A 48,397-nucleotide genomic window follows, 5' to 3' on the forward strand; every position below is an offset into this window, starting at 1 on the left:
TATGAAGGTTTTTTGCTGCCAAAAGATGGTTTTTCGGCTTGACCCCAGCGGATTCCTTCTAGGTATTTTTACCCACTAGTCCGTTTGTTTTTTTATTGTTCATATCTTTTATATTTATGGATTATTAGAAGAAAATATTAACAAAAATTCGTAAAAATTGCCAGACTAATATAGGCGAAAAACATGAGTAATAAGCATAATATCACCATTTCGAGTTGCGCGAGAATGGAAATGTTTTGTGGTACGCACGCGCTCACCTGCGTATGGGCGAGGGGGTAGGGAAATGGTTGGAAAAGGTGAGTTGGTGGGGAAAGATGAGTTTGGGGAAAAGGTGAGGCGGGGAAAAATGGCACGGCTGGCGTGTTCTAAAGCGGAGCTACCCGCCTTTGGCGGGTTGATACCCCGTCCATAAGGAGGGGGATGAGCTTGTTCCAGAATCTTTGTGGTGTAGAATTGGAGTATGAAATTGAGAAGGCAAGCGCATACAGTATATAAAACGAAGGAATATTCCCGAAAATTGGGCTGAAGGTTCCACCGTTGAGTAAGAAATTTAGGAGGATATGACGTCTATCACTCATGGGAGGATATGCTGTCCATCACTCATCACTGAAATTTTTGCCCAAAGTGTTTAATGAGGTGGGATGGAGTTGTTACACTAAGTGGGCTTCGGTTCCGCTTTCTTTTATAGCGCGGTGCAGGCGCGGATAATTTGTGAGGAGCGGGTCTTCGCTTATTAGTTTTTCTGCCTCAATCCTAGCTTTTTTGATTATTCTTCCATCTGAGAAAGTGGCCATGCGAAGATCCGGTACGCCACTTTGGCGTACACCATAAACCGCGCCTGGGCCACGGAGCTCTAAATCTATTTCTGAAAGCTTGAATCCACTTGAATGTTTTACCATAGCGATAAGTCTTTGTTTGTTTTCATCTGTGAAATGATGCGGGAATAAGAAGCAATACGATTGATGAGCCCCTCTTCCGACGCGGCCACGAAATTGATGAAGCTGAGAAAGTCCAAAACGCTCCGCTCCTTCGATCATCATAATTGTCGAATTTGGTACGTCTATCCCTACTTCAACAACAGAAGTTGAAACTAGAATCTGTATTTCATTTGCTGAAAAGCTTTTCATGATACTGTCTTTTTCTTCAGACGTTAGACGTCCATGTAGTAGCCCAAGTTTGAAATTTGGAAAAATGTGAGCCTTAAGTCTTTCAAATTCTTCAGTGGCTGCTTTTACATTTTCTAATTTTTCCGACTCTTCAACTAGTGGGCAAATTACAAATGCCTGTTTCCCCTCCTCTATCTGCTCAGCAATCCATGTGTAGGCATCACTTCTTTTATGTTCAGGCACTATTCTAGTCATTATTTCTTGTCTACCGGGTGGCAGCTCATCTATCACAGAGATATCCTGGTCTCCGTATATTGTCAGAGCGAGAGTTCGAGGAATTGGAGTTGCTGACATATTGAGTAAATGAGGATTGCCAAATTCTTTTAATTTCTCTCTTTGTTTAACGCCAAACCTATGTTGTTCATCCACTATTGCAAGACCTAGATTTTTGAATGTTATAGAATCTTGGATTATTGCATGTGTTCCAATTACTATGTCTATCTCGCCATTTGCAAGCATAGTCGTACGTTCTTTTTTATCTTTTGCAGGTAGTGACCCAAGAATTAATTCAACTTTTATACCAAATTGCTCGAGCATTTTTTTGAATGAGCGGCAGTGTTGTTCGGTAAGTATGGATGTAGGTGCCATTACAGCAACTTGAAAGCCCGCTTTTACCGCTTGAAGCGCCGCTGCCGCCGCAACGACCGTTTTGCCTGAACCGACGTCTCCTTGAAGAAGTCTGAGCATAGGATAATCCATATCTAGATCTCCGCATATTTCTTTGAGTGAACGGTCTTGCGCACCAGTTAATTTGAATGGTAGTCCGTTTAAAAATTCTTTGTTTAGTTTTTTATCCAATTTAATTTTTTTTTCAAACCCCTCTACCCCTTTTCGCCAAGCCCATTTTTTTTGTAATGCTGATATTTGCAAAAAAAGTAATTCATCAAAGGCTAGCCTTTCTTTAGCTTTTTCTAATTTTTCTTCTGAAGTTGGGAAATGAACTTCTTTGATCGCCTCTTTCATTGGCAGGAGTTCGTTTCTTTCCCTTATTTCATTTGGATATGGATCTTCCAAATATTCCGTCATGTACATTAGCGGATGTAATTTTTCTCGTAGCCATTTTGAGCTTATTCTGCCATTTTGCCCCTCTATGTCTTTTTCACTGTATATAGGTATGATTTCTGCGCTGTGAACCTGATCTTTGCCTTTTAATTCTACGCTTGGGTTTTGCATGGTTATTTTGCCAAAGTCGAATTTCACTTTACCGGCAAGTGTCACCGAATCGCCGGGAGCTAGTTTTTGCTTAAGATACGGCTGATTAAACCATACAACCTCTAGAGACCCTGTGTTATCAGTTACTAATGCTGACAATATGTCCATTCCCCTTATTTTTTTGCTGGAAAAATTACTTAGAACCCCTTTGATTACTTGCTTATCACCAGGTTTTAATTCTAAGATATTGGTTTCTGATTGATATTCATATCTTCTTGGGAAATACATTAAAAAATCTCTGACAGTTCTTATTTCGAGCTCTGCCAATTTTTTTATGTGTCTAGAGGTCGTTCGAAGTACACTGCTAAGATTTTGATCAAGTACGGTCATTTCAATTACGTCATGAATATTTTTGCCCTTAACTTACTTCAAGGGAGTAAAAGATTGTACTACCTGGAAATCTTTTAATCAATTCGATAGTACTGTCCGTGCTCCACCAGTCAAGCATATATGTTGACTGCGGTGCTTCAACTATACATGCATTATGTTGGTTTTCATTTGATCTTACTTCTACGATCGTCATTTCACTGCAACCGGAATCAGCTGATGGTTGAGTCAAAATTTCATCTGTTAGAGGAGATCCAAAATTATTTTCATCTACATTTATGATTATGAGTTTTGACCATGAAGATTCGAATCCTTTTGTCAGATTCATAGCTATGAACTTACCATCAGGCGAATTTAGTACGCCGCCTATATAATTGTAAGTATCGTCAAATGGAGCGTAAAATATTTTTGTCTTACTTTTTTTGAAATCAATTAATCTTACTCCGGTTGTTGATTCCAGTTGTACTAAATATCTGTTTTTTTCGTAACCAGGTACGTTTTTTATAATATAATCCTTAAGCTCTTTTGATAATGGCTCTGCTTTGAATTCTATTGGATTCCTTGGTATCTTATCTCCCATTTCGATAGTTATACCGAATGCCCCACCGTTTACATGACTACGTAAACTTCCTTCCGGCTCCGGATAAGTTTTGCTTCCACAGCTTATAAGAAAAAGAGATGAAATGAGAATTATTGATGTGAGAATGTATTTGTAATTCATGATATTAAATTATTTTTTTATATAAAGAAATTTTCGTTTTCCTACTTGGAGAAGTGTTTTTTCTGTCGAGAGAGAGAGTTCCATATGTGGATCATCGATTTTCTCTCCATTTACTTTTACTCCGCCCTGTTCCATAAGTCTTCGGCCTTCTGCCTTTGAAGGGATCATTTTTTGGTTGTACAATAAATCAAGTAAGTTGATAGTCTCATTTCCAATCGAGATTTCCTCTATATCATCCGGAAGTTCTTTGCGAGCAAATTGATTTACAAACGCCTCTTCCGCGTCATCGGCTGCTGCTTCATCATGGTAAAGAGTAACAATTTCTTTTGCGAGTTGTACTTTGAGATCTCGTGGATTTGTACCGGATTTAAGCTCTTTTTTGATTCCTTCAATTTCTTTTAGTGTGAGTTCTGTCGCAAGTGTGAAATATTGCGTGATAAGCTCATCTTTGATTGACATGATTTTCCCGAACATATCTCTTGGCTCATCTCCTATAGCGATATGATTATTATATGATTTACTCATCTTGCGTCCATCCGTCCCCTCGAGTAGATCGAAGGTCATACAATGCTTAGCACGTCCGTTGATTTTTTCCTGAAGGGTTCTTCCAGCCAAGATATTAAATAATTGATCGTTCCCTCCAAGCTCTAAGTCGACGTCCATTGCGACTGAGTCATATCCTTGCATAAGTGGGTATAAAAACTCATGTACACCTATTGGTTTACTGTTTTTAAATCGTTCTTGGAACATGTCTCGCTCCATCATTTGTTGTACTGTAAAATTCCCTGCTAATTTTATTACGTCTGCAAAATTCATTTTTGAAAGCCAATCGTTGTTGTTTAGAATTTTCACAGGGTTCTCTCCTTCGAAATCAAGTATTGTTGCGGCTTGTTCTTTGTACGTTTCCGCATTTATCATCACTTGCTCATATGTGAGTGGTGGCCGTGTAATGTCTTTACCTGTAGGGTCTCCAAGTTGTGCGGTAAATCCGCCAAAGAGTAAAATTATTTCATGTCCAAGTTCTTGAAATCTACGTAGTTTTCTTAACGGTACGGCATGCCCTATGTGTAGCTCTGAGCCGGTTGGGTCTATACCTAGATAGAGTTTTATCTTTTTGCCGGAGAGTAATACTTTCTCTAATTCTTCCTTTACGATCACATTTGTAACGCCACGAGTTAAAATATCGTTTACTTGTTCTTTTAGTTCCATTATGGTTTTATTTTAGTTGAATTTAATTCTTATCATTTCTCATGCCTGAAGACAAAGTTTCCAGAGAAGCCAATTACATTATAAGTGCTCCCATAGAATTTACAATAAAATCTCCGGAAGTTGCCGGAGAACGGCTGGACAAACACCTTGCAAAGCAATTCCCTGGTCATAGTCGTCGTTTTTTACAGGATCTTATTGATAATCAGAAAATACTCGTAAATGGAAAAAAGAAGTCTCCAAGCTACAAAACTAAGGTTGGAGATAGTATTTCTGTTGATTTGCCTGATCGTCCGGTAAAATTAAAAATTGAAGCACAGGATTTGAATCTGAATGTTGTTTATGAGGATCCTAATATTTTGGTTATAAATAAACCGGCAGGTATGGTTTGTCATCCTGCTGATAGATATAGACATCTTACCGGCACCGTCGTGAACGCAGTGCTCCACCATTGTGAAGGCCAACTTAGCGGTATAAATGGTGTTTTACGTCCAGGTATAGTTCATCGCTTGGACCGTGATACCTCGGGGCTTCTTATAGTTGGAAAAACAGATATAGGTCATCGACATATGTCCAAAGTTATAAAAAACCGTTGGATTGAAAAATATTATTTGACCCTTGTGAGTGGTCATTTGAAGCCAAAAAAAGGAACTATTGAAGCACCAATAGGTCGTGACCCCAAACATCGCTTCAAAAAAGCCGTCGGGGGTATAGAATCAAAAGATGCCCTCACCCATTATGAGGTTTTGGAGTATTTGGGAGACGAAACTGCGAAAAAAAGCCCCGATAGCGGGACTTTTGCTAAAGCAACTTTACTCAAAGTACGCATAATTACCGGTCGTACTCATCAGATCCGTGTGCACTTGTCTTCTATAGGCCATCCGGTCATTGGCGATAATATGTATGGAAATGATGATGTGAATGAATATTTCAAGGGGAAATATGGCTTAGAAAGGCAGTTTTTGCACGCTTGGAGACTTAAATTCCGCATTCCGGGAGAAGAAAAAGATACTGAATTTATAGGCGAAATCCCTGCTGATTTACAAAAGGTGCTTGATGATAGTGGTGTTGAAGTTTAGATTATTCAGCTTTCTTTGTTGCCGGCTTCTTTGCCGGAGCTTTTTTCTCCGCCTTTGCTTCAACTACTTTTTCTTCTTTTATAGGAGCTTCTTTTGCTTCGACTTTCTTTACCGGAGCCTTAGTACCTCCTGACAGAGCGACTTTAACAACTTCAACTTCAGTGTACATTTGTCTGTGACCTTGAGTTTTTCGGTATCTTTTCTTTGGTTTCATTTTGAAGATACGAAGTTTTTTATCTTTGAACTCTCCAAGTACTTTGACTTCAATGTAAGCTCCTGCGATGAATGGCATACCAAGTGTTACTTCTTTATCAGAAATAAGTAGAACTTCGTCGAATTTAACTTTATCTCCTTCTTTTGCTTCTTCCATGAAGCTAATCTGCACTTTGTCGCCCTCTGCGACTTTGTATTGATGACCTTTGATTTCTGCTATTGCAAACATAGTTTTGAACTTTAAATATGCTCTTAAGCTCTAAGAGCGGGGTGATTTTACATGCTGTATAAAAGCTTTGCAAGCAAAAATGCGATGATTTTACGTCTTTATTCTATCAAAGATTGTTTCGATCGATTCTGAAATTTTATTTTCGATGATTTCCGTCTCATGTTTGGCGAATCCTCCGAGCACATAGTCACTTAAGTCGATTTTGGATTTCAGATCTTCCGGACGGTTTTCTATGCCAAATCTGAGACGTGGAAAGTCTTCTCCTATGTGTTGAACGATTGATCTCATGCCGTTGTGAGTACCAGGTCCGCCGGAGCTTCGGAAGCGCAATTCGCCAAGTGGTAGGTCTATGTCGTCATAAACCACGATTAAATCTTCGCTTGAGAGTTTAAAGAAGCTTTTTATAGTAGCTACAGTTTCTCCGGATAAATTCATGAATGTCAGAGGTTTGACTAGGATAAGTTTATCGTTTTTATCGTTTGGATTATTCGTTTCAGTGATTAGCGCTTTGAATTTCTTGTTTTCTTTAAAATCGTCCGCCCCTACTCTAGCCTTGAGCTCATCTATTATCATCCAGCCGATATTGTGCCGGCTTTTTATATATTTACCTCCTGGATTTCCTAATCCTATTATTACTTTCATAATTTAGTTTCTGAAGTAAAATCTTTTTCCTGCGATCATTATTACATCACCGAGAGCAGCTCCTTTTGCTACGAGCTTTTTGTTGATGTCCATTTTTCTTATTACATCATGTACACGATCGACGGCTTCATCACTGTTAGTATCGGTCATTATTACTATTTGCTCAAGTCTTTTACCTTTGATTTCAAATATTTGGCGTGAGAATTTTTTTATTCGATCCTCTTTTTTGAAACCATTTATCAATTCATATAACTGATCTTCGTACTCTTCTTCAGTGATTTCACCTTCTTTTAGCATGTCACGTAATTCTTTTTTCTTTATACGTTCTTTGTGTGTCATACGTTTCTTACCCTCTTGTAGTTCACTTGTGACTTTTTCTGAGTCTATTAGCTCAACTTCAAACTGATGATTGCTTGTGAGCAAATGTGGGCGGAATGTTTTGTGATCTTCGGTTTTGGCAAGTAGTTCAAGGACATCTTGGTCTTGGACTCTCATTTCTTTCACCTTACCCCACATAGAGAACATAAGATCTTTTAAACCATCTCCGGTTAATGCGGATATAAAAAATAATTTATTTTTTTTCTTGAATTCAGCGAACTCTTTTTCTATCTCAGGATAAAGTTCTTCTATAAGGATATCTGTCTTGTTTATCACAACTACTTGGTCTTTTTCAGCTAAGTCTTTGGAATATTTGGCCAGCTCTGCATTTATAGTGTCGAAACTTTCACGAAGATTTCCCAGCGATCCATCGAGGAGATGAATAAGGAATTTTGCTCTTCCTACATGGCGTAAAAATTCGTGGCCAAGCCCTTTGCCTTCTGCGGCGCCCTCTATAAGACCCGGGATATCAACTACAGTGAAACTTTCCCCCATACTTCCTCCGAATGGTTTCATATCAACTACTCCTAAATTTGGCACTAATGTTGTGAAGTGATATTCTGCAATCTTTGGTTTTACGGCTGATATACGTGAGATTAGTGTGGATTTCCCGGCACTTGGTAGTCCTATGATTCCTATTTCCGCAACTAGTTTTAGCTCCATGTGAACTGTTAGCTCTTCGCCCGGTTCGCCGAGCTCTGCGAAGTTAGGAGCTTGTCTTGTACTAGATGCAAATTGAGCATTTCCTTTACCTCCCATACCACCTTTTGCAATTATTACTTCCTGATTTCTAAATTTTAAATCGGCAATTACGTTGCCATCTTCATCTTTTACTATTGTTCCAAGTGGTACCTCAAGTATTAAGTCAGAACCGGTATGCCCATTTTGATTTCTTTTTGCTCCACTCCCTCCAGATGTCGCTTTAAAACTTTTTTTCGTATTAAAATCAACTAATGTGTTGATATTTTCATTTGTTTTTAAAATTACATTTCCTCCGCTTCCCCCGTTCCCTCCATCAGGACCTCCCATTGATATATATTTTTCACGTCTAAAACTGGCGCACCCGCCTCCTCCGTTTCCAGCTTTTAATGTTACAGTTGTCTCGTCGCAAAAATTCACGTGATACTTGGTTTAATGTTAAATTATTTCAATTCAGCTTCTATCAATTCACTCATCTCTGTGAAATTTCTAAATCCTACCACCATTTTACCATTTATGAAAAATGTTGGAGTTCCATTTACTTTAAGTGATTTACCGGTATAAAAATCAAAACCTATTTTTTCGAGCGTAGAATCGGCATCGAAGCAAATTGCAAATTGTTCCGTATTAATTCCAAGTTTACCTGCTGCATTGGTCAGGATAGTTTTTACATCAGCATTTTGCCATGAATATTGATTTTCAAATAGATAATTATGCATTTCCCAGAATTTGCCTTGTTCGTATGCACATTCTCCAGCTTTAGCCGCACTAATTGCATATTCGTGAATGTTATATATTGGGAAATCCCTATATACTAATTTTACCTTACCGGTATCTATATATTGTTCTTTGATTTTCTTTCCGGTCTCTCTATGGAATTGTTCACAAACCGGGCATTGAAAGTCTGAAAATTCAATTATTGTTACCGGAGCATTGAGATCTCCGAGAATTGGATTCTCATCAATATTTATCGCTATCCTTGATTCTTCTTCAAAAGTACTTTGAGCTTCTTCAGTTGGGACGTCTGTTTCAGACAATCCTTTTATAATATCTTGCATCTTCCCTCTGTCGGTTAGCGATTCCTCTGAAGTTGGAGCCTCTGTGCCTTGACTACAAGCGCTGAGTGCTAATACGCAAAGTAAACTTATAAGTATGAATTTTGTATTTCTCATGATTATTTAATAATGAATTTAAATTGTATTAATTTTTAATAGTTTTGGTATTCTCGCAAAATCTTTATGTAGTATAGCTCTATAACTGCCATTGTATAGTGCAAATGCCGGATGATACATGGGCAGATATATTTGTTTTTCGGTTGCGATACCTTTGTGCTCTATCGGTTCTCCATGAACTTTTGATATCTGTAAGTCTCGCGGAAGAAATCTGTACATCGCATGCCTACCAAGAAGTACTATAAGTTTTGGCTTGATTAAAGCTACTTGTCTTTCGAGATATGAATAACATGAGGCTACTTCATCCGGTTTTGGGTCGCGGTTTTCCGGTGGCCGGCACTTTACTATATTTGTGATAAATACGTCTGATCTTTTTAGCTCTATTCCATTTAGGAGCTCATCCAAAAACTTGCCGGCCGCTCCAATAAATGGTTCGCCTTTCAGATCTTCGTTTTTACCGGGCCCCTCCCCTATAAACATAATATCGGCATTTGGATTGCCACTTCCGGGGACTGCATTTGTTCTGGTTTTACAAAGTCCGCATTTTTCACATGACTTTATTTGCTCACTGATTTCAGTAAGAATGCTCATATCTCTTTTGAAGTATTTTGCTTATAACATACATCATAATTCCTACTACAAGTGTAATAATCCCTGCGAGAGTAATTAAGTGAAGTATATCTCCAAAGGCGAAATCAAAGATTGAACTGACTTTCTCTTCTGAAAAGGTAACGCCGGAGGAGTCGAATGCATTTCGTACAGTTTCGCTTGTATATAATGATTTAACGATAAATCTGGAAAGGACTTCAACCGATGATGTCAAAAACCCAGCTACTGCTAATGAAGAGCTTACTTTTCTGACTCCTATATATAATGGATGTAAATTTAAAGCGAAAATCCCAGTAAGAGGTGAAAGCATAAGTGATATTATAATCATATTTACTGTGAATTTCCTCAGTAAAATAAATTGAAGTGTTTTGACGATATTATCTACTACTGAGTTTTCTGTCTCTATCTCTATTGTTGGTGGGATTCCAAAATTGATATTTTTCCGGAGATAAGTTTTCGCCTCTTTCTGCATTGATACTGTAGGAGTGGTTTCTTCTACTAATTTGTTGATGAAATCATTCTCTTTTTCCTTCAAAAAAGTAAGATCTATGACTATCATCTTGCCGTCATAGTTTTCGATTGAATCAAAAACAGTATTTGCAGTATTTAAAATATTTTCTTTTGTAAAAGTCTCTTCAAATATCATTCTTATATTTTCTTTGGATAGCGCGGATGGCATTAGTCCGGATTTATCCTCTATAATTCCCTCTATATGTTCAGATTGGATTTTGATGAACTCATTTGCAAAATGGTTTTCATAGTAATCTCTATCCAGGTATGTATTGAGTATGCTCAATATGAAAATGCCAAGTGTGAAAATGATAAAAAACATGAATTTCATAGAAATAGTCAGTGTTGAGCTTAAAAATCGCATATGAATTTAATATTTTATTTTATATTTTTATTATTATTCTATTCCACTTTTTACTATTAATTCATTCATCTTATTTAGGTAATCGCTCTCTACATCTAATTCAAATCTTAATTTTGGCGTTATTCGTAATTTTACTTTTTTCATTAGTTTCTTCTGAATTACCGGCGTGATTTTCGTTAGATATTTTATTAATTCTTCTTCGTTTTTCATAGCGCTTACGAAGATTTTCGCATGAGAAAGGTCTTTTGCTGTGTCCACTTTCATAACAGATATTAGCTGAAAAGACGGGTGATTGTGTTCTAGCAAAATAATATCGCTAATTGCTCTATGTAGTAAACTGTTAACTTTTGATACTCTTTCACTCATCTCTTTTAAATTGTTTAACTGATATGATATTCTTCTTACAAATTACAAATCAACGAACGCACTCTATCAGAATGAATCCAAAAATTAAACTTATTTTTTTCGGCACACCGGAGATTGCTGTCAAATGCCTTGAGGCTCTCAAGTCAGATAGCTCTTTTGAGATTTTAGCTGTTATTACTCAAGAAGATAAACCTGTTGGCAGAAAGAAAGTGATGACGCCACCGGACGTAAAAGTATACGCAGAGTCTGTGGGTATCCCTGTTTATCAGCCGACAAATATAAGCGATGACGTGTCATTGTATGAGCAGCTCGCCTTGCTTCCGCCAGATTACAATGTCGTAGTGGCATATGGGCAGATAATGTCACAAAAGTGGTTAGATCTTCCCTGTCTTCGCTCCGTCAATTTGCACGTTTCTTTATTGCCGAAGTATCGAGGAGCTTCTCCTATGCAAGAAACTTTGAAGCATGGAGATACGACGACCGGAGTTTCTATTCAAGAAATGGCATTTTTGATAGATACCGGAGGTATTTTATCTCAAGAAGAATTTGAAATTGAACCAAATGATACATTCTTGGAAATCTATGAAAAAGCAGGTTCTATAGGTGCCCGCCTTCTCGTTGAAACCTTGAAGTCCGATTTTGACGCAACTTCTGATCAAGGACGTCTTACAGGTACCATACAAGACAACTCGAAGGCTTCTTATTGCACCAAGATCACCAAGGAAGATGGATTTGTCGATTTTGCAACTCTGACAGCTACAGAAATTTATAATAAATACCGAGCTTACAAATTATGGCCGGGAATATGGACCATGATGGGTGGTAAGAGAATGAAGCTGACAGAGGTTATGACTTTACCGGATGCTGACTTTGAAAATCTTGCGAACTCCGGACAGATGGCCGGTTTAGATGACGACTCTACTCTTAAGAGTATGAGCAAGACAAAAGACCGTCTTTTTGCAAGATGCGAAGAGGGAATTCTCGAGATTCTAAGATGTCAGGTTGAAGGCGGCACAGAGATCAGTGCGGAAGAGTTTTTGCGTGGGAATTAGATTGTTTATTTTTCTATGCTTACTCCGCTTTCTTCTAAGTTGGCGAGGTAGTTTGTCATGACTCCGAGGATTACCATGAGGAATATTCCGGCTGAATAATTGGTGTAAAAATAATGGTCTAAATTTGCGAGTATGAATATATGAGTAATGAGTATGATTGCGAAATATATCGGGAAGCATTTGTATTTGCCTTCGATTTTTGTGAGAAGTTTGAAGAGGTGGAGCAGGCCGATTGTGAGGCCTGCGATGATACTTGCCGCCGCTAGTATTCCAAGTTCTGTGCCGATAAGTAAAAACATATTGTGAACAGGCTCAAATTCCCATGGCATTAATTTTTTGGAACTAAAATCTGCCACTGCATTTGTGTAGTTGCCAAGCCCTACTCCCATCGGGTGAGCGAGAAGCATTGAGAAGCTTGTTTTGATTTGGTCTATACGTTCAACCAGACTTGTATCTCCGACTAATTTCAAGCGAACTAATATTAGATTTAGAATTCCCGTAAAATATCCTATAAATATAAAAGTGAGAAATGTGAATGTGAAATTTCTAATTTTGGAATATGTTATTTTGAATTCTCTAAATGCTAAAAATATTATTAAGCTGACGATCGTTGCGAGCCAGGCTGCCCTAGAAAAACTTAGTAGAACTCCAAGGGACAGTATGCCGATTAATATATTAGCTTTTTTCTTTGGCATTAGTTCTTGCATGCGTAGGTAGCCTGCAAGTAAAACTCCTATACTCAAAAGTCCGCCGAATATGTTTGCATGTGTGAATGTGCCATAAGGGCGGATCACCTTTAGGCTGCCAATATCTATTTTTGCAACATTTAAAATCTCCGGCCCTATGTTTGATTCTCCAAGGAAGCTGAGCCCTACAGAAGATTGGAGGATGAATTGTAACAACCCTAGAAAAACTTGGAATACAAGACAGCTTAAAATTAAAATTATTAATCTCTTTTCAGAGATGAGTCTATTTATTACAAAAAGATAAACGATGAGTAATTTGAACAATTGAATTAGCCAGAAGAAAGTTATTGTTTCATTGATACTGAAAAAATATGATAAAAGTGCGAAGAAAAATATTCCGGCGATTGCGAATCTTGCATGGTTATTACCAATGCTAAAAAAAATCCTTTTAGAATTAAGTGTCACATACAATCCGTAAAAAAGTATTCCAATAGAGAACATTATATCACTCAAATAAAATTGAAATGTTGTGTATGGACTAAATTGGCCGCTCCATTGAGTTCCCTGCAGTGCGACGGTATTTATTTGAAAAAAACTTAATATAATACCAAGACAGAAGCAAAAGATAGCTATTCTTCTTGTTGTTAATTCCTTCTTTAAATGATACATCGAATTATAAAGTTTGTGCCACATTTTTTTCAACTTGCTTAGCATTGTAGCTTCTTTTTTCATGTGTTTACCGGCTTTTTGTACTTTAGTAATTATTTTGTAACCTCTTTTACTTTAGGGAATACTCCATCCGTAGGTATCAATGCATTTATTTGGTCTTCACCTTCTTTTAATGCAGTCTTTACCGGAACTGTCGCTATAACTTTGTTTATCATTTCTTCGAAAGCTTCGTTGTATTTTATTGGATTTGTCATAGGTATGCTTTGTGCGTAACCGACTTGTTTTGCGAAAACCCCATAGATTGGGTCATTAACTTGTTCTTCTATTAGGTCCCTTCTTGCTGCAGGTCTTTTTGTTTTTTGATTGTAGTATCGAGAATTCTCTTGGTTTGTTATGAAGTTTATAAGTAGCCATGCTTCATTTGGGTGCTCGCTGGTTCTTGCTACCGCTGGAGAAAAATATGAGGCTAGAGTTGCCATATTGCCAACACTTTCTTCAGGATTAAATACCTGTGGGATTTCTGCTACAGCTATATCAGTCACTTCAATTGCACTTGGATTTCTTTTTGCGATAGTGTTTATTTGGCGTGCTATATCTTCATATAAATATGAATATCCGAGAATCATTGCAACTTTACCTCTGGCGAATGTGTCGACTTCTTGCTCGGCACTGTTTACATCACTTAAAAATAAATTCCATGTGTAATTCCTGCTCGTAGGTAGTCCGTAACCTGTATACATGCTGAGTGAATCAAGCCCCGGTGTGTTTGGTTTACCAAAACTATTTATCCCTTGAGCTTGTCCAAATATTGCTCGTCCGTATTTTTCATCATAAAATTTTGTACCACTTTGCAGTAGCAAAGTTAGGAATATTTCTTTTGCCCTCAATATATTGTCGGCCCGCCCCATTGCGATACCCGCTACTTTGAATCTTTCAAAGCTGTTATCTTCTTTTTTTAATTTAAAAATATCTTCTTCAAGTTCTGACCATGTTCGTGGTGGCTTACCTCTTTCAGGTATTTTTTCGTTGTAATATTTTTTGTTGTAATACAGTGCGAGTGTGTCGATATATAGAGGGAAGCTGTATATTTGATCTATACCTGTTTCATCTTTGATTATCAGGTCTTTCGTGGCTATATCTACGTAAGTTGCTTCAAAACTTTCACGGGTCACTGAAGTTGGTGCCGGCATTAATTTTTTGTGATCCATCAAAAACCAAGAATTGTGGAGGAAAAATACATCCGGCCCCTGCCCTTCGGCAAGTTCGTTCACGATTAAGTCTCTATATTCATCTACATCATTGAACTTCCTGTAATTCACCTTGATCCCGGGGTTCGCGCTTTTGAATGCTTGGAGCATTGGCTCGAAGATATCCTCATTATCAAACATATTGTATACAGTCAGTTCTGTGAAATTCGCGCTACCTACCTTTTTACTTGGCTGTTCTTTTTTTTGACATCCGGAAATACTGAAAAGTAAGATCAGGATTGCTATTTGTGCGATGATTTTTTTTAGCATTTTTTTATGTGTTTTAGATTTTATGGGTTTTGGTATTATCTTTCTAAACCTTCTAAATAATATTTTTTAGAAAGTGCGTAATAATAATAGTTCATCCATTTCTTATTCAGTTTACTCAATACTTTGAAAAGTTGCAAAGTTATTGGGTTTGATAGCATTTTGAATGCTAAGATTTTTGATTTCGAGGGTTTGATTTTTAATTCAGGATATTTTTTATCTATTATTGTGGCTGACTTTGCAATCATCCTCATGCGAGGAGCGATGCTTGCTTCCGTGATTACATGGTGGTGCCAGCCTATTGCCTTTGGATTGTATAGGAGTTTGAAGTTATGTTTTTTTTCGAGTCGATATCCGAGCTCTATATCTTCCCAACCGTATTCACTAAAGCTTGGGTCAAATTGCTCTTTCTCGAGTATTGATTTTTTTAGTGAAATATTTGAAGTGTAAAAGAAATTGTAGTTTGCATGTTTTTTGTGGCCGTTGTTGTCATTTTTGTCACTATTATTGTTTGAATACCCTATGGCTTTTTTGCCGAATGCGTCTTTTCCGTCAGGGCAGCCACCTAGTTTTTCATATGCGAATTGATGCCCGCCATATTTACCAAATACGCATGACCCATTTGTAAGCCATTGCATGAAATAACTTAATCCCCCATTTTTAGCCAAATCCGGATGCCAGTCTGTGAATCCGAGGACTCCTTCGGTTTCTTTCGGGTATTTCTTGTGAAATTTCAGATGTTCTTCCAGGAAGTTTTTGTTCGCAGGAATGACGTCGTCTCCAAGGAATATTACGATATCTCCTTTTGCCTTTTTGATTCCGTTATTGCGTGCAATCCCTTGTTTTTGATTTTTTTGCCATACGTATTGGAAATTCGGATTTTTTTTATGAAATCCTTCTACTACTTTTTTTGTTGATCCTTCATCTTTTGATCCATCATCAATCACGATTACTTCATAATCTTTATTTGCCAAACTTTGCTCCATGAGACTTCGCAAAGTCCGCTTCAAAATATCAGCTCTTTGATATGTAGGTATGACTATAGAAAGTTTCATACATCAATCATACCGACTTCATTCTTTTCTGTACATATGTACCTTTGAGTCGATTGAGAGTTTGTTTTTGCCCTCAAGAGTTTTATTTAGTTCCTCTTTGTGTAATAGGTTTCCTGTTTGCCACATGTCGCTTTGGTTATCTTCATTTATAATTTCACCGGTGTGTGCAAGTAGCTCATGTTTTTTGCATATTGGGACTATTGATTCCGAATTATGATTCTTATTTAATGCAAACCGTTTTATATGATGTAAAATCATCCCTGCATTCCTACAGTTTGGGTAGGCGCAACGTCCTTCATGTTTTTCACGTATGGCTTTTTTTATTGCTTCGGGTATGTATCGAGAGGTTTCATCGGTTTTTTCTGATTTTTGTTTTTTTACTTCTTTTGAATTTGTATTTCTTGAAGTTTTGGTATTCGTTGTTTTACATTTTTTCACGACTTCTTCCATAAATTCATTCCACGTAAGCGTTATTTTCCTTTCTTTTTCAATCGCTTGTTTTAAATATCTAAGTTGGAATTCTGTCTCCGGACTTACTGCAAATGATAAAGTGGTCCATTTGTTTTCATGGAAATGACCATAGCCTTCGTTTGCGATACTTTCTATTTGTTCTGCAGCTTTACTCTTAAGAGTTAGATCATTATTTATTCTTGGATTTTGTCCGGATTCTTGATTGTTTCTGAATTCTTGTACAAATACCTCAAGGGCTTGTTGTGGCATACTCTTAACTTTTTCCGCCCATTTCCCATCCGTTTCTTTCGTTGCTACCCATGCAACTTTTTCTATTTTACTCCAACCTTGATCTCCGGATATGAGTAGATTTTTCAGAGCAGGTTTATCTTCAACTTTTATGGCAATTCTTAGTATTTTACCGGTTGCTTCATGGCTCATTCCGGCAAGCTTGCCGGCGAATTCGTATATTGAGGAAAATCCACGTTTTTTGTGGAGTTCTCTTTTTGCAACTTCCGGTAAGAGGCCTGCGAATTTACGTTTCCAGATTCTGGTTTGGAGTCCAAAGTCTTTGCACTTTTGATAAAGTTCGGAATCGGAAAGGGATTCTATTTCTAAACTTATACAGATACGGCCGGTTGTGTTCATGTGTTTTCGTTAGCGAATTAATTTTCAAAAAGCCGATACCTAATTCATGTATAAATGTGGTAGGGTCGGCCTTTTGAGTTTTTATTGGCTTTGTAGGTCTTGGATGATTCGTTATGCATAGGGTTTTTATGCCCATAGGTGGTAAAGGCCGACTATTAAGCTGCAACCAGCTCGCCGTCTTCAACTATTTCAACTTCCATGTTTTCTGTAGGTAGTTCGTCAGAAGTAGTTTCTTCATCTTCTTTTTTCCCATAGTCGAGTGGTTTTAAACCACTTACAACTACTTCGGTGACGTATTTCTTCTCACCCTTTTCGTTTTTGTAGTCGTGATTTACAAGTTTACCCTCTATATACATGAGGCGTCCCTTGTTGCAGACTTTTGATGCGAAATCAGCTAGCCCATTCCAAGCCACAGCCTTGTGGAAATTGGCATTGCGCATAACTTGCCCTTCCGGGTTTTTCCATTGCTCGTTTGTGGCAATAGTGAAGTTTGTAACTTTCTTTCCGCTCTTTGTCATTTTGAGCGTTGTATCGGCAGTTACGTTACCGATAAGTTGGACTTTGTTGATACTTGGCATGGTAGTTTTTGGTTAAGAAATACTTGCCAGTCATTTTTTGACGAGCAGAACATAGCAATTGAAATTAAAAATTCTTTAAAATATCGAATAAAAAAACATTAAATCGTTTTTAAAAAAAACATGAAAGAAATCTAAAATATTCTGAATTTGAAAATGTAATTGAATTTTGTAAAACAGATCGTCGAGTTTCGTAAGTTTGTGAATTTGATGCGCTATTTTTCAATTCTGCCATTGCTTAAAACCTCCAAATATACTTAAATGTTGGTGCTTTTTTAGAATAAAAATATGTTTACAGGAATCGTAAAAGAAATTGGAACTGTCAAGTCGGTTGTGAATAAAGACGATGGTATTTACTTCGTAATTGAAGCGGATATGTCGAATGTTGCCTTTCCTTCCACTCTTTTAAATGGGGATAGTATTTCTGTAAATGGTGCTTGTCAGACTGTGGTTGATTTTGAATTGTTTGACGATGGAAAATATGGATCTTTTACAATTCAGTCTATTCCAGAGACTATGCGTGTTACAAACTTCTCTGATTTTGAAGTTGGAACAAAAGTAAATTTGGAACCGGCTATGAAACTTCAGGATTCTATTGATGGGCATTTGGTACAGGGGCATATTGATTGCACCGGATTGGTGGACGCTTTGGAGCGCCAAGATAATGGCACTGCGCTTAGGATTATATTTTCGGAGGATATAGAGGAATTTATTGTTTACAAAGGTTCGATAACTGTAAATGGTGTAAGTCTTACTATTTCAAAGGTTGGGTCAACAGAGTCTTCAGATGAAATCGATTCAAGAGTTAGTTGTAACTTTTTTGAGGTTTCATTGATCGCCCATAGTATCGAAAATACAAACCTTGGACTTTTAAAAAAAGGTGATAAAGTAAACCTAGAAGCTGATATGATGGCTAGGTATGCTGCAAAGATTATTGAATTTTCTAATCGAAGGAACTCTTAACTCTAAAAAATGCTAGAAGGATCTATAAAATACAGTGGTGGAAAAATAGGAATTGTTGTGAGTAGATTTAATGACGATATTACCGGTAACTTACTCAAAGGGGCTATTCATGGTTTGAAAAAATATGGTGTACCCGATGTCGATAGTGATGGCGAAAATATGATAGAAATAGTACGGGTGCCCGGCGCATTTGAAATCCCACTTACTGCTCAGAAACTGCTGCGAGGTGAAACCGGTGGAGAGGCGTGTGATGTTGTTATAACTCTTGGAGTTATTATTAAAGGAGATACCGAGCACTATGAGTATGTATGCAAAGAGACGGCTGATGGAATTATGCGTGTACAGCTGGATGAAGGTAAACCTGTGATTTTTGAAGTGCTTATGGTCGATAACATAGAAAAGGCTTATGCAAGATCAGTTGTGCCGGTGGATGAGAATGGTGAAGGCGAAGAAGACAAAGATGGTGGCTCAAACTGGATGAAAAACAAAGGATACATTGCGGCATTAAATGCTCTTGAAATGATTAATCTCTATGGCAAAATGTAGCCTGAAAGTTCAGCTGGGTTGGTAGGTTAAACATGCCCTGAGGATGGCTTGTGATGTTACTCTTAAGAGTAAAGTTGCTCAATAAACTGGAAATATCGCAAATTATATTCATAATAATTTAAAAATGGCTCTCAAAACTCTCAAAGACGTGGATCTCAAGTTCAAACGTGTACTTTTGCGTGTGGATTTTAATGTTCCTCTGGATAAAGAAACCGGCGAAATTCAGGATAATACTAGGATAGTTGCCGCGATGAATACTATTTACGATATTCTGGATGGTGGAGTGACTGAGCTTGTTATCATGACTCATTTAGGGCGACCAAAAGGTGAGAAAGTCCCTACTCTATCTACCAAGGTTCTTGCAGAAGAATTGAGTAATATTATGGGGGAAGAGGTCCTGCATGTGAGTGATTGTGTTGGGATTCCATGTAAAAGTCAGGATCATAGAGTTTTTATGCTTGAAAATGTGAGATTCCATCCGGAAGAGAAAAAAGGCGATGAAGGGTTCGCAAAGAAATTGGCAGAGCATGGAGATGTTTTTATTAATGATGCATTTGCAGTGTGTCATAGAGATGAGGCGTCCGTTACTACTGTAGCCAAGGTGATGCAGGCTGAGGGTAAGGCTATAGCTGCTGGGCGTTTGGTAGAAAAAGAAGCCGAAATGCTTGGGAAGATTTTGGAAAATCCAAAAGCTCCTTTTGTGATGATAGTGAGTGGTGCAAAGGTTGATACGAAAATAGGAATGATTCAGAATTTTTATGACAAAGTGGATACTTTTATACTTGGTGGCGGAATTGCGAATACATTTTTGGCTGCAGAAGGATTTGATGTTGCAGACTCTTTATATGAAGAAGACAAAGTTGAACTTGCTCGTGAAATTTTGGTTGCTTGTAGCGAACATGTAAATGAAGTCGTGATCCCAACCGATGCGATGGTTGCCTCAGAGTTCAGTGCAACGGCAGAGGCGGCGCATGTACCGGTTGAAGATGTGATGGGTGATATGAGAATCCTTGATTTAGGTAGTAATACAATTGATCGATGTGTTGAAATTTTATCAAATGCCGAAATGATTGTTTGGAATGGCCCTCTTGGAGTTTATGAATTCCCACAATTTATGGAAGGTACAAAGCGTATTGCGGAGGCTATCGCAGCAAACAAAAATGCAACTACCGTTATCGGCGGTGGAGATACTGTAGATGCTGTAAACAAACTTGGAATTTCATTCAAAGAATACACTCACGTGTCTACCGGAGGTGGAGCGATGGTTGAATTTTTGGAAGGTAAGGTTCTCCCTGGGATTGAGGTGCTGATGGACTAAAGTGTCCCACTTGGAGAGGTTATTACTTCATCTTCACAACCCCTCCTCTTCAATAAAATCTCCATCTTCATCGATTGCGAGTATGTGTTCTAATGTTTTTCTCATATCTTTTTGAAATACAACTTCTTCATACGCCGCAGTTACTCCGGTTTTTGTCGCTTGCTCCCTCTCTACTCCCTTTGCTTTAGCTTCTAGCATTGCTGTATACCCAGCCATAATTCCTAACATACTTTCTTTTTTTTAATTACGAGACGTCAATCTTAACATTTTAGGTTTTTTTGTCAAGATACCCCTGGAGCATAATTCGTGCGGCTTCGGCGTCATCTTGTTGAGTGTCTATTTGAGATCGCTTTTTCCTCTTCATGGTTGATTTTACTTCACGTATGTTTTTTTGAGCATCGAAGCTGGAAAAATCTTCATTGGCGAACACGAGGGATATGTCGAGTTTTCGTTCTTGCAACGCATGTTTCAATTCCAATGCGAAAGCCTGGATTTTGTCTTTCCACTCCCCCGCTTGAGAAGGTAAGCCAAAAACTATTATTTGGAAAGGTTTGTCGTTACCTTGGTTTTGTTTCAAGCTTTGTTCTTGCAAAATCAGTGCTGTGAGCGTTTTGAGTTGTGAAGTTAGGTTTCCTTCTATGGTTTGCCATGTGAACGCCAAAGTGCCGCTCTCGTCACTACGTGCGAGACCGGTTTTCGTGGTTCCGAGATCAATTCCAATTAGTTTTCTTTGCATACTATTCAGTAGCTTCTACCACTATTTTAACCTCTGCCTTATGTTTTTCACTTAGTTTCACTGTTGCAGTAAATTCTCCAGCTTCTTTGATTGAACCTCCATCAATTGAGACAACATCTTTTGTAAGCTCCATTTTTGCTTGAGTTTTTAGAGCTTCCAGTATGTCATCAATAGTTATTGAACCGTAGAGAGTTCCTTTTTCAGATACTTTTTCTTTGAATTTAAGTGTGATACCATTAAGTTTTGCCTTAGTCTCCTCAGCTTTTGCCATTAATTCTTCTTTTTCTTTTACCGTCTGTTCTTTCATGGTTTCATATTTCTTCAATGCATCTTTTGTTGCAAGCGCAGCAAGACCTTTTGGGAAAAGGTAGTTACGAAAATATCCAGGTTTTACGTTCTTAACATCACCTGTATAGCCTACTCCTGTTATATTGTGGGTCAAAATTACTTGCATGTTTTTGGATTTTACATTTTATATACCGTGTGCCCGAGAATTCTAGTCAAAATAGTTGTAAAGTCAAGAAAAACTCATGTTTATTTAGCTTCCCATAGATGAAGGTTGTTCAATCTGTCCGTTGGAATAGCTAAATGGGGCGCTTTTACGCCTGAAAATTGCCTATCAACCAAATAATAATAACTTGGTGTATATAGGAAAACTGCCGGTGCATCTTCAGAAAAAAGACCTGCCAGTTCTGTTAATTTCTTTTCTTTTCCGGTTGGGTCAAAATCATGGCGGATCCTTTCAATCAATAAATCCGCTGTAGGATTTGTGTAATTTGATAAATTCAGGCCATTTTGATTTATCTGACTTGAATGCCAGAACGAATATACATCCATGTTGTAACCAAGGTTTTGTCCATATAATAGTAGGTCGTAGTCTCTTTTCATGATTGCACCTTCCAGTTCTGCAAGTGGAAGTCGAATTATTTTTAATTTTATACCGATGGCTTTTAGTTGTTGTTCTATATTGCTTACAACTTTCTGTGTAATTTCTTCAGCTTTTGAATTTTCATCATAAAGACGTGCAAGAAGTCTTATGTGAAATATTTCCCCATCTTCATTTACTCGGAAACCTTTTTCTTGATTCAAACTCCAACCTGCGTCAAACAAGGCTCCCATCGCTTCTTGTATGTTACTTTGATTCCTCCAATCGTCTTGCTTCAGTTCAAGTAGTGGAGTGTCGATACTTTTTTTGTAGCCCACCGCATCGAGTATAGACTGTTTCTCAATAGCTTTTTTTATTCCCAGCCTTGCTTTTTGCTTTTTCAAAAATGGCGAATTTGTATTCATAAATAGAGCTGTGTATTGCGGTAGCGTATATTCATTTAGTTTGAATCTACTGTCCTGGATTTCATCTTTGAAATAAATCGGAACTCTTGCCATGCCATGTACGTTGTATTGTCCACTAATCATTGAACCAAAATCCGGATATATATTGAAAATGACATTTGTTATATTCCCGCCTTTTTCGAAATAATCATTGAATTTTTTTAATTTAACTTGTGTTATTTCTTTTTCAGCTATGTGTATAGAATCAAATTCAAATGGCCCACATCCAATAGGTTTAGAGTTGAATTCATGATTTGGCAGATTAGCTACTGTTATGTCTTTTAATATATGTGCAGGAAGTAATCCATTTACCGTACTTGTGAAGAAAAATGAATTAGGGGCATTTAATATGAATTCTACAGTTGATTCATCTATCTTTTTTATTTCTACATTCGTGAAAGTTTCCTTTAGGATACGATTCCGGAATTTTTCATTTTGGATTACAGTTTGATATGTAAATATCACATCATCAGCGGTCACGGGTGTGCCATCATGCCATTTGATATCCGGTTTGATTGTAAATGTGTATATAGTTTGTCCAGTGTCAAGTGTGTGAGTTGCTATACTTTCTTCCACCTGACCTGTTTCCGGATTGTATTTGCTGAGACTGCAAAAAAGCAGACGTGAGATATCTTGATCCACGCTGTTGAAATCTGTGTATACCGGATTTAATTTTTGTACTGAGCCGTAAACAGCTTCTGTATATGTCACTTGGTCACCTTTTTTACTCTTTAGTGCATCCGGTATTGCTTGATAATATATTGATATAAGAGAAACCAGAATAACTGCACATAGCAATATGCTAAAGGCCTTCTCAAAACGACTATAGCTTTTTATTACATTCTTAAATTTCACGATTTTTTATTTAACTAGTGCGATTGCCACTGCTAAGAACACGAATAATCCGGTTAAGAGGATCGTTGAATTGTGTAAAAACTTTTCAGCACCTCTTTTTGTTGAATGGAATTCACCTCCACCGCCGAATACGGCCCCTAGCCCACCACCTTTGTTTTGAATCAAAATAGCGAGGCATAGAAGTATTGATACTACTATGTGAATAATGATGAGTACGTTATGCATTTTATTTTAAATTAAAAATTATTTATCTTTTAAAAAGCCAGTGTTCAAGCCAGTTTATCACTCCAAACACCGCTCCGGCGTATAAGTACGTCACTCCTCCTCCTGCCATTATTATGTTGAATTCATTTATTGCAAGAACATCGAATAAATTAACCAGAAGCCATAGAATTGCCGCATTTATCACAACTAAAAAAAGTCCACCACTTAAAAATATTATAGGAAACGAAAATACTTTTATTACCGGTTTGATGAATGCATTTAAGAATCCAAGCAGAGCTCCGGTAAATATGAGTAGACCCCACCCTCCTTCGTATGTAACCTGTGGCACTACTTTTGTCACCGCATAAAACGCTAATGTATTGAGTAGTATGCCGAGTATTAGTTTTCTAAGCATGTTGCTTTGATTAGAATGTTTGTTTTCTGATTTGCAAAAATTCCCTGCCATTTTAGTCGGAGAGTTATCAATTGTAAAGGTGTGAGTTATGTATCTAGATTAACTGACATTTCATTGAGTTGATAACCTCTTTTTATCAATTCAACAATGATTGGAAATGACATTAATCCATTTCTTTTTGCTTCCTCAAAGTCACGACCTACATTAATTTTTTCTGATAATGCTATGCCTAGAGCTTCCATTATTTCGTCTATCTCATCAAAGAATTGTTGCCACGTCTTTTCTTCTGCATGGAATGTTTTTTCGGTTTCTACTAACTTATCTCTACTTGTGCCGAACATTTTTAATGTGACATCTCGATTGTCTATTCTTCCAAAGTAATTCGGGAAATTAGATACAAGGTTAAGAACTGCTGTTTCGTCAGGTTTTCCAGCTATTTCTACGCCGGCCTCTACAGCTTCTTGATACCACTTTGTTAATGCAGACTCCACTACTTCAGGTAGCTCTGCAAATTGATCGAGATGTTCTTCATTTATAACTTCTGCTAAAACTGCTCTTAGCCATGTTGGTGCGGGAACTGTTATTATTTCTGAGTCCTCATCTTCTTCGGTTGCTAATGAATTTAATCTGAGCATTTTATTGTTTTTTAATTAGTAGTAATTTTATAATTTCTTCTTTATTCCAATTAATAGCATGTGTCCTTCGATTTCTTGCTCTTTCCATAGATCGAAGGCTGCTTTGTTTGATATTTCGTCTACAGTTGAGATAATCATAGATTCAGTAAGTGTTTCCTCCCGGATATAATCTCCATAAGCATCGAGAGCGGTTGAAAGATCTCCATCTGTAAAGATGTATACATCTATGCGGTCGGAAACTTTGTAATCTACTTCTTTTCGCATGTCTTGGATAAATCTTACCGTATCACGAGCAGCTCCTTCCATTAGAAGTTCTTCCGTTATCTCTGTATTTAGCCCAACTACTATTCCTTTTTCTGATGCAACATCGAGTCCGGCTTTACCTTCATAGTGAATTTCATATTCGTTTTCTTCGAGTATAAAATCCAAAACTTTTATTTGTCCATCTGCGAGTTTTTCAAAATTCCCAGCTTTCGCTTCTCTGATTATATTCTGTACTTCCCCACCATACTTTGGTCCGAGTAATTTTCCATCCGGTTTTATGACTATTTCTGCTATATCAGTTGGATCCCTGAGTATTGCGAATGATTTCACATTTAGTTCTTCAAGAATTGTTTCTTGTTCCAGTTTTGAAGTATCAAAATCTCCAGCAACTGCAACTTGCACTTCCGATAGTGGTTGTCTGACTTTTATTTTTTTCTGAGAACGTATAGCATGCCCCAGAGCTACTATTTGTTGTGTTAGTGAAACTTCTTGGTTTAACTCAAGATCGATTTTTTTCTCATCAAATTCCGGCCAATCAGAAAGATGCACCGACTCTGTTCCGGTTAAATTTACATAAATTTCTTCCGCTATAAACGGTGTAAATGGTGCGATTATCTGGCTGATTCGAACTAAGCAGTAATATAAAGTTGCATATGCTTGCTCTTTATCTGTGTCAGATTCTGATTTCCAGAAACGTCTGCGAGAACGTCTTATATACCAATTTGTCATAGATTCTATGAAATTAACTATCGGAGTTGAAGCTTTTTGAAGATTGTAGTTGTCCATTTCTTCAGTTAGTTCTTGCAAAAGTGCTTCTAGTTCTGAAATTATCCAGCTGTCGAGTTTGTTATCGGTCTTCGGCGTGTGCTTACCTTCAAGCATCTCTTTGGTTGGTTCCCAACCATCTATATTTGCATAAGTTACGAAAAATGAATATGAATTCCAAAGCGGAAGTAATATTTTCCTTACAACGTCTTCGACTCCTTTTTCAGAGAATCTCAGAGGTTCTGCTCGAACTACCGGTGAATTCATAAGGTAAAACCTGAGTGCATCAGCTCCGTAGCTTTCAAATACTTCATTTGGGTCCGGGTAATTTTGCAATCTTTTACTCATTTTTTTACCATCTTCTGCGAGTACGAGCCCATTTACTATTACGTTTTTGAATGGAGATCTTCCGAAGAGTCCGCAACCAAGCACCATTAATGTATAAAACCATCCTCGTGTTTGATCCAGCCCTTCCGCTATAAATTCTGCAGGGAAATTTTCTTCAAATTCCTTTTTATTTTCAAATGGATAATGCTGCTCGGCATATGGCATAGATCCTGATTCAAACCAGCAATCTAGTACTTCCGGGATTCTTCTATACGTTTCTTTGTCGGTTTCCGCCTCAAACGTTATGTCATCGACAAAATGTTTATGAAGGTCAGTGATTTTTTTCCCTGAGAGCTTTTCCAGTTCTTCTATAGAACCTATACACATAGCTTCTCCGGATTTTTCTCCTATCCATACAGGTAGAGGGGTTCCCCAATATCTACTTCGTGAGATACACCAGTCGCGTGCATTTTCAAGCCAGTCATTGAATCGACCTTGTCCGACATGATCCGGGACCCAGTTAACTTTTGAATTTTCCTTCACCATGTTTGCTTTGATCTTATCTATCGAAACAAACCATGCATCAGTCGCGTAATTGAGAAGTGGAGTGTCACATCTCCAACAATGTGGGTAGCTGTGCTTATAGTTAAATCCTTTGAACAATTTGCCGTTTTTGCTTAGCCACTCTCCTATTTTTCTATCTGTTTTTGTGCAATCGTCTTTTGGCTTTGCCTCCATTCCTACAAAATCAGTGACCTGCGGAATAAATGTACCATCCATATTCACATGTAAAATAACATCAGATCCGTCTTTTTCACCATGTTTTTTAGCAAATTCCATATCGTCTTCACCATATCCACCTGCAATATGTACAACTCCGGTTCCATCTGTGTCAGCTACGAAATCACCAATAAGTATTCTGAATTTTTCATTTCCACTACCCTTCAAATTCGCAAAATATGGAAAAAGTGGTTCGTATGTTAGTCCTATCAAGTCTTTTGCCGAAATATCAGCGATATATTCACGTGGATCTTCTCCAAATACAGTTTCTTCAAGTGCTTTTGCAAGAATTAGAAATTCTCCAGCTTCATTTTTATACACTCCATATTCGATTTTTTCACCAAGTGCTAAGTACATGTTTCCAGGAAGAGTCCATGGTGTTGTAGTCCATGCGAGCACGAAGTATTCACCTTCCATCCGGCCTTTTGGAGTTGTGTCGAGCTTGAATTTTGCAGTTACTGAATAATCAGTTATATCTTGGTATCCGAGAGTAACTTCAAAATTTGAAAGAGGCGTAACACATCTTGGACATACATGCATAGATTTCCGTCCTTTGTAAATTAGTTTCTTGTTCCACAATTCTTTAAATACCCACCAAATACTTTCCATGAAATTTGGATCCATGGTTTTGTAGTCGTTCTTAAAATCCACCCAGCGCCCCATGCGTTCGACCGTTGATTCCCATTCATTTGCGTACTTGAGTACACTTGCCCTACATGCTTCGTTGAATTTCCCGATTCCGAATTTTTCTTCGATATCTTTTTTAGTCTTTAGGTCCAGTTCTTTTTCGATCAAGTTTTCTATCGGGAGGCCATGACAATCCCAGCCAAAAACACGTTCAACTCTGTGTCCACGCATAGTCTGGTACCTCGGTACGACATCTTTCATAGTTCCCGCTAAGATGTGTCCATAGTGAGGAAGCCCCGTTGCAAAAGGAGGTCCATCGTAAAATACGAATTCTTTATCCTTTGGGCGTTGCTCAATTGATTTTTCAAAAATTCTATGTTTTTTCCAATGAGCGACTAGCCGCCTCTCCATTTCAGGGAAATTTTGTCTTGGATTTACTTCTTTGAATGTCATAAAATTTATATTTCTATAATTATCTCTTCAGTCTTGTTTTCCTCAACGCCTGTTTTCACCCCTCTGCGAAACTCCGGATCCATCGTCACCCTACTCTCTTCCGGCATGTATTGATTCATATATTTCGAACAAGTTTTTTTGTTGTATGGAACTTCCGCCGCTGATGTCATTGTCTCAAATGCGAACTGACCAATACGCATACCCGGATACAGTGCTACCGGCATACGATTGATATTTGTGATTTCAAGAGTGATTGTTCCTTCAAATCCCGGATCTATAAATCCAGCTGTTGAGTGAATTATTATACCAAGTCTACCAAGTGAGCTTCGTCCCTCTACTCTTGCTACTATATTGTCAGGAAGTTTCACTTTTTCCATAGTGACACCAAGTACAAATTCGCCCGGTTGCACTATAAATGGCTGTCCATCAACAATTTCAATAGTTTCAGTCACTCCTTCAAATGATTCTGATTTAACCGGGTCAAGCACTGCGAGATGTGCGTGTTTGTAAATTTTGAAAAATTTTCCAAGTCTAATATCATAACTGGACGGGCCGATCACCTGTCCGTGTAGTCCGTCTTGGGAGGTAACTTCTATCGTGCCGGCTGCTATCGCGGCTCTTATGTCTTTGTCTGAGAGTATCATTTGTGTTTCTTTATTAAGTACGTAAGCAAATTATATAAACCTACTCCAAAAATCAACCTGTAGTGCGGAGAAGTAACCAGCTAGGTATAGACATATGACCCACCCCTCAGTGAGTGATTACCAGCATCACAACAGCAACCACCGCCACCACAGCCACTGCCATCTTCCATGCCTCCGCTTATGTACATATCTACGAGTTGTACAGCTTCGCCTATATAATTCATAGGTGACATTTTTTTAAGACGTGTGCGCTCAGATGCAGGAAGGTCTTTTAATCCATCGATGAATTTTTCAAATGATTTTTGGTCTACTTTTTTGCCGCGAGTGAATTCTTTCAGTTTTTCATATGGTTTTTCTATGCCGTACCTGCGCATGACTGTTTGGATGGGTTCGGCCAAAACTTCCCAGTGCGAATCTAGATCGCGCGCAAGCGCACCTTTGTTGATTTCGAGTTTGCCGAGACCTTTGATGGTGCTTTCAAAAGCGATTAAGCTGTAGCCGAAGGCGACTCCCATATTGCGGAGTACTGTTGAGTCGGTCAGGTCTCGTTGCATGCGCGAGATTGGGAGTTTTTCGCTTAGGTGGCCGAGGACTGCGTTTGCGAGTCCGAGGTTGCCTTCACTATTTTCAAAATCTATTGGGTTTACTTTGTGTGGCATGGTGGATGATCCAACTTCTCCTTTTACCGATTTTTGTGTGAAATAACCTAGGCTGACATAATTCCATATATCACGATCAAGGTCGATAAGTATCGTATTAATTCTTCTTATATTATCGAAAATTTCAGCCATGTAGTCATGATTTTCTATTTGAGTTGTAAATAAATTTGGTGTGAGATTTAAATGTTCGATAAACCCTTCTCCGATAGTTGCCCAATCCCAGTCGGGGTATGCGCTTAAATGTGCATTGTAGTTCCCTACAGCTCCATTGAACTTGCCAAGATAGCTTGAATTTAGAAGTTGTGATAGTTGGCGCTCAAGTCGTGCGACAAATACTATTAATTCTTTACCAACCGTAGTCGGAGTCGCCGATTGTCCATGAGTTCTTGATAGCATTGGGACTGCTTTATGTTCAGCCGCAAGAGCTTTTAAGTTCATATTCAACATAAATAAAGTCGGAACGATCACTTCTTCGATAGAATCTCTGAGCATCATTGCGTGGCATAAATTATTGATATCCTCTGACGTGCATCCAAAATGTATAAATTCTAAAACATCTTTTAGTGAGCTTTTCTTTAGCTTTTCTTTCATGAAATATTCTACGGCTTTTACATCGTGATTTGTAGTTTTTTCTATATCTTTTATGTGTGCCGCTGCGGTTTCATCAAATTCAATATATAATTTTTGTAATAAATCTATTTCTTTTTCACTTAGCTCCCTAGTCCCTTCGAGCCTTTTTGGTTCACTTCCGGCATTTTCTACGTATTGAACTGAATTACACATAAAAATAAGCCACTCTACTTCGGTAATTATTCTATATCTTTGAAGAGCCGCTTCCGAAAAAAAACTCGTTAGTGAACGTGTTTTGTCGTTATATCTCCCATCTAGCGGTGAAAGATTGAAAAGTGAATGTAGGTTTTGATCCATGAGAGGTTGTTAAATTGTTGACTTACCTTGTAATGTTACTCTTAAGAGTAAAGTTCTTTGCCTGTTAATTGAATACGTCAATTTTATTTGAGAATCTTAAGCTTCAGAGAATTTCCCTTTGATTTCATTCATCCTTTGTTCAACTTTCGCCCTAATCTCTTCATTCTTCATTCCAAAAATTCTCATAACCGCCATAGCGCAGTTTTGTGGGTCACAAACAGTGAGAACCGGTGTGTCAGATGGCATCATCAAAGTCGAATTGATGTTTACTGTGAAATCGTCTTTATCTTGATGTGGTGGGCATGCAACTACAGGGAAGCAAGAATTAGCTGCAGTCACTCCAGATAGTCCGTTTGAGCGTCCTGCGATTGTTATATAAACGATATCCTCACCGCAGTTATCGTATTTTTTAATATGTTGAAGAAGTTTTTCAGGTACTTTGTGCGCACTGCTCACAACGATTTCGTATGGAATTCCATAAGTATCGAAGTGCTGAGTGATTTTCCCTGCAAATTCTTTATCTGATTCTGATCCGAGTAATATTGGTACTAGCATTTTTGATGGGTTTAAAGTCAGGCTATAGAATAGCTTTACTGAGACTTTATTTCAAGCCTCATGAATTATTTCACGCTCCAATCATTAGGCTCCATATTTTGCAAGATTTGACTTGATTCTCTCATACACATCTCCTACTTTCGCCATAAATGTTTCGCCGGTGATCATTTCATAGGCCTCGATATAGCGGCGAGCTGTTTCTACGATTACTTCTTCAGGAATCGTCGGCATCTCACCTTCACCGATATAACCTTGGTTCGCCATGTATAGGCGGAGATATTCTTTATTGATATTGTCCTGCTCTTCCCCGTTTGCCATTCGCTCTTCGTAAGTATCAGCGAGCCAAAATCTCGAAGAATCCGGTGTATGGATTTCGTCTATAAGTACGACATTTCCTTCAGGGTCGACTCCAAATTCGTATTTTGTATCAACGAGTATAACCCCTTGCTTCGCTGCGATTTCAACACCTCTTGCGAAGAGTTTGAGCGATATATCCGAGAGATGGTCGAATTGTTCCGCCGTTAAGTCGGTACGTCTCAAAATTTCTTCTCCGCTAACTGATTCATCATGGTCTCCTTGAAGTGCCTTTGTAGATGGAGTGATTATTGGGTGTGCTAGTTTTTGATTTTTCTTCAAACCTTCCGGAAGTTCGTTTCCACAGAAGTTTCGAACTCCTTTTTCATAATTGTACCATGCTGAAGTTGTGGTTGATCCTGTGATGTATGCACGCACTACCATCTCAATAGGAAGCGGTTTACATTCTTTAGCGAGTATAGCATTTGGATCTGGGAACTCTATCACGTGGTTACCAACTATATCTTTTGTCTTTTCAAACCAAAATTTCGCTAACTGATTGAGTACCTGCCCCTTGAATGGAATATTCGCGATAATTCTGTCGAATGCTGATAAACGATCCGTTACAACAAGTAGCCTTTTACCGTCAAACGTATAATTATCTCGCACTTTTCCTTCATATTTAGTTCCGATATTGAAATCTGTTCCTTTGAGAACATATGGAATTTGGGCTTTGAGCTGTTCGTTTGTTAGCATTGATAGAGGGGTTAGTTTTGTATTCTTTTAAAAACTACATTGAAGTGAGATTCATTTCAATGATTAATTCCCTTAGTTTTTCGATTTTATTCCCATAAAATTCTTTGATCACATCCCCTCCTTTTATATGCATGGTTACAGGAAAGCCTCTTAAATCAAATCCTAATATTTGTTTTATTTCACGAAGCAAACGATTTTGAGTGAATAGAAGTTTTATTCTTAAAATCCCTCCTTCCAGGTCGAGGTCTGCTATCTCTTTTTCATAGTCTTTGCAATGATGGCAGTATTCTTTTGAAAGCCATAGTATGAAGTCGGAATCATCATTATCAACTAACTTTTCTAGTTCTTCAGTTGTGATATCCCTTTGTTTCATTGTGATTTGATATAATTTGCACCTATAATATAAACTTAAAATGCTTTTTAGCAAGTAGGTGTTGTGAAATTCAAAGTTGTAAAATAGTGAGTCTTCATTTAAATTTGGAGTGAACATTTTTTTAACATTCCTCTTATGTCAAAAGTAACTGTAGTGCTTGGAGCCCAATGGGGTGACGAAGGTAAAGGTAAATTAGTAGATATTTTGGCAAAAGATTATCCCGTTATTGGTCGTGCGACAGGTGGGGCGAATGCGGGGCATACGGTCGTTGTGGGTGACAAGAAGCACGTGTTTCATCTTTTGCCATCAGGGTTACTTAATGAAGGAACTGTTTGTATGATTGGAAATGGCGTGGTGGTGCATTTGGAGACAATGTTTGAAGAACTTAGGAAGTTAGCTGAGGGTGGTATTACTTGGGAAGGACGCTTGACATTATCGGATAGAGCGACGATACTTTTTGATTATCACAAAGTGATCGATGGAATGCAGGAGGCATCTAAGGGGTCGAAACAAGTTGGGACTACGAAGCGTGGGATTGGGCCTTGTTACAGCGAGAAAATTTCTCGTCATGCGATGAGAATGTGTGATTTTGAAGATATGAAAATGTTTGAGGAGAAATATCGTGAAAATGTGGCGAGAGCGGAAGAAATGTATGATTTCAAATATGAAGATGCGGATGATGAATTGGAGTGGCATATAAAAATGGCTCCTGAGATTTTAAAAATGCTTCGACCAGTTTCTGTAGATATAAATAAAGCTATTAAAGATGGGCAAGATGTTTTGATTGAAGGTGCAAATGGATTTATGCTCGATATCGATCATGGAACTTACCCTTATGTAACTTCTTCTAATTCATCTATCGGAGGCATTTGTACCGGTCTTGGGATTCCGCCTCGTTCACTTTCTGAAGTTATAGGAATTGTAAAAGCTTATACTACTCGTGTAGGAGCTGGGCCTTTTGCAACAGAACTTCATGATGCACTTGGTGATCAAATTCGTAACAATGGTGGGGAGTTTGGTTCAACAACCGGGCGGCCTCGTCGTTGTGGATGGCTCGATCTAGTTCAAATGGAATATTCTGCGAGAGTAAATGGATTGGGTTCTATAAATATTACGAAGCTTGATGTACTTACAGGAGTGCCTATCATTAAAGTTTGTACATCTTATAAGGTAGATGGCGTAAAAGTTGATTACTACCCTACTCGGCTTGCTGACCTTGAAAAAGTTGAACCGGTTTATCAAGAGTTCGCTGGTTGGACTGAAGATATTTCGCAGGCTCAGTCATTTCCTGATTTACCGGAAAACGCTCAAAACTACGTGAAGTTCATCGAAGATACGCTTCAAGTAAAAGTTTCTTCTATTGGGGTTGGACCAAAAAGGGATCAGATGATAATGCTGTAGGCTGATTATTCTACCAGATTAAATCTTTACGAAGTTTTCAGGTGCTTCCAGGTATTGCTTATTGAGGTTTTTATTCTTTTCAATCATCATTTCTTTAATCTTGACGTTCATTTCTTTTTCATTGGATTTTCTTGCGCTAGAGTAGAATTTTTTTGCTTTGAGGTTTGATTCACCGGTAAGACTTAGAAGTTCTTCGCATACTTGCATACTTTCCTCGTATTTGCCTTGATTGTATAGCGAGTTTATAAAATCTAGAGAATCTTCTATAAAGACGCTTTTTTCATATTTTCTATTCTCAAGTATGAGATTTTCAGTTTGGTCGATGTATTTTTTGATCCTTGCTTCTGGGAAAATCTGATAAAGCTTCGTCAAAAATTTATACAATCTTTCATATTCCTGGTGCTCTAGCAGTTCTTTTCTCGATTTTAACTGTTCTATAACATAATCATGTTTGACCTTTTGCATGAGATCATCAGGCCAAGATTCACCTTCGAAATATGGTTTTATTTGTTCAATCGCATTTATTGTTTCCATAAATTTACCATCTTTGTGCAGAGTTTTGATGTTTTTCTTAATTTCTTTTTTGTATTTACTTGAGGCTTTTTCTTTTTGTTCGCGACTCAAGGTCTTGAGTCGCGCTATCTGAAATAGCACCGGTGGATATTCCGGATAAAATTTATCCAAAGCTTCATATTCAGTTAACAGCTTATCATATTCTTTTAAATCCCAAAGTGACTGTAGGTCATTTATTCTTCTTTTGAGCTCCTTTTTACGTGCTTTTCTGATTTCTTTCGCCGCTTTCAAAATTGTTTTGTTCGCAAATTCATTTGTTGAATCGAGATTCAAAGCTTGCTGACACGCTCGGTATGCCGCTTCAAAATCTTTCGCATCAAAATAATCTCTCGCAGAACGCAGATATTCAAGCAGCTGATTTTCGTCGATGTAGGTCATTTATTTGTTAGTATTTATATAAAATACTCATATTATTATATCATAAATACGTAATATTGACAAAAGGAACAGCGCTCACAGGGGTACTGTAAACCATAGCTGTGGGTGAAAATGTCAATTTTTGTTATACTCGAAAGATTTCTCCGCAGCTTGCTGCGATGGTATAGTGGTTCGCGTGAGCGAACATATCTACAAAAGCCATAACAAGAGCCCGCTGCTGTATCACTTGGTGTGTAAGTATCGGCGCAAGGTTTTTACGGATGAAGTTGAGGACACTTTGGGGAGGGGGATTTTGGACAAGTGGATATTATATAAACACGGTTGGGCAGTATGCGAACGAACAAGTGATACAGCGATACGTTAAAGATCAGGGGGCAATATACAAGCGTGTTCATTTATGCCCGCTTTGTAGCGGTTATTTTATTGCGCCGCCTAAGGCGAACGGCGTTCCCAACCAAAGCGATATTTCGCTTTTTTCACGAATCCATACTTATTTCATCCATTTGAAACTTTTAAAGATTTCCTCTGAGATAGTGTGTGGTTGATTTTCACCTTCTAGCCCTGACATGCCATCGGGCATTATTAAAAAATAGGGTTCACATAGTATCGCTGAACAGCCGTAATAGGTGTGGGTTTTATTTTGAGAAATAAGCATTATAGTTGCGCCTCCATTGATTTCAAAAGAGAAGGGTACACCATCTCTTTCCAGCCCCCCACTTATTTCACAAGGAATAGAGTAGTAACTTCTTGTTTTTTCCATCTCAGATATTTGGCGAGCATTGTTGAAAATTTCTTTCACGTCCTCTTTTGAGAGTTGCCAGTTCATGCAAGCTTCAAGCAAAGCGGAATTATTTATTTCCTCAGTGACTTGAACACGATCCACGCTTAATATGTTGATGCCACGAGCTTCTGTTGACAAGCAAGAGGCAAGTAAGAAGATCGCTATACATATACCAACTAAGTATATTATTGCTTTTATACTTTTCTTCATGATAACTACGCTTTGAAACATAATTTTTATTAAAAAGTAAAAATCACATCATCTACATCCGGGAATCTAAGTAAATTGACGTACAACAGCGGATCGTAATTATATATATCGCCACACAATATTTTTATATTTACAACCCTGTTTGTGAATTCATATTCTTTTCTGTATTTGAAAGCTAATATCTCATTTTCTTTCACCGTAGGATACTCCCATTTCACAATATCGCTGAAAGTCATTTCGTCGGTCGGATATTCAGAGTATATGCTAACGCTTATATCAGCTTCTGGAATTGCTTCAAAATTAAACTGGAAAGGCTCAAGCTCATCGTACTCTAAAAATTGTTCTTTATTTGGGACATAAGTTCTGTCTTCATATAGAAAAACCGGAGTGCCTGACTGAAGCGAAAAAACAAACACTCTATAGTCTGTCTTATCGTTACCTTGAAGAAAAAGCTTATTTTTATGAACAACATAATGCGTATTTCCTAATGAAAGAGAATTATCACTTTTGAAATTCGCAATATCTATTGCCATTTGCACCATCAATAAATCCTCTGTTTTATTATCAGAGTTATCAATTCCCTGAATTCTTACATAAGAAAAAAGAAATATTATGCAAAGTAGTACTAAAGAGTATTTCACTATTAAATTAAACTAAATTAAGCCTCTTGCACCCTACTCCTAAAATCCATCCTGATCACGGTACCGGTAAATCCATATTCAACGCGTAATTGATTTTCCATATAACGTTTATATGAGAAATGAAAAGAGTCTTCTTGATTCACAAAAAGTACGAAATGCGGTGGCTCAACATCAACTTGAGTCGCATAAAGTAATTTTGGCTTTATATTTTTCGTCCCATGTGGCCCACGTTTTGCAACAACTTTCTTGAAAAAAGCATTTAATTCAGCTGTTGGTATACGTTTTATGCGCTCAGCATGTATCTGATCCGCTAAAGCATAAATTTTATCGACATTTTTACCGGTTAAAGCGGAAGTAAAAAGCACAGGCGCAAAACTCAAGAATGCACACTTTTTTTGCAAATAATTTACAAATGACATCTTTGCTTCTTCACCTTTTGGCATAAGATCAGTTTTGTTTACAACTAATACAATCCCCTTACCGGCCTTCATCGCCTCCTCAACAACGTGCATATCCTGATTTGTAACTCCATCCTTATAATCTATAAGTAGAAATATAATATCCGACCTCTCGACAGCAGACAAACTACGCAGGACAGAGAGCCCTTCTATACCTTGTCCAACCTTACCTTTACGTCGAATACCTGCAGTATCAACAAGTCTGTATTGTACACCGTTTCGGACAACAAGAGTGTCCACTTCATCACGCGTAGTCCCGGGAATTTCTGAAACAATAGACCTTTTCTCACCTACTAAAGAATTAAAAAACGATGATTTTCCTACATTTGGCCTACCAATTAGACATAAACTCAATTCATTTGATTTTTTAGGGGAAGTGTCATTTGTAAACCCCTCTGCACGCAATAATTTTGCGATTTGATTGGTTAAAACATCAAATCCACGCTTATGAACGGCCGACAATTGAATAGGCTCACCAAAACCAAGTTCACATAAATTGAAAGTTGTGTAATCAAGTTGTTTATTATCACATTTATTCGCTACCAAAATAGTAGGCTTCTTTGCTTCTCTCAAAATCTTCACAACAGAAAAGTCGGTTACCGTAAGCTCATCAGCAGCACTCATAACAAATAATATAACATCTGCTTCAGCTATAGCTATATAAGCCTGCATTTTTACATCATCCTCAAGATCACCTTCATAATAAAGACCTGCCGTATCTATCAACTGGGCAGCCATACCATCAATACGAAACTTTTCAGTAACACGATCACGCGTAGTACCGGGTGTCTCCGACTCAATAGCTTTTCTTCTTTTAATTAACCTATTGAAAATAGTTGATTTACCTACGTTCGGCCTACCAACTATTGCAATTCGAGCAGATCTGGTTGGAGCATCTTTATTGGTAGATTTTTCGTTCACTTGTGAAATAACTGTTTCCAAAAGGGGTGAAATATAGTAAAAGCGTAGAGGGATTCTACTGAAATTAATTCAAAAATACAAGTTATTAAAATGAATCAAGACCCAACCAAAACAATCAAAAACATACTGCCTGAAATAAAAAATGCCACACTTGTCGTCGTGACAAAAAATCAACCATTCAAAACAGTAGAGAAACTTATTTTTAGTGGAGCCACGAAAGATATAGGGGAATCACGCTGGCAAGAATTTCAGAACAGATTTTTAATAAAAACACCTCCTTCTACAAAAACTCTATATGAAACATGTATCGAAAATAACATACGCTTACATTTTATAGGCCACCTTCAAACAAATAAGGCACGAGATATAGTAAAACATTTCGACCTCATACAAAGCGTAGATAGCATTAAATTATTAGAAAAAATCAACAAAGAGGCGAGCCTCACAGGGAAAATTCAAAAAGTATTACTCGAAGTAAACATATCCAAAGATCCAAAAAAACATGGGTTCAAAGCGGAAGAAGTTCAAATGGCACTATCCCTACCCCTTCAGAACATTCAAATTAATGGCCTTATGACAATACTCGCGGAAAATCTAACCGAAAAACAACAGCTCACCCAATTTGAACAACTAAAAGCTTTGACCACGATATATGAACTCAAAACGGTGTCCATGGGAATGTCAGGAGACTACAAACTTGCAATACAAGCGGGTGCGAACATGATAAGGCTCGGCAGTATTATCTTCAATAACTTTGACTTTAAGACTGTGTTATTGTTAAATAAGGAGGACTATAAAGTAAGTCAAAGCAAACAAAAACACACAAATGCGAACTAACAGAGCCTCAACATTAAGAAGTATCATCGGAAGATCTATATTAACGCTTATTTTAAGTGTGCTTTTAGCGATCCGGATAGCTCCTGCTTTATCGAGTACTGCATTCGCAGTACCAACTAGAACGGCAATACCTATAGCAAATCAAAAATGTTCTACTTTCTCTGAATACACAGATATTGTAAATGCATACAAAACCCAAGGAGTTGAAGCGGAGGCGAGAGAAACAGCAAAAAAAGATGCAAAAACACACTTCACAAATGAACTAAGTAGAGATGACCAATACGATGTAATCGCCTGTACATTAAAGTCAGGGCAATTCCATCTTTTTATGGTTCCATATATGATAAGATATTTTGTAGAAGTAATAATTCAACTGGCAGGACTTGTTTGCGTACTTTTCATAGTAATTGGAGCGTATCAATATCTAATAGGATCTCTAACTGAAGATAAGCAAAAGGGTAAAGACACGATCAAAAACGCCCTAATAGGACTCGTTATCACCCTACTCTCATGGATCATAGTAAACGTCGTACAAGTGGCGCTTACCGGTGCATAAATAAATTAAAATATAATTACAACTATCATGGCAATGCAAACACATTTCGAGAAATTCATGAGTCACACAAAGAAACTAAAAAAACGTGTGGAGAAATTAACCAATAAGGCAAGGGATGAAAAACCAAAGAAAGCTGTTGCTTTACCAAAGAGTAAGAAAATAGAGAAAGTGGTTGTGGAATTGTCTATGGCTAGCGTTGCTAAAGCAACGCTCCTAATCATTTTGCTATATGTATTATCTCAATTTCTAGCATCAATTCAACAAATTCTAATACTTTTCTTCGTCGCTTTATTCCTATCAGCGGCACTTGACCCAACTGTAGACAAGTTACAAAGTAAAAAAATCCCACGTGCTATCGGAGTATTGCTCATATATTTCACCATCTTCATATTTTTATTCTTCTTTATATCTCAACTAATACCGCTAATTGGAAGACAAGTTGGGGATCTTGCAAACAAAGTGACAGAATTTATAACAAACATTACTTCAAATGGAAGGACAGACCTACCGTTCGAAAATCAATGGAGACCATTTGTCGATGATTTCTTTAAAACAGTTGATAAAGACACTCTTATAGGTAATTTACAAAAAGGTCTTGAATACGTCGCCTTACAATTAAAAGGTATAGCCGGTAATACATGGACAGCTCTAACTGTGGTATTTAACGGACTATTAAATGCACTTATCGTACTCGTACTTGCCTTCTTCATGGTTCTGGAAGAGGACGACAGTGAACGCTTCCTAAGATCACTTTTTCCATCAAAATACAGCGATTATATAGTTACAAAAACAGGCGAAGTAAAAGACAAAGTTGGAGACTGGTTACGTGGACAAATAGTACTCTCAATAACTATGGGAGTGATTACCGGACTTGGGTTTTTCATTATGGGTGTAGAGTACGCGGCAACTCTTGGTATGATAGCCGCCATAGCCGAATTCTTACCAATGATAGGGCCTGCAATTACATTCTTAGCTGCCGCATTGATTGCTTCAAACCAATCACTATGGCTAGTATTGATAGTCGCTGCATGGTGCCTATTTATGCAAGTGCTGGAAGGTAACGTACTTATTCCACTAATCATGAAAAAAGCTATTGGACTGAGCCCTGTTATCATAATATTGGCAATGCTTATAGGTTTCCAATTCCTGGGACTACTCGGAATTATAATCGCATTACCGGTTGCAACCGTGATCAGTATATTTATCGAAGATTACACAAGAAAAAACAAATAGCCGCATTTACGATCAACTGACTATAACTGCACCCAAGTAAGGTCATCATAACCTTGTGTTATTTCATGAAACACCGGGATATCACTCAGTATCAGTGGTAATTTGAAGTTCATCGCATCCCTAATCGGTATTCCGTACCCTTCATAATGAGAGAGGCACGCAAATCCGGAAGCGAGATTATAAAAAGCCAATTTCTCTTCCTCGGAAATAAAACCTGTGAAAATTATCGAAGGATGAGTCCTATATTTAATAGTGTCAAAAATTCGTTCATTTTTTTTGCCTGAGATTACCAAATATTCATATTTCGGGAAATCGCCATTCAAAAATTTCTTAATCAAAGTTTCTATATTTTTACGAGGCTCAAGAGTTGAGATTGTAAACAAAAAAGGCTGATTTGGAATTTTATATTTCTCTAAAATTTCCGTCAAAAATTCTTCAGACAAATGCACACGACTATCATTGAGCAACGTAATCGGATATTGAACAGTGATCTTGTCTCTCAGAGAAGAATCAAGTCCTTTGATTTCAGATTCGGTAAATTGTGAAACAGCATATATTTTATATGCTTCCTTCAACTCTTTTCTAAGTCTTAAAAACAAAAACCATAATTTAGACTTAAGTGAAAAGAAATGTGGGAACTTTATAGGGCTCAGATCATGTACAACTATAGTTTTTTTTACTTTATTTGAGACTGGAGCCGGCCGCGGATCAAGCACGATGAACTCTACATCATCATCAAAGCCACGAAGTACATTCCTCAAGCCGCGCAACCTATCTATCCGCGGCCGGCGAAACAAACTACAGCAAACATTTAAAATTTTATTCGGAACCTTCGTATGAACCAAGCATACATTCGGCAAATGAATATAATCATCAATAAAATTTGGTAAAACGATGTCTTTAGCAGAATTAATCCAAAGTATGATCGGACTTTGTTCATTTTCTTTTTTTTCTATGAACAAATCGTATAAAAATCCTTCAATATAGACCGGAACCCCTGATCTCCCCGCCCCTTGAAGCGCCCGAATGTCAATTATTTTAACCATATTTTATAAAAGCTTTTCCAAAAATGCGATAATCTCACTCTGAAATCTCTCTTTAGAAAACTTTTCTGCCTGTTTCCTTATATTTACAGAATCCAATTTGCCCTCTTTATCAAGTTTTTCAAATCTCTTAACGGCCTTACTCAAACAACTTACAGATTGCTCTTCAAAAAGAACTCCCGTTTTTCCATCGATTATTGTCTCGATCGCCCCACCCTCTCCAAACGCAATCACCGGCTTGCCGCAAGACATAGCCTCTATAGCCGTAATACCAAAATCCTCTTTTTGCGGAAACAAAAATGCCTTCGCATTAGCATAATAATTTTGGAGATCCTGATCCGGCACAAAACCAAGCAATTTCACATTGTCCAAAGCTTTTTCTTTTAAATTAGCAAATTCCTTACCATCTCCAATTATATAGAGAGGTAAACCAAGGCTATTGAAGGTGTCTACGAGCAAGTCGAAACGTTTATACGGAATAAGCCTGCCTACCGCAAGGTAGTACTGTCCCGGCTGCTCTGATCGTTCAAATTTATCTATATCCACAGGAGGATAAATAACTTCAGCCTCTTTTTCATAATATTTCTTAATACGCCTCGCAACATACTTAGAATTAGCAATAAAATAATCAACTCGCTCAGCCGCAAGCCTATCCCATTTACGTAGGCCTGATAATTTACGATCAATCAACCATTTAAAAGGCCATCTATACCAACCATAAGAATTCACATATTCATGACACCCATCCCAAACATAACGCATTGGAGAATGACAATAACATACATGGATAGTATCTATAGAGGTAATCACACCTTTGGCGCAAGCATGGCTTGAAGAAATAACAAGGTCATATTCATCCAAATCCATTGCCTCAAAAATATATGGCATAAGAGTTATATAAAGTTGATGCTTTTCTTTTGCAAAAGGAAGATGCGAGAGAAATGACTGCTTCACGTTTCGCCCTTTAAATTCACGCATATTCCGCTCATTATATACACTTGTATATATAGGCGCTTCAGGAAATATCTCGGAAATCGCAGATATAACCCGCTCAGCACCCGCATAATTAGTAAGCCAATCGCATACTATAGCGACTTTTTTACCTTCAAATTTTTTTGGTAATTTTGATTTCATATACAAAAAAGGAGTCAGAACACACTTTAACAAAGAGGTCATGACTCAGCAAATGAAATATCAATAATTACACCTGTAATTTAGCTTCATCCACACTTCCAACACACGGGATAAGCTGTGTAAGGCCCACTACTTGAAGAATATCCACGATATTATCACGAGCGGCAGCAATAACTACTTTACCATTTATGGCATTTAATTTCCCGTACCAATCAGTAAGGTACCCAATTGATTTTGAATTCATGTATTCAAGTTCACTAAAATCAAATACAAAACTAACACCATTAGGATTTGCATCTATAAGTTCATATATTTTCTTAGAATTCTCATCCACATTCGATTCATCCAACTGCCCTTTTATTTTGATAAGTTTAGCAGGTTTGTCTGTTTGAGATACTAGGTCGCTTATTTGTAAATCTACGAATGTCATTTTATTGTAATTTTATTGTATTTTGATATGAATTATTATTATCTTCAGATGAATCCAACTTCTTGATAACACACACTTTTAATCCACCTCCATCTATATTATCAAATTTTAACTCGTCAGTCCATTGAGAAACTATCTGAGCAAGGCCTCGACCACGAATACCGGAATAAGTATTTGAGGCAAGTTGCGCTTGCCTATCCTTCACAAGTACATACATTTCCTCAGCATTAACTTGTGATGGCCCGGTACCGGTATCTTCCACACAAACAAATACACTCTCCCCCGCTCTACTTATAAAAGTCACTTTCACTTCTTTGCCGGGAGCTGATCCATGTTCAATCGCATTATTACAAAGCTCATCTACTATAGATTGAAATCTATACGCCCATTTCCCAGAAAATCCGGTCATATTTTGAACAATCGTCATAGTAAAATCACGAACTCCGGACATAAAATAAGCTGTAGTTGGCAAAATAATAGAAATTCTAGTCTCTGCAGGACCGGTTGCTGCCGCCGCATGAGCTTCCAAATACGTCGCAACCGGCTGCTTTACCGCAACATCAGTAGCAAGACGACCGTCCATCGCTCTCTGCGCATCTTCATATATATTAGAGGAATCACTCACAGATAAAGTGTTATTTCAAATAATTCATAAAATTATAGCAGAAAAAATAGGTTTAAACAATACCCTAAATCAAAAATATCACACAAATATCTATATCTCATCCTGGATCCTTCGAGCGTCCCAGAAAATTTCTTCAAAAAGATTTTGTACAAGCTCTTGATTTACACCAAGCTGCTCTGCAGTTTGAGTGTATTTCTCAAGCTTTTGGTTCTCCAATTCTTGGTTTCCAACGGGCACATCCATACTTTTTTTGACCTTACCGATCTGAGCTACTAACTCATTACGTTTTTTTAAGGTTTGAAGTATGCTCTGATCAATAGCATCAATCTGAGAACGTAAATCTTGTAAATCTCCAGCCATATAAATTTATTAAAAATAATTTCACTACCAATCCTAGCGTAGTTAAGCCAAAATTCAACTTGATATCCAGAGAAAAAATGCTAGAATGCCGGCGCTTATATTTAAGCAAATTATATCAAAGTTATGTTTCCGATCCTGTATTCCTCCCCTACGCAACTCGCACTATGTGCTTAAGTTGCGAGATAAGGATTAACCTTATTCTGGGCTATACCAGGAAATGAAGACACATAGCATTAACCCTAAGGAATATGACAGTTCAAGCGATGCTCAAAGAAATGCTCGAGAACGCAGTACATTTCGGGCACAAGACCTCTAAATGGAATCCACAGATGAAGAAATTCATCCACAGTTCAAGAGATGGTATCCATATCATTGATTTAACTCTGACTGCAAAAAAGCTAGAAGAAGCTATGCAGTTTTTGGCAAAAGCATCAAGCGAAGGAGCTAGTATACTTTTCGTAGGTACAAAGCCACAAAGTTACGAAATCATTAAAGAAACTGCAAAAACATGTGGTGCGCATTATATAATCAAAAAATGGGTACCTGGTACTTTGACAAATTTTTCAACTATCAAAACACGTATCAAACGTCTAAAAGAATTGAAAAAAGAAAATGAAGAGAATGCTTTCAGCAAATACACTAAAAAGGAAAAAGGGGACATGATGAAAGAAATAGAAACTCTCGAAGATGCATTCGGAGGGGTTGAGGATTTAAAAGATCAACCAAAAGTGTTAATAGTTGCCGATGCGAAAAGGGATGTTATAGCCCTAACTGAAGCAAAAAAGCTTGGAATACCAACTGTGGCTATAGTAGACACAAATGCAGATCCAAAATTGGTTAAATATCCGGTGCCTGGAAATGACGATGCGATAAAATCACTAAAATATTTATTTTCAAAATTTGAGGAAGCTATTATGAAAGGAAAAAAGGGTAGCGCAAAGAAGGGTGAAGATGATAAAAAGACTGAGGAAGTCGCAGCGTAAATATATCATCTAACACCTTAAACAATGGAAGAAAACGTAGCCATGCAGGTAACTGCTCCAAAATTACCAAGTGATGAGATCTTGTTCGGTACTCTTAGTTACTTCACTATTGCGGTACTTGCAACTATTGTTACAAAGCCAAATAGTGAATTCTGTAAATTCCATGCGAAGCAAGGAGTTGTCCTGGTAGGACTAGACCTTCTATTGCTAGTATTAATCTCTATATCACTTGCTATAGTACAATATCTTGCATTCATTTTATTTTTCGTAGGTATGATAACCATGTTTGGATTACACATACTCGGAATTGTTAATGCCGTACAAGGGAAGATGTATCAACTACCTGTTGTATACGGACTTGCTCAAAAAATAGATGTTGCAAGTTTTCTCTCAAAAAACACTAAACCTGCAGACTCTATAACTCCCCCAACTGAACAAGCGGCAGAGGTAATGCCAACTGAGCCGGTAGCGGAGCCAATGCCAGCTTCAACTCAACCACACGTAACACCTGAGCCAAATAGAAATGTCGGGCATGGTCAAGACATGGTTGATAAAGCTGTAGAAGGTTTAAATGAAGAAAATCATTCACTTTAAATCAAATAATTAAATCTTAACTATTCGACTGATGACTGTAACATTAGACCAAATCAAAGAACTCAGAGGGGCAACCGGAATCTCTACAATGCAATGTAAAAAAGCACTCGAATCAAGCGGAGGAGACGTCGATGCTGCAATAGATGCATTACGCAAGAAAGGTGAATTAAAAAGTGCGGAACGTGCTGACCGTAAAACTTCTGAAGGTGTAATCGCCATAGCGGAAGCCGGTAACAAAGCTGCGATGATAATGCTTGCTTGTGAAACAGATTTCGTTGCAAGAAACGATGATTTCATTGCAATAGCGGAAGAGTTTGCAAATAAAGTACTTTCAGAAGGCGAAAGCGTTGATTTAAGTGCTGAAATGGGAGAACTTAACATAAAGATGGGAGAGAGAGTTGAGATCGCAGACATGAAAATAGTTGAAGCACCTGTGCTTGGAAGCTACATACATTCAAATAAGAAAATCGGAGTAATTATCGGACTTTCCGGAGGAACGGAAGAACAAGCAAAAAATGTTGCAATGCATGCGGCTGCTAACAATCCAAAAGTTATATCTCCGGATGAAATATCTGAAGACGTCATTGCAAAAGAAAAAGAAATCTGGACAGAGCAACTAAAAAACGAAGGTAAACCTGAAAATATTATGGCTAATATCTTGATCGGAAAAGAAAAGAAATTCCGTGAAGAAGGAGCTATTTTAACACAGCCGTTTGTTATGAACCCGGAGCAAACTGTGAAGCAATACCTTGAAGATGCAACTGTCGAAATTATGTTGCGATTTGCTCTATAGTCAAAATGCATTAGTGCATTTACCCCTCTAAAAAATGCTAAATACAATAGAAGAAGCCTTGGACGATCTCAAAAACGGCAATATGGTAATTGTCGTTGACGATGAAGACCGTGAAAATGAAGGTGATCTTGTGATAGCTGCTGAATGTATCACACCTGAGGCCGTAAATTTTATGGCAACACATGCAAGAGGCTTGATTTGTGCACCAATAAGTCAAGAAATCGCAAACAGATTGGATCTACACTCTATGGTATCCGACAATACAGATAAAAAAGGAACCAATTTTACTATCTCAATCGATTACAAAATCGATACAAACACTGGTATTTCAGCAAAAGACAGGGCCAAGACAATCCTTGCACTAACTTCAGAATCAAGTACAGCCTCAAACTTTGGACGACCAGGGCATATTTTTCCAATTGTAGCAAAAAAAGGTGGAGTATTAGTACGAGCCGGACATACGGAAGCGTCGGTTGACCTTGCAAGGCTTGCCGGCTTTCAAGAGGCCGGCGCAATCTGTGAAATCATAAAAGAAGATGGGGAAATGGCCAGACTCGCAGATCTAAAAGAATTTGCAAAAAAACATCAGTTAAAAATAATAAGCATTCAAGATCTTATTGCTTATAGACATCAAAAAGAAAAATTAATTAATCGAGAAGTTGAAATACCATTTCCAACCCATACTTACGGCGAATTCAGACTAATAGGATATTCTAACCTTATAGATGATCGAGAACATATCGCTCTCATAAAAGGCAATGTCGAAAACGCCAAAGACGTACTCGTTAGAGTTCATTCTGAATGTCTAACAGGAGATGTATTTCATTCGCTCAGATGTGATTGCAATGCCCAGCTCAACGCAGCTTTAAAACACATAACTGATGAAGGCCAAGGAATACTTCTTTATATGAGACAAGAAGGACGTGGAATTGGGCTCCTCAACAAGCTAAAGGCTTACAAACTTCAAGATGAAGGCTACGATACTGTCGAAGCAAATCAAATGCTTGGTTTCAAAGGAGATCTACGGGAATACGGCCTCGGAGCACAAATTCTCAATGACCTCGGCCTCACCACAATCAAACTAATGACAAATAATCCAAAAAAGATAGTTGGGATAGAGGGCTATAATCTAAAAGTTACTGAACGCATACCACTTGAAATAAAGCCAAACGAGAAAAACGCCAAATATCTAAAGAGCAAAAAAGACAAAATGGGTCATTTACTAGACTTGGTTTAACAGACACATTAATTGACGAACGCTAAATATGCAAAATCATATTTCATATTTACAAAGATGCCTAATACTAGCCAAGAAAGGTGAAGGACGGGCCACCCCAAACCCTATGGTCGGAGCTGTTTTGGTATACAAAAACACAGTCATAGCAGAGGGTTATCACAGAACTTTTGGTAAATCCCATGCAGAAGTGAAAGCAATCAAAAATGCCATAAGAAACGGCCACGCCTCCCTACTCGCCTCTTCAACTTTGTATGTTAACTTAGAGCCATGTAGTCATTTTGGTAAAACTCCACCATGTATTGATGCAATTATAGAAAATAAAATCCCACATGTAATAATCGCCATGCAAGACCCAAATCCACTAGTGGCAGGCAAAGGAATTGAAAAGCTCAAAGCGGCCAATATAAAAGTAGAATTTATTGAATTACCGGAAGCAAAAGAACTCAACAAAATTTTCATAAAAAACATAACTACAGGTCTCCCATATATTCATCTCAAATACGCATTAACAAAAGACAAGAAGCTAACATCAAAACCAGGCACTCGCACAAAGATCACTACAAAAGAACAAGATATGGAAGTGCACAGGCTTAGAGCTCAATATGACGCAATCTTAGTTGGCAAAAATACAATCATAATAGACAATCCCAAACTCACATGTCGTCTAAAAGAACTCACGAACGGCAAAGAGGATGGTAAAAACCCAATCAGAATAATCCTAGGTACGCATGCAACTCTACTCACAGACCAACGATTCAAAGATTTTCACATTTTCAAAGAAGCGGGTACCACAATCATAGCAACAACAAATACTGAACTCTCAAAGACTGACCTACCGGAAAATACACAAATTCTCATATGCGACTCCTCACCTTCAGGCATAGATCTAAAAGATTTACTCAAAAAGCTCTATTCAAACAACATTTTTTCCATACTTATAGAAGGCGGTGAAGAAGTCATAAATAGCTTCAATAAAGCAAATCTCACAGATGAACAAACTGTCTATACGCAAAAAGTCCAGCAGGCGACGGGGCTTTAAACAAATTGGGCAATGCTATGCGCGAAGTTTGCCAGCTGAACGCCGTGTTTCAAAGGCTGTGCGCGCGCACACGTCTTGAACACCGTGCTTCAGATGTCATTCTTAAGAACAAGCCATGAAGTACGTATTTGATAGACTATTTTATGAGAGAAATGTGTCTGGGAGTGTTTTTTTTAGCAAGGCATAAAAACCAAATTGTACGG

At 37.7% G+C, this 48,397-nt stretch carries 51 protein-coding genes and 1 pseudogene; 15 read left to right on the plus strand and 37 right to left on the minus strand.

Annotated features, from left to right (window positions below):
* Nucleotides 1-650: 650 nt before the first annotated feature.
* The 3 genes from recG to tyrS are packed head-to-tail and all read right to left on the minus strand — an operon-like array spanning nucleotide 651 to nucleotide 4,635.
* Nucleotides 651-2,708, minus strand: a complete 2,058-nt coding sequence (gene recG / locus Q8P68_02295) for an ATP-dependent DNA helicase RecG (GenBank protein MDP4008000.1) — start codon at nucleotides 2,706-2,708, stop codon at nucleotides 651-653.
* 28 nt (nucleotides 2,709-2,736) lie between these two features.
* Nucleotides 2,737-3,426, minus strand: a complete 690-nt coding sequence (locus Q8P68_02300; GenBank protein MDP4008001.1) for a hypothetical protein — start codon at nucleotides 3,424-3,426, stop codon at nucleotides 2,737-2,739.
* Nucleotides 3,427-3,435: 9 nt separating this feature from the next.
* On the minus strand, nucleotides 3,436-4,635 hold the full coding sequence (tyrS, locus tag Q8P68_02305) for a tyrosine--tRNA ligase (protein MDP4008002.1): 1,200 nt from the start codon (nucleotides 4,633-4,635) through the stop codon (nucleotides 3,436-3,438).
* 41 nt (nucleotides 4,636-4,676) lie between these two features.
* Between tyrS and Q8P68_02310 the strand changes: the two genes are divergently transcribed.
* On the plus strand, nucleotides 4,677-5,711 hold the full coding sequence (locus Q8P68_02310) for an RluA family pseudouridine synthase (GenBank protein ID MDP4008003.1): 1,035 nt from the start codon (nucleotides 4,677-4,679) through the stop codon (nucleotides 5,709-5,711).
* Between the two features lies 1 nt (nucleotide 5,712).
* On the opposite strand, the gene rplU is transcribed toward Q8P68_02310, so the two are convergent.
* From rplU to rbfA, 7 genes are all read right to left on the minus strand, one after another.
* Complete coding sequence (rplU, locus tag Q8P68_02315) at nucleotides 5,713-6,153, minus strand: 50S ribosomal protein L21 (GenBank protein MDP4008004.1); 441 nt, start codon at nucleotides 6,151-6,153, stop codon at nucleotides 5,713-5,715.
* Between the two features lie 90 nt (nucleotides 6,154-6,243).
* Nucleotides 6,244-6,795 (minus strand): aminoacyl-tRNA hydrolase, encoded by a 552-nt coding sequence (pth, locus tag Q8P68_02320; protein MDP4008005.1) that lies wholly within the window; start codon nucleotides 6,793-6,795, stop codon nucleotides 6,244-6,246.
* A 3-nt stretch (nucleotides 6,796-6,798) separates the two neighbouring features.
* On the minus strand, nucleotides 6,799-8,292 hold the full coding sequence (gene obgE / locus Q8P68_02325) for a GTPase ObgE (GenBank protein MDP4008006.1): 1,494 nt from the start codon (nucleotides 8,290-8,292) through the stop codon (nucleotides 6,799-6,801).
* Between the two features lie 23 nt (nucleotides 8,293-8,315).
* A complete protein-coding gene (locus tag Q8P68_02330) occupies nucleotides 8,316-9,044 on the minus strand; it encodes a DsbA family protein (protein MDP4008007.1) in 729 nt (242 codons plus the stop codon).
* An 18-nt stretch (nucleotides 9,045-9,062) separates the two neighbouring features.
* A complete protein-coding gene (locus tag Q8P68_02335) occupies nucleotides 9,063-9,635 on the minus strand; it encodes a uracil-DNA glycosylase (protein ID MDP4008008.1) in 573 nt (190 codons plus the stop codon).
* Nucleotides 9,619-10,527, minus strand: coding sequence for a hypothetical protein (locus Q8P68_02340; protein ID MDP4008009.1), 909 nt, complete (start codon nucleotides 10,525-10,527; stop codon nucleotides 9,619-9,621). Before Q8P68_02340 ends, Q8P68_02335 begins: the two co-directional genes overlap by 17 nt.
* Nucleotides 10,528-10,560: 33 nt before the next feature.
* Entirely contained in the window at nucleotides 10,561-10,893 is a 333-nt protein-coding gene (gene rbfA, locus Q8P68_02345) for a 30S ribosome-binding factor RbfA (GenBank protein ID MDP4008010.1), read from the minus strand.
* 23 nt (nucleotides 10,894-10,916) lie between these two features.
* On the opposite strand from rbfA, the gene fmt reads away from it, so the two are divergent.
* On the plus strand, nucleotides 10,917-11,945 hold the full coding sequence (gene fmt / locus Q8P68_02350; GenBank protein MDP4008011.1) for a methionyl-tRNA formyltransferase: 1,029 nt from the start codon (nucleotides 10,917-10,919) through the stop codon (nucleotides 11,943-11,945).
* Nucleotides 11,946-11,950: 5 nt separating this feature from the next.
* Here the strand turns inward: fmt and Q8P68_02355 are convergent, their stop codons facing one another.
* The 5 genes from Q8P68_02355 to ssb all read right to left on the minus strand — a co-directional run bounded on the left by Q8P68_02355 (nucleotide 11,951) and on the right by ssb (nucleotide 17,545).
* Nucleotides 11,951-13,363 carry an O-antigen ligase family protein gene (locus tag Q8P68_02355; GenBank protein ID MDP4008012.1) on the minus strand — a complete coding sequence of 471 codons (1,413 nt, stop codon included), beginning with the start codon at nucleotides 13,361-13,363 and terminating at the stop codon, nucleotides 11,951-11,953.
* A gap of 29 nt (nucleotides 13,364-13,392) precedes the next feature.
* The gene (locus Q8P68_02360) at nucleotides 13,393-14,817 is read right to left on the minus strand and encodes an extracellular solute-binding protein (protein ID MDP4008013.1); all 1,425 of its coding nucleotides are present in this window, start codon (nucleotides 14,815-14,817) and stop codon (nucleotides 13,393-13,395) included.
* A gap of 35 nt (nucleotides 14,818-14,852) precedes the next feature.
* Nucleotides 14,853-15,869 (minus strand): glycosyltransferase, encoded by a 1,017-nt coding sequence (locus tag Q8P68_02365; protein MDP4008014.1) that lies wholly within the window; start codon nucleotides 15,867-15,869, stop codon nucleotides 14,853-14,855.
* A gap of 18 nt (nucleotides 15,870-15,887) precedes the next feature.
* The gene (locus Q8P68_02370; GenBank protein ID MDP4008015.1) at nucleotides 15,888-16,967 is read right to left on the minus strand and encodes an HNH endonuclease signature motif containing protein; all 1,080 of its coding nucleotides are present in this window, start codon (nucleotides 16,965-16,967) and stop codon (nucleotides 15,888-15,890) included.
* A gap of 155 nt (nucleotides 16,968-17,122) precedes the next feature.
* A complete protein-coding gene (gene ssb / locus Q8P68_02375; GenBank protein ID MDP4008016.1) occupies nucleotides 17,123-17,545 on the minus strand; it encodes a single-stranded DNA-binding protein in 423 nt (140 codons plus the stop codon).
* 285 nt (nucleotides 17,546-17,830) lie between these two features.
* Here ssb and Q8P68_02380 point away from each other — a divergent pair, with 285 nt between their 5' ends.
* From Q8P68_02380 to Q8P68_02390, 3 genes are all read left to right on the plus strand, one after another.
* Nucleotides 17,831-18,505 (plus strand): riboflavin synthase, encoded by a 675-nt coding sequence (locus Q8P68_02380; protein MDP4008017.1) that lies wholly within the window; start codon nucleotides 17,831-17,833, stop codon nucleotides 18,503-18,505.
* A 9-nt stretch (nucleotides 18,506-18,514) separates the two neighbouring features.
* Nucleotides 18,515-19,051: a 6,7-dimethyl-8-ribityllumazine synthase gene (ribH, locus tag Q8P68_02385; GenBank protein ID MDP4008018.1), complete on the plus strand. Its 537-nt coding sequence runs from the start codon at nucleotides 18,515-18,517 to the stop codon at nucleotides 19,049-19,051.
* 124 nt (nucleotides 19,052-19,175) lie between these two features.
* A complete protein-coding gene (locus Q8P68_02390; protein ID MDP4008019.1) occupies nucleotides 19,176-20,369 on the plus strand; it encodes a phosphoglycerate kinase in 1,194 nt (397 codons plus the stop codon).
* A gap of 33 nt (nucleotides 20,370-20,402) precedes the next feature.
* Here the strand turns inward: Q8P68_02390 and Q8P68_02395 are convergent, their stop codons facing one another.
* From Q8P68_02395 to Q8P68_02455, 13 genes are all read right to left on the minus strand, one after another.
* Nucleotides 20,403-20,597: a hypothetical protein gene (locus Q8P68_02395; protein ID MDP4008020.1), complete on the minus strand. Its 195-nt coding sequence runs from the start codon at nucleotides 20,595-20,597 to the stop codon at nucleotides 20,403-20,405.
* A 40-nt stretch (nucleotides 20,598-20,637) separates the two neighbouring features.
* Complete coding sequence (locus tag Q8P68_02400; protein ID MDP4008021.1) at nucleotides 20,638-21,105, minus strand: RuvX/YqgF family protein; 468 nt, start codon at nucleotides 21,103-21,105, stop codon at nucleotides 20,638-20,640.
* Between the two features lies 1 nt (nucleotide 21,106).
* Nucleotides 21,107-21,559 carry a 50S ribosomal protein L9 gene (rplI, locus tag Q8P68_02405; GenBank protein ID MDP4008022.1) on the minus strand — a complete coding sequence of 151 codons (453 nt, stop codon included), beginning with the start codon at nucleotides 21,557-21,559 and terminating at the stop codon, nucleotides 21,107-21,109.
* An 80-nt stretch (nucleotides 21,560-21,639) separates the two neighbouring features.
* The gene (locus tag Q8P68_02410) at nucleotides 21,640-23,289 is read right to left on the minus strand and encodes an ABC transporter substrate-binding protein (protein MDP4008023.1); all 1,650 of its coding nucleotides are present in this window, start codon (nucleotides 23,287-23,289) and stop codon (nucleotides 21,640-21,642) included.
* Between the two features lie 6 nt (nucleotides 23,290-23,295).
* The gene (gene secG, locus Q8P68_02415; protein MDP4008024.1) at nucleotides 23,296-23,514 is read right to left on the minus strand and encodes a preprotein translocase subunit SecG; all 219 of its coding nucleotides are present in this window, start codon (nucleotides 23,512-23,514) and stop codon (nucleotides 23,296-23,298) included.
* A 22-nt stretch (nucleotides 23,515-23,536) separates the two neighbouring features.
* A complete protein-coding gene (locus tag Q8P68_02420) occupies nucleotides 23,537-23,908 on the minus strand; it encodes a phage holin family protein (protein MDP4008025.1) in 372 nt (123 codons plus the stop codon).
* A gap of 86 nt (nucleotides 23,909-23,994) precedes the next feature.
* Complete coding sequence (locus tag Q8P68_02425) at nucleotides 23,995-24,543, minus strand: hypothetical protein (GenBank protein ID MDP4008026.1); 549 nt, start codon at nucleotides 24,541-24,543, stop codon at nucleotides 23,995-23,997.
* A gap of 27 nt (nucleotides 24,544-24,570) precedes the next feature.
* Complete coding sequence (ileS, locus tag Q8P68_02430; GenBank protein ID MDP4008027.1) at nucleotides 24,571-27,759, minus strand: isoleucine--tRNA ligase; 3,189 nt, start codon at nucleotides 27,757-27,759, stop codon at nucleotides 24,571-24,573.
* 5 nt (nucleotides 27,760-27,764) lie between these two features.
* Complete coding sequence (gene dcd, locus Q8P68_02435) at nucleotides 27,765-28,403, minus strand: dCTP deaminase (GenBank protein ID MDP4008028.1); 639 nt, start codon at nucleotides 28,401-28,403, stop codon at nucleotides 27,765-27,767.
* Nucleotides 28,404-28,483: 80 nt separating this feature from the next.
* Entirely contained in the window at nucleotides 28,484-29,989 is a 1,506-nt protein-coding gene (purB, locus tag Q8P68_02440) for an adenylosuccinate lyase (protein MDP4008029.1), read from the minus strand.
* A 96-nt stretch (nucleotides 29,990-30,085) separates the two neighbouring features.
* The gene (locus Q8P68_02445; protein ID MDP4008030.1) at nucleotides 30,086-30,544 is read right to left on the minus strand and encodes a 5-(carboxyamino)imidazole ribonucleotide mutase; all 459 of its coding nucleotides are present in this window, start codon (nucleotides 30,542-30,544) and stop codon (nucleotides 30,086-30,088) included.
* 84 nt (nucleotides 30,545-30,628) lie between these two features.
* Nucleotides 30,629-31,594 (minus strand): phosphoribosylaminoimidazolesuccinocarboxamide synthase, encoded by a 966-nt coding sequence (locus Q8P68_02450; GenBank protein MDP4008031.1) that lies wholly within the window; start codon nucleotides 31,592-31,594, stop codon nucleotides 30,629-30,631.
* 34 nt (nucleotides 31,595-31,628) lie between these two features.
* On the minus strand, nucleotides 31,629-31,967 hold the full coding sequence (locus tag Q8P68_02455) for a hypothetical protein (protein ID MDP4008032.1): 339 nt from the start codon (nucleotides 31,965-31,967) through the stop codon (nucleotides 31,629-31,631).
* Nucleotides 31,968-32,102: 135 nt separating this feature from the next.
* Here Q8P68_02455 and Q8P68_02460 point away from each other — a divergent pair, with 135 nt between their 5' ends.
* Complete coding sequence (locus Q8P68_02460) at nucleotides 32,103-33,368, plus strand: adenylosuccinate synthase (protein ID MDP4008033.1); 1,266 nt, start codon at nucleotides 32,103-32,105, stop codon at nucleotides 33,366-33,368.
* Between the two features lie 18 nt (nucleotides 33,369-33,386).
* On the opposite strand, the gene Q8P68_02465 is transcribed toward Q8P68_02460, so the two are convergent.
* Entirely contained in the window at nucleotides 33,387-34,319 is a 933-nt protein-coding gene (locus Q8P68_02465; protein MDP4008034.1) for a hypothetical protein, read from the minus strand.
* Nucleotides 34,320-34,494: 175 nt separating this feature from the next.
* Between Q8P68_02465 and Q8P68_02470 the strand changes: the two are divergent.
* A pseudogene (locus Q8P68_02470) lies at nucleotides 34,495-34,714 on the plus strand (transposase).
* 95 nt (nucleotides 34,715-34,809) lie between these two features.
* On the opposite strand, the gene Q8P68_02475 reads toward Q8P68_02470, so the two are convergent.
* Genes Q8P68_02475 through der form a run of 3 tightly spaced genes read right to left on the minus strand, consistent with a single transcriptional unit; the run spans nucleotide 34,810 to nucleotide 37,351 of the window.
* Nucleotides 34,810-35,310, minus strand: coding sequence for a hypothetical protein (locus tag Q8P68_02475; GenBank protein MDP4008035.1), 501 nt, complete (start codon nucleotides 35,308-35,310; stop codon nucleotides 34,810-34,812).
* A 29-nt stretch (nucleotides 35,311-35,339) separates the two neighbouring features.
* A complete protein-coding gene (locus Q8P68_02480; GenBank protein ID MDP4008036.1) occupies nucleotides 35,340-35,951 on the minus strand; it encodes a hypothetical protein in 612 nt (203 codons plus the stop codon).
* Between the two features lie 17 nt (nucleotides 35,952-35,968).
* Nucleotides 35,969-37,351 (minus strand): ribosome biogenesis GTPase Der, encoded by a 1,383-nt coding sequence (gene der, locus Q8P68_02485; protein ID MDP4008037.1) that lies wholly within the window; start codon nucleotides 37,349-37,351, stop codon nucleotides 35,969-35,971.
* Nucleotides 37,352-37,420: 69 nt separating this feature from the next.
* Here der and Q8P68_02490 point away from each other — a divergent pair, with 69 nt between their 5' ends.
* Genes Q8P68_02490 through Q8P68_02500 form a run of 3 tightly spaced genes read left to right on the plus strand, consistent with a single transcriptional unit; the run spans nucleotide 37,421 to nucleotide 39,956 of the window.
* Nucleotides 37,421-38,167 carry a YggS family pyridoxal phosphate-dependent enzyme gene (locus Q8P68_02490; protein ID MDP4008038.1) on the plus strand — a complete coding sequence of 249 codons (747 nt, stop codon included), beginning with the start codon at nucleotides 37,421-37,423 and terminating at the stop codon, nucleotides 38,165-38,167.
* The gene (locus tag Q8P68_02495) at nucleotides 38,157-38,723 is read left to right on the plus strand and encodes a pilin (GenBank protein MDP4008039.1); all 567 of its coding nucleotides are present in this window, start codon (nucleotides 38,157-38,159) and stop codon (nucleotides 38,721-38,723) included. The genes Q8P68_02490 and Q8P68_02495 overlap by 11 nt, the downstream gene beginning before the upstream one ends.
* Nucleotides 38,724-38,750: 27 nt before the next feature.
* Nucleotides 38,751-39,956 carry an AI-2E family transporter gene (locus tag Q8P68_02500; GenBank protein MDP4008040.1) on the plus strand — a complete coding sequence of 402 codons (1,206 nt, stop codon included), beginning with the start codon at nucleotides 38,751-38,753 and terminating at the stop codon, nucleotides 39,954-39,956.
* A 20-nt stretch (nucleotides 39,957-39,976) separates the two neighbouring features.
* Here Q8P68_02500 and Q8P68_02505 read toward each other — a convergent pair whose 3' ends face one another.
* The 5 genes from Q8P68_02505 to Q8P68_02525 all read right to left on the minus strand — a co-directional run bounded on the left by Q8P68_02505 (nucleotide 39,977) and on the right by Q8P68_02525 (nucleotide 43,548).
* Entirely contained in the window at nucleotides 39,977-41,002 is a 1,026-nt protein-coding gene (locus Q8P68_02505; protein MDP4008041.1) for a glycosyltransferase, read from the minus strand.
* Nucleotides 41,003-41,005: 3 nt separating this feature from the next.
* Entirely contained in the window at nucleotides 41,006-42,133 is a 1,128-nt protein-coding gene (locus Q8P68_02510) for a glycosyltransferase (protein ID MDP4008042.1), read from the minus strand.
* 67 nt (nucleotides 42,134-42,200) lie between these two features.
* A complete protein-coding gene (locus Q8P68_02515) occupies nucleotides 42,201-42,563 on the minus strand; it encodes an STAS domain-containing protein (protein ID MDP4008043.1) in 363 nt (120 codons plus the stop codon).
* 1 nt (nucleotide 42,564) lies between these two features.
* Entirely contained in the window at nucleotides 42,565-43,188 is a 624-nt protein-coding gene (locus Q8P68_02520; GenBank protein MDP4008044.1) for an ATP-binding protein, read from the minus strand.
* A 90-nt stretch (nucleotides 43,189-43,278) separates the two neighbouring features.
* Nucleotides 43,279-43,548: a chorismate mutase gene (locus Q8P68_02525; GenBank protein MDP4008045.1), complete on the minus strand. Its 270-nt coding sequence runs from the start codon at nucleotides 43,546-43,548 to the stop codon at nucleotides 43,279-43,281.
* A 248-nt stretch (nucleotides 43,549-43,796) separates the two neighbouring features.
* Here Q8P68_02525 and rpsB point away from each other — a divergent pair, with 248 nt between their 5' ends.
* From rpsB to ribD, 5 genes are read left to right on the plus strand one after another with little or no spacing between them, the layout of a single operon-like run.
* Complete coding sequence (gene rpsB, locus Q8P68_02530) at nucleotides 43,797-44,531, plus strand: 30S ribosomal protein S2 (protein ID MDP4008046.1); 735 nt, start codon at nucleotides 43,797-43,799, stop codon at nucleotides 44,529-44,531.
* Nucleotides 44,532-44,555: 24 nt separating this feature from the next.
* On the plus strand, nucleotides 44,556-45,125 hold the full coding sequence (locus Q8P68_02535) for a hypothetical protein (GenBank protein ID MDP4008047.1): 570 nt from the start codon (nucleotides 44,556-44,558) through the stop codon (nucleotides 45,123-45,125).
* 31 nt (nucleotides 45,126-45,156) lie between these two features.
* Entirely contained in the window at nucleotides 45,157-45,918 is a 762-nt protein-coding gene (gene tsf / locus Q8P68_02540; protein MDP4008048.1) for a translation elongation factor Ts, read from the plus strand.
* A gap of 34 nt (nucleotides 45,919-45,952) precedes the next feature.
* Nucleotides 45,953-47,155 (plus strand): bifunctional 3,4-dihydroxy-2-butanone-4-phosphate synthase/GTP cyclohydrolase II, encoded by a 1,203-nt coding sequence (locus tag Q8P68_02545; GenBank protein ID MDP4008049.1) that lies wholly within the window; start codon nucleotides 45,953-45,955, stop codon nucleotides 47,153-47,155.
* 28 nt (nucleotides 47,156-47,183) lie between these two features.
* Entirely contained in the window at nucleotides 47,184-48,194 is a 1,011-nt protein-coding gene (ribD, locus tag Q8P68_02550; GenBank protein ID MDP4008050.1) for a bifunctional diaminohydroxyphosphoribosylaminopyrimidine deaminase/5-amino-6-(5-phosphoribosylamino)uracil reductase RibD, read from the plus strand.
* The last annotated feature ends 203 nt before the right edge of the window (nucleotides 48,195-48,397 follow it).

It is taken from the genome of Candidatus Peregrinibacteria bacterium, from assembly GCA_030700255.1.
Taxonomy (GTDB): domain Bacteria; phylum Patescibacteriota; class Gracilibacteria; order UBA1369; family JABINC01; genus JABINC01.

Bases quoted from the DNA above. Each gene is read 5' to 3' on its own strand.
- secG (MDP4008024.1), bottom strand. From the start codon at position 23,514: ATGCATAACGTACTCATCATTATTCACATAGTAGTATCAATACTTCTA.
- dcd (MDP4008028.1), bottom strand. From the start codon at position 28,403: ATGATACTCTCAGACAAAGACATAAGAGCCGCGATAGCAGCCGGCACG.
- ssb (MDP4008016.1), bottom strand. From the start codon at position 17,545: ATGCCAAGTATCAACAAAGTCCAACTTATCGGTAACGTAACTGCCGAT.
- Q8P68_02330 (MDP4008007.1), bottom strand. From the start codon at position 9,044: ATGAGAAATACAAAATTCATACTTATAAGTTTACTTTGCGTATTAGCA.
- tsf (MDP4008048.1), top strand. From the start codon at position 45,157: ATGACTGTAACATTAGACCAAATCAAAGAACTCAGAGGGGCAACCGGA.
- Q8P68_02355 (MDP4008012.1), bottom strand. From the start codon at position 13,363: ATGAAAAAAGAAGCTACAATGCTAAGCAAGTTGAAAAAAATGTGGCAC.
- Q8P68_02340 (MDP4008009.1), bottom strand. From the start codon at position 10,527: ATGCGATTTTTAAGCTCAACACTGACTATTTCTATGAAATTCATGTTT.
- Q8P68_02515 (MDP4008043.1), bottom strand. From the start codon at position 42,563: ATGACATTCGTAGATTTACAAATAAGCGACCTAGTATCTCAAACAGAC.
- Q8P68_02450 (MDP4008031.1), bottom strand. From the start codon at position 31,594: ATGCTAACAAACGAACAGCTCAAAGCCCAAATTCCATATGTTCTCAAA.
- Q8P68_02390 (MDP4008019.1), top strand. From the start codon at position 19,176: ATGGCTCTCAAAACTCTCAAAGACGTGGATCTCAAGTTCAAACGTGTA.
- pth (MDP4008005.1), bottom strand. From the start codon at position 6,795: ATGAAAGTAATAATAGGATTAGGAAATCCAGGAGGTAAATATATAAAA.
- Q8P68_02425 (MDP4008026.1), bottom strand. From the start codon at position 24,543: ATGCTCAGATTAAATTCATTAGCAACCGAAGAAGATGAGGACTCAGAA.
- tyrS (MDP4008002.1), bottom strand. From the start codon at position 4,635: ATGGAACTAAAAGAACAAGTAAACGATATTTTAACTCGTGGCGTTACA.
- Q8P68_02360 (MDP4008013.1), bottom strand. From the start codon at position 14,817: ATGCTAAAAAAAATCATCGCACAAATAGCAATCCTGATCTTACTTTTC.
- Q8P68_02395 (MDP4008020.1), bottom strand. From the start codon at position 20,597: ATGTTAGGAATTATGGCTGGGTATACAGCAATGCTAGAAGCTAAAGCA.
- Q8P68_02535 (MDP4008047.1), top strand. From the start codon at position 44,556: ATGGAAGAAAACGTAGCCATGCAGGTAACTGCTCCAAAATTACCAAGT.
- purB (MDP4008029.1), bottom strand. From the start codon at position 29,989: ATGGATCAAAACCTACATTCACTTTTCAATCTTTCACCGCTAGATGGG.
- ileS (MDP4008027.1), bottom strand. From the start codon at position 27,759: ATGACATTCAAAGAAGTAAATCCAAGACAAAATTTCCCTGAAATGGAG.
- ribD (MDP4008050.1), top strand. From the start codon at position 47,184: ATGCAAAATCATATTTCATATTTACAAAGATGCCTAATACTAGCCAAG.
- Q8P68_02495 (MDP4008039.1), top strand. From the start codon at position 38,157: ATGCGAACTAACAGAGCCTCAACATTAAGAAGTATCATCGGAAGATCT.
- Q8P68_02505 (MDP4008041.1), bottom strand. From the start codon at position 41,002: ATGGTTAAAATAATTGACATTCGGGCGCTTCAAGGGGCGGGGAGATCA.
- Q8P68_02465 (MDP4008034.1), bottom strand. From the start codon at position 34,319: ATGACCTACATCGACGAAAATCAGCTGCTTGAATATCTGCGTTCTGCG.
- Q8P68_02380 (MDP4008017.1), top strand. From the start codon at position 17,831: ATGTTTACAGGAATCGTAAAAGAAATTGGAACTGTCAAGTCGGTTGTG.
- Q8P68_02475 (MDP4008035.1), bottom strand. From the start codon at position 35,310: ATGAAGAAAAGTATAAAAGCAATAATATACTTAGTTGGTATATGTATA.
- ribH (MDP4008018.1), top strand. From the start codon at position 18,515: ATGCTAGAAGGATCTATAAAATACAGTGGTGGAAAAATAGGAATTGTT.
- recG (MDP4008000.1), bottom strand. From the start codon at position 2,708: ATGACCGTACTTGATCAAAATCTTAGCAGTGTACTTCGAACGACCTCT.
- Q8P68_02460 (MDP4008033.1), top strand. From the start codon at position 32,103: ATGTCAAAAGTAACTGTAGTGCTTGGAGCCCAATGGGGTGACGAAGGT.
- Q8P68_02335 (MDP4008008.1), bottom strand. From the start codon at position 9,635: ATGAGCATTCTTACTGAAATCAGTGAGCAAATAAAGTCATGTGAAAAA.
- Q8P68_02500 (MDP4008040.1), top strand. From the start codon at position 38,751: ATGGCAATGCAAACACATTTCGAGAAATTCATGAGTCACACAAAGAAA.
- Q8P68_02545 (MDP4008049.1), top strand. From the start codon at position 45,953: ATGCTAAATACAATAGAAGAAGCCTTGGACGATCTCAAAAACGGCAAT.
- rplI (MDP4008022.1), bottom strand. From the start codon at position 21,559: ATGCAAGTAATTTTGACCCACAATATAACAGGAGTAGGCTATACAGGT.
- Q8P68_02400 (MDP4008021.1), bottom strand. From the start codon at position 21,105: ATGCAAAGAAAACTAATTGGAATTGATCTCGGAACCACGAAAACCGGT.
- rplU (MDP4008004.1), bottom strand. From the start codon at position 6,153: ATGTTTGCAATAGCAGAAATCAAAGGTCATCAATACAAAGTCGCAGAG.
- Q8P68_02310 (MDP4008003.1), top strand. From the start codon at position 4,677: ATGCCTGAAGACAAAGTTTCCAGAGAAGCCAATTACATTATAAGTGCT.
- Q8P68_02445 (MDP4008030.1), bottom strand. From the start codon at position 30,544: ATGCTAGTACCAATATTACTCGGATCAGAATCAGATAAAGAATTTGCA.
- Q8P68_02525 (MDP4008045.1), bottom strand. From the start codon at position 43,548: ATGGCTGGAGATTTACAAGATTTACGTTCTCAGATTGATGCTATTGAT.
- Q8P68_02510 (MDP4008042.1), bottom strand. From the start codon at position 42,133: ATGAAATCAAAATTACCAAAAAAATTTGAAGGTAAAAAAGTCGCTATA.
- Q8P68_02420 (MDP4008025.1), bottom strand. From the start codon at position 23,908: ATGCTTAGAAAACTAATACTCGGCATACTACTCAATACATTAGCGTTT.
- rbfA (MDP4008010.1), bottom strand. From the start codon at position 10,893: ATGAGTGAAAGAGTATCAAAAGTTAACAGTTTACTACATAGAGCAATT.
- rpsB (MDP4008046.1), top strand. From the start codon at position 43,797: ATGACAGTTCAAGCGATGCTCAAAGAAATGCTCGAGAACGCAGTACAT.
- fmt (MDP4008011.1), top strand. From the start codon at position 10,917: ATGATATTCTTCTTACAAATTACAAATCAACGAACGCACTCTATCAGA.
- Q8P68_02455 (MDP4008032.1), bottom strand. From the start codon at position 31,967: ATGAAACAAAGGGATATCACAACTGAAGAACTAGAAAAGTTAGTTGAT.
- Q8P68_02300 (MDP4008001.1), bottom strand. From the start codon at position 3,426: ATGAATTACAAATACATTCTCACATCAATAATTCTCATTTCATCTCTT.
- Q8P68_02365 (MDP4008014.1), bottom strand. From the start codon at position 15,869: ATGAAACTTTCTATAGTCATACCTACATATCAAAGAGCTGATATTTTG.
- Q8P68_02370 (MDP4008015.1), bottom strand. From the start codon at position 16,967: ATGAACACAACCGGCCGTATCTGTATAAGTTTAGAAATAGAATCCCTT.
- Q8P68_02490 (MDP4008038.1), top strand. From the start codon at position 37,421: ATGAATCAAGACCCAACCAAAACAATCAAAAACATACTGCCTGAAATA.